Source organism: Neobacillus notoginsengisoli (assembly GCF_003515685.1).
Lineage (GTDB): Bacteria > Bacillota > Bacilli > Bacillales > Cytobacillaceae > Bacillus_D > Bacillus_D notoginsengisoli.
Window position 1 is genome coordinate 115,344 of the sequence record NZ_QWEG01000007.1, and the last position, 57,671, is coordinate 173,014.

58 protein-coding genes, 1 pseudogene and 3 riboswitches (2 of these 62 cut by a window edge) are annotated in these 57,671 nt (G+C 43.8%); of the genes and pseudogenes, 29 read left to right on the forward strand and 30 right to left on the reverse strand.

The annotated features are described in order from the left end of the window. Together D1B31_RS12185 and D1B31_RS12190 are read right to left on the reverse strand one after the other, a co-directional pair. Positions 1–254: the beginning of a YheC/YheD family endospore coat-associated protein gene (locus D1B31_RS12185; RefSeq protein ID WP_158587529.1), read on the reverse strand. It extends 937 nt beyond the left edge of the window; only the first 254 of its 1,191 coding nucleotides appear in the window; its start codon is at positions 252–254; its stop codon lies beyond the left edge, outside the window. 263 nt (positions 255–517) lie between these two features. Beyond that, on the reverse strand, positions 518–1,825 hold the full coding sequence (locus D1B31_RS12190; protein ID WP_158587530.1) for a YheC/YheD family protein: 1,308 nt from the start codon (positions 1,823–1,825) through the stop codon (positions 518–520). A gap of 335 nt (positions 1,826–2,160) precedes the next feature. On the opposite strand from D1B31_RS12190, the gene D1B31_RS12195 reads away from it, so the two are divergent. Both D1B31_RS12195 and D1B31_RS12200 read left to right on the forward strand, forming a co-directional pair. Then, complete coding sequence (locus D1B31_RS12195) at positions 2,161–2,880, forward strand: YebC/PmpR family DNA-binding transcriptional regulator (RefSeq protein WP_118921071.1); 720 nt, start codon at positions 2,161–2,163, stop codon at positions 2,878–2,880. 311 nt (positions 2,881–3,191) lie between these two features. Next, the gene (locus D1B31_RS12200; protein ID WP_118921072.1) at positions 3,192–4,895 is read left to right on the forward strand and encodes a hypothetical protein; all 1,704 of its coding nucleotides are present in this window, start codon (positions 3,192–3,194) and stop codon (positions 4,893–4,895) included. Between the two features lie 113 nt (positions 4,896–5,008). Here D1B31_RS12200 and D1B31_RS12205 read toward each other — a convergent pair whose 3' ends face one another. From D1B31_RS12205 to D1B31_RS12215, 3 genes are all read right to left on the reverse strand, one after another. After that, positions 5,009–5,512: a cupin domain-containing protein gene (locus D1B31_RS12205; RefSeq protein WP_420846100.1), complete on the reverse strand. Its 504-nt coding sequence runs from the start codon at positions 5,510–5,512 to the stop codon at positions 5,009–5,011. Positions 5,513–5,555: 43 nt separating this feature from the next. Further along, a complete protein-coding gene (gene ypfJ, locus D1B31_RS12210; protein ID WP_118921073.1) occupies positions 5,556–6,407 on the reverse strand; it encodes a KPN_02809 family neutral zinc metallopeptidase in 852 nt (283 codons plus the stop codon). Between the two features lie 509 nt (positions 6,408–6,916). After that, the gene (locus D1B31_RS12215; RefSeq protein WP_118921074.1) at positions 6,917–8,035 is read right to left on the reverse strand and encodes an NAD(P)/FAD-dependent oxidoreductase; all 1,119 of its coding nucleotides are present in this window, start codon (positions 8,033–8,035) and stop codon (positions 6,917–6,919) included. 463 nt (positions 8,036–8,498) lie between these two features. Here D1B31_RS12215 and D1B31_RS12225 point away from each other — a divergent pair, with 463 nt between their 5' ends. Continuing rightward, complete coding sequence (locus tag D1B31_RS12225) at positions 8,499–9,833, forward strand: S8 family serine peptidase (RefSeq protein ID WP_118921076.1); 1,335 nt, start codon at positions 8,499–8,501, stop codon at positions 9,831–9,833. 45 nt (positions 9,834–9,878) lie between these two features. Here the strand turns inward: D1B31_RS12225 and D1B31_RS12230 are convergent, their stop codons facing one another. The 4 genes from D1B31_RS12230 to D1B31_RS12245 all read right to left on the reverse strand — a co-directional run bounded on the left by D1B31_RS12230 (position 9,879) and on the right by D1B31_RS12245 (position 14,147). Then, positions 9,879–10,523 (reverse strand): queuosine precursor transporter, encoded by a 645-nt coding sequence (locus tag D1B31_RS12230; protein ID WP_118921077.1) that lies wholly within the window; start codon positions 10,521–10,523, stop codon positions 9,879–9,881. Positions 10,524–10,537: 14 nt separating this feature from the next. Then, positions 10,538–11,038: a preQ(1) synthase gene (gene queF, locus D1B31_RS12235; protein WP_118921078.1), complete on the reverse strand. Its 501-nt coding sequence runs from the start codon at positions 11,036–11,038 to the stop codon at positions 10,538–10,540. A gap of 126 nt (positions 11,039–11,164) precedes the next feature. Further along, a riboswitch (PreQ1 riboswitch) is annotated at positions 11,165–11,211 on the reverse strand. An 83-nt stretch (positions 11,212–11,294) separates the two neighbouring features. Continuing rightward, positions 11,295–13,175, reverse strand: coding sequence for a molecular chaperone HtpG (gene htpG / locus D1B31_RS12240; RefSeq protein ID WP_118921079.1), 1,881 nt, complete (start codon positions 13,173–13,175; stop codon positions 11,295–11,297). Positions 13,176–13,415: 240 nt separating this feature from the next. Beyond that, entirely contained in the window at positions 13,416–14,147 is a 732-nt protein-coding gene (locus tag D1B31_RS12245; protein ID WP_118921080.1) for a sulfite exporter TauE/SafE family protein, read from the reverse strand. A gap of 53 nt (positions 14,148–14,200) precedes the next feature. On the opposite strand from D1B31_RS12245, the gene D1B31_RS12250 reads away from it, so the two are divergent. Next, positions 14,201–14,389 (forward strand): hypothetical protein, encoded by a 189-nt coding sequence (locus D1B31_RS12250; protein ID WP_118921081.1) that lies wholly within the window; start codon positions 14,201–14,203, stop codon positions 14,387–14,389. On the opposite strand, the gene D1B31_RS12255 is transcribed toward D1B31_RS12250, so the two are convergent. After that, positions 14,384–15,670 (reverse strand): NCS2 family permease, encoded by a 1,287-nt coding sequence (locus D1B31_RS12255; protein ID WP_118921082.1) that lies wholly within the window; start codon positions 15,668–15,670, stop codon positions 14,384–14,386. The genes D1B31_RS12250 and D1B31_RS12255 overlap by 6 nt on opposite strands. 285 nt (positions 15,671–15,955) lie before the next feature. Between D1B31_RS12255 and D1B31_RS12260 the strand changes: the two genes are divergently transcribed. The 4 genes from D1B31_RS12260 to D1B31_RS12275 all read left to right on the forward strand — a co-directional run bounded on the left by D1B31_RS12260 (position 15,956) and on the right by D1B31_RS12275 (position 20,456). Beyond that, a complete protein-coding gene (locus D1B31_RS12260) occupies positions 15,956–16,651 on the forward strand; it encodes a response regulator transcription factor (protein WP_118921083.1) in 696 nt (231 codons plus the stop codon). Beyond that, positions 16,648–17,652, forward strand: a complete 1,005-nt coding sequence (locus D1B31_RS12265) for a sensor histidine kinase (RefSeq protein WP_118921084.1) — start codon at positions 16,648–16,650, stop codon at positions 17,650–17,652. The genes D1B31_RS12260 and D1B31_RS12265 overlap by 4 nt, the downstream gene beginning before the upstream one ends. A gap of 106 nt (positions 17,653–17,758) precedes the next feature. After that, entirely contained in the window at positions 17,759–18,520 is a 762-nt protein-coding gene (locus tag D1B31_RS12270) for an ABC transporter ATP-binding protein (protein ID WP_118921085.1), read from the forward strand. Continuing rightward, positions 18,510–20,456 carry an FtsX-like permease family protein gene (locus tag D1B31_RS12275; protein ID WP_118921086.1) on the forward strand — a complete coding sequence of 649 codons (1,947 nt, stop codon included), beginning with the start codon at positions 18,510–18,512 and terminating at the stop codon, positions 20,454–20,456. Before D1B31_RS12270 ends, D1B31_RS12275 begins: the two co-directional genes overlap by 11 nt. A gap of 53 nt (positions 20,457–20,509) precedes the next feature. On the opposite strand, the gene D1B31_RS12280 is transcribed toward D1B31_RS12275, so the two are convergent. After that, positions 20,510–21,784, reverse strand: a complete 1,275-nt coding sequence (locus D1B31_RS12280; protein ID WP_118921087.1) for an NCS2 family permease — start codon at positions 21,782–21,784, stop codon at positions 20,510–20,512. A 477-nt stretch (positions 21,785–22,261) separates the two neighbouring features. Here D1B31_RS12280 and deoD point away from each other — a divergent pair, with 477 nt between their 5' ends. Then, entirely contained in the window at positions 22,262–22,966 is a 705-nt protein-coding gene (deoD, locus tag D1B31_RS12285; protein ID WP_118921088.1) for a purine-nucleoside phosphorylase, read from the forward strand. Positions 22,967–23,696: 730 nt separating this feature from the next. Here deoD and D1B31_RS12290 read toward each other — a convergent pair. Both D1B31_RS12290 and D1B31_RS12295 read right to left on the reverse strand, forming a co-directional pair. Continuing rightward, positions 23,697–24,599 (reverse strand): HD domain-containing phosphohydrolase, encoded by a 903-nt coding sequence (locus D1B31_RS12290; protein ID WP_118921089.1) that lies wholly within the window; start codon positions 24,597–24,599, stop codon positions 23,697–23,699. 95 nt (positions 24,600–24,694) lie between these two features. Next, positions 24,695–25,243 (reverse strand): hypothetical protein, encoded by a 549-nt coding sequence (locus D1B31_RS12295; protein WP_118921090.1) that lies wholly within the window; start codon positions 25,241–25,243, stop codon positions 24,695–24,697. A gap of 65 nt (positions 25,244–25,308) precedes the next feature. Next, positions 25,309–25,397, reverse strand: a riboswitch (cyclic di-GMP riboswitch). 242 nt (positions 25,398–25,639) lie between these two features. Between D1B31_RS12295 and D1B31_RS12300 the strand changes: the two genes are divergently transcribed. Further along, positions 25,640–26,257, forward strand: coding sequence for a hypothetical protein (locus tag D1B31_RS12300; RefSeq protein WP_118921091.1), 618 nt, complete (start codon positions 25,640–25,642; stop codon positions 26,255–26,257). A 420-nt stretch (positions 26,258–26,677) separates the two neighbouring features. Here the strand turns inward: D1B31_RS12300 and D1B31_RS12310 are convergent, their stop codons facing one another. From D1B31_RS12310 to D1B31_RS12365, 12 genes and pseudogenes are all read right to left on the reverse strand, one after another. After that, entirely contained in the window at positions 26,678–27,418 is a 741-nt protein-coding gene (locus D1B31_RS12310) for an amino acid ABC transporter ATP-binding protein (protein ID WP_118921093.1), read from the reverse strand. 24 nt (positions 27,419–27,442) lie between these two features. Beyond that, the gene (locus D1B31_RS12315) at positions 27,443–28,177 is read right to left on the reverse strand and encodes an amino acid ABC transporter permease (protein WP_118921094.1); all 735 of its coding nucleotides are present in this window, start codon (positions 28,175–28,177) and stop codon (positions 27,443–27,445) included. Between the two features lie 67 nt (positions 28,178–28,244). Continuing rightward, positions 28,245–29,078 (reverse strand): transporter substrate-binding domain-containing protein, encoded by an 834-nt coding sequence (locus D1B31_RS12320; RefSeq protein WP_118921095.1) that lies wholly within the window; start codon positions 29,076–29,078, stop codon positions 28,245–28,247. Between the two features lie 107 nt (positions 29,079–29,185). After that, positions 29,186–29,366: riboswitch (Lysine riboswitch) on the reverse strand. A gap of 210 nt (positions 29,367–29,576) precedes the next feature. After that, a pseudogene (locus D1B31_RS12325) lies at positions 29,577–31,019 on the reverse strand (glycoside hydrolase family 32 protein). Between the two features lie 408 nt (positions 31,020–31,427). Next, positions 31,428–32,831, reverse strand: a complete 1,404-nt coding sequence (locus D1B31_RS12330) for a sucrose-specific PTS transporter subunit IIBC (protein ID WP_118921096.1) — start codon at positions 32,829–32,831, stop codon at positions 31,428–31,430. 119 nt (positions 32,832–32,950) lie between these two features. After that, positions 32,951–33,388: a hypothetical protein gene (locus D1B31_RS12335; RefSeq protein ID WP_158587531.1), complete on the reverse strand. Its 438-nt coding sequence runs from the start codon at positions 33,386–33,388 to the stop codon at positions 32,951–32,953. 38 nt (positions 33,389–33,426) lie between these two features. Continuing rightward, a complete protein-coding gene (locus D1B31_RS12340; RefSeq protein ID WP_118921098.1) occupies positions 33,427–33,894 on the reverse strand; it encodes an Hsp20/alpha crystallin family protein in 468 nt (155 codons plus the stop codon). A 46-nt stretch (positions 33,895–33,940) separates the two neighbouring features. Continuing rightward, a complete protein-coding gene (locus D1B31_RS12345) occupies positions 33,941–34,411 on the reverse strand; it encodes a hypothetical protein (RefSeq protein ID WP_118921099.1) in 471 nt (156 codons plus the stop codon). A gap of 22 nt (positions 34,412–34,433) precedes the next feature. Then, positions 34,434–34,676 (reverse strand): spore germination protein, encoded by a 243-nt coding sequence (locus tag D1B31_RS12350; RefSeq protein WP_118921100.1) that lies wholly within the window; start codon positions 34,674–34,676, stop codon positions 34,434–34,436. 25 nt (positions 34,677–34,701) lie between these two features. Further along, the gene (locus tag D1B31_RS12355) at positions 34,702–34,944 is read right to left on the reverse strand and encodes a spore germination protein (RefSeq protein ID WP_118921101.1); all 243 of its coding nucleotides are present in this window, start codon (positions 34,942–34,944) and stop codon (positions 34,702–34,704) included. Between the two features lie 69 nt (positions 34,945–35,013). Continuing rightward, positions 35,014–35,232 (reverse strand): spore germination protein, encoded by a 219-nt coding sequence (locus tag D1B31_RS12360; RefSeq protein ID WP_118921102.1) that lies wholly within the window; start codon positions 35,230–35,232, stop codon positions 35,014–35,016. A 150-nt stretch (positions 35,233–35,382) separates the two neighbouring features. Continuing rightward, positions 35,383–36,402, reverse strand: a complete 1,020-nt coding sequence (locus tag D1B31_RS12365) for a YeiH family protein (protein WP_118921103.1) — start codon at positions 36,400–36,402, stop codon at positions 35,383–35,385. A gap of 183 nt (positions 36,403–36,585) precedes the next feature. On the opposite strand from D1B31_RS12365, the gene rluF reads away from it, so the two are divergent. Then, positions 36,586–37,299 (forward strand): 23S rRNA pseudouridine(2604) synthase RluF, encoded by a 714-nt coding sequence (rluF, locus tag D1B31_RS12370; protein WP_192894778.1) that lies wholly within the window; start codon positions 36,586–36,588, stop codon positions 37,297–37,299. 172 nt (positions 37,300–37,471) lie between these two features. Next, complete coding sequence (locus D1B31_RS12375; protein ID WP_192894773.1) at positions 37,472–37,849, forward strand: VOC family protein; 378 nt, start codon at positions 37,472–37,474, stop codon at positions 37,847–37,849. A gap of 32 nt (positions 37,850–37,881) precedes the next feature. Here the strand turns inward: D1B31_RS12375 and D1B31_RS12380 are convergent, their stop codons facing one another. Further along, positions 37,882–38,220, reverse strand: coding sequence for a zinc ribbon domain-containing protein YjdM (locus D1B31_RS12380; protein WP_118921106.1), 339 nt, complete (start codon positions 38,218–38,220; stop codon positions 37,882–37,884). A 307-nt stretch (positions 38,221–38,527) separates the two neighbouring features. Between D1B31_RS12380 and D1B31_RS12385 the strand changes: the two genes are divergently transcribed. From D1B31_RS12385 to D1B31_RS12395, 5 genes are all read left to right on the forward strand, one after another. After that, positions 38,528–38,968 (forward strand): YtoQ family protein, encoded by a 441-nt coding sequence (locus D1B31_RS12385; RefSeq protein ID WP_118921107.1) that lies wholly within the window; start codon positions 38,528–38,530, stop codon positions 38,966–38,968. Between the two features lie 132 nt (positions 38,969–39,100). Then, on the forward strand, positions 39,101–40,567 hold the full coding sequence (locus tag D1B31_RS12390) for a S8 family serine peptidase (RefSeq protein ID WP_118921108.1): 1,467 nt from the start codon (positions 39,101–39,103) through the stop codon (positions 40,565–40,567). Positions 40,568–40,733: 166 nt separating this feature from the next. Further along, positions 40,734–40,898 (forward strand): hypothetical protein, encoded by a 165-nt coding sequence (locus D1B31_RS24625; protein ID WP_192894774.1) that lies wholly within the window; start codon positions 40,734–40,736, stop codon positions 40,896–40,898. A gap of 42 nt (positions 40,899–40,940) precedes the next feature. Then, positions 40,941–41,066 (forward strand): DUF6254 family protein, encoded by a 126-nt coding sequence (locus D1B31_RS24860; protein WP_240035254.1) that lies wholly within the window; start codon positions 40,941–40,943, stop codon positions 41,064–41,066. Between the two features lie 283 nt (positions 41,067–41,349). Further along, complete coding sequence (locus D1B31_RS12395; protein WP_118921109.1) at positions 41,350–42,786, forward strand: L,D-transpeptidase family protein; 1,437 nt, start codon at positions 41,350–41,352, stop codon at positions 42,784–42,786. Between the two features lie 165 nt (positions 42,787–42,951). On the opposite strand, the gene gltC is transcribed toward D1B31_RS12395, so the two are convergent. Next, on the reverse strand, positions 42,952–43,857 hold the full coding sequence (gene gltC, locus D1B31_RS12400) for a glutamate biosynthesis transcriptional regulator GltC (protein ID WP_118921110.1): 906 nt from the start codon (positions 43,855–43,857) through the stop codon (positions 42,952–42,954). Between the two features lie 167 nt (positions 43,858–44,024). On the opposite strand from gltC, the gene gdhA reads away from it, so the two are divergent. The 3 genes from gdhA to ahpF all read left to right on the forward strand — a co-directional run bounded on the left by gdhA (position 44,025) and on the right by ahpF (position 47,904). Next, positions 44,025–45,407, forward strand: a complete 1,383-nt coding sequence (gene gdhA / locus D1B31_RS12405; protein ID WP_118921111.1) for an NADP-specific glutamate dehydrogenase — start codon at positions 44,025–44,027, stop codon at positions 45,405–45,407. Positions 45,408–45,798: 391 nt separating this feature from the next. Further along, positions 45,799–46,362, forward strand: coding sequence for an alkyl hydroperoxide reductase subunit C (gene ahpC / locus D1B31_RS12410; RefSeq protein WP_118921112.1), 564 nt, complete (start codon positions 45,799–45,801; stop codon positions 46,360–46,362). A 12-nt stretch (positions 46,363–46,374) separates the two neighbouring features. Continuing rightward, positions 46,375–47,904 (forward strand): alkyl hydroperoxide reductase subunit F, encoded by a 1,530-nt coding sequence (gene ahpF / locus D1B31_RS12415; protein ID WP_118921113.1) that lies wholly within the window; start codon positions 46,375–46,377, stop codon positions 47,902–47,904. Positions 47,905–48,000: 96 nt separating this feature from the next. On the opposite strand, the gene D1B31_RS12420 is transcribed toward ahpF, so the two are convergent. Continuing rightward, positions 48,001–49,554: a malate:quinone oxidoreductase gene (locus D1B31_RS12420; RefSeq protein WP_118921207.1), complete on the reverse strand. Its 1,554-nt coding sequence runs from the start codon at positions 49,552–49,554 to the stop codon at positions 48,001–48,003. Between the two features lie 304 nt (positions 49,555–49,858). Further along, on the reverse strand, positions 49,859–50,248 hold the full coding sequence (locus D1B31_RS12425) for a hypothetical protein (protein WP_118921114.1): 390 nt from the start codon (positions 50,246–50,248) through the stop codon (positions 49,859–49,861). 336 nt (positions 50,249–50,584) lie between these two features. Between D1B31_RS12425 and yedE the strand changes: the two genes are divergently transcribed. Both yedE and D1B31_RS12435 read left to right on the forward strand, forming a co-directional pair. After that, complete coding sequence (yedE, locus tag D1B31_RS12430) at positions 50,585–51,814, forward strand: selenium metabolism membrane protein YedE/FdhT (RefSeq protein WP_118921115.1); 1,230 nt, start codon at positions 50,585–50,587, stop codon at positions 51,812–51,814. 69 nt (positions 51,815–51,883) lie between these two features. Beyond that, positions 51,884–52,063, forward strand: coding sequence for a sulfurtransferase TusA family protein (locus D1B31_RS12435; RefSeq protein ID WP_275670718.1), 180 nt, complete (start codon positions 51,884–51,886; stop codon positions 52,061–52,063). Between the two features lie 521 nt (positions 52,064–52,584). On the opposite strand, the gene D1B31_RS12440 is transcribed toward D1B31_RS12435, so the two are convergent. Further along, a complete protein-coding gene (locus D1B31_RS12440) occupies positions 52,585–52,920 on the reverse strand; it encodes a DUF6054 family protein (protein ID WP_118921116.1) in 336 nt (111 codons plus the stop codon). 125 nt (positions 52,921–53,045) lie between these two features. Between D1B31_RS12440 and D1B31_RS24270 the strand changes: the two genes are divergently transcribed. The 7 genes from D1B31_RS24270 to gntK all read left to right on the forward strand — a co-directional run. Then, the gene (locus D1B31_RS24270; RefSeq protein ID WP_158587532.1) at positions 53,046–53,189 is read left to right on the forward strand and encodes a hypothetical protein; all 144 of its coding nucleotides are present in this window, start codon (positions 53,046–53,048) and stop codon (positions 53,187–53,189) included. Positions 53,190–53,381: 192 nt separating this feature from the next. After that, the gene (locus D1B31_RS12445) at positions 53,382–53,762 is read left to right on the forward strand and encodes a hypothetical protein (RefSeq protein WP_118921117.1); all 381 of its coding nucleotides are present in this window, start codon (positions 53,382–53,384) and stop codon (positions 53,760–53,762) included. Then, complete coding sequence (locus D1B31_RS12450) at positions 53,752–54,225, forward strand: aminodeoxychorismate lyase (RefSeq protein ID WP_192894776.1); 474 nt, start codon at positions 53,752–53,754, stop codon at positions 54,223–54,225. The genes D1B31_RS12445 and D1B31_RS12450 overlap by 11 nt, the downstream gene beginning before the upstream one ends. Positions 54,226–54,447: 222 nt before the next feature. Next, a complete protein-coding gene (locus D1B31_RS12460) occupies positions 54,448–55,263 on the forward strand; it encodes a hypothetical protein (RefSeq protein WP_240035255.1) in 816 nt (271 codons plus the stop codon). Continuing rightward, on the forward strand, positions 55,188–55,589 hold the full coding sequence (locus tag D1B31_RS24865; protein ID WP_240035256.1) for a hypothetical protein: 402 nt from the start codon (positions 55,188–55,190) through the stop codon (positions 55,587–55,589). Before D1B31_RS12460 ends, D1B31_RS24865 begins: the two co-directional genes overlap by 76 nt. 610 nt (positions 55,590–56,199) lie before the next feature. Next, positions 56,200–56,931 carry a GntR family transcriptional regulator gene (locus D1B31_RS12465; RefSeq protein WP_118921119.1) on the forward strand — a complete coding sequence of 244 codons (732 nt, stop codon included), beginning with the start codon at positions 56,200–56,202 and terminating at the stop codon, positions 56,929–56,931. Beyond that, positions 56,924–57,671: the 5' end (the start) of a gluconokinase gene (gene gntK, locus D1B31_RS12470; protein ID WP_118921120.1), read on the forward strand. The gene runs 797 nt beyond the window's last position; only the first 748 of its 1,545 coding nucleotides appear in the window; it begins with the start codon at positions 56,924–56,926; its stop codon lies beyond the right edge, outside the window. The genes D1B31_RS12465 and gntK overlap by 8 nt, the downstream gene beginning before the upstream one ends.

Consider the following 57,671-nt stretch of genomic DNA (forward strand, 5'->3'; position numbering starts at 1 on the left):
ACTACGGTTCCGCTGTCCAAGTCGATATCGAAAGGCGAAAAAACAAAGCAGTAGTGATTTGTATAATCTTCAGATTGAAGAATTTCGTGAAAAATTGTTTTATAATTCGGGTGGATTTCCGTCATTAATCCGATTACGGGGCCAATTTTTATTGTGTTATTTCGAAAAGTGGCTTGGACTTGCTTAGGAAATGGAAGCAGTAAGTCATCAGACTGTTCAGGTGGTAAAATCACCCGTTCTTTCTTTCCCTTCACTCGCTTTAGTCTTGTTTTTAAACTGCGCCCCCCGAAAGAAAGTGTATAAAACTCATCTTCCGATAATTTCCACTTTTGCCAGAGGGAAGATGACACACCTACTCTTCTTCTTGCTTTCTTTGAAATCAATATGCGTACATTTGAGACACCCACTATCTGTTCAACTCCAATTGTTGGTATAGAACTACCACACTCTTTTTTACAAAAGCAGACACTGCCCTCCTCCTTACGAACCAATCCTTTCCGGAACTTGGGCTTGACGCTTACTCATCCAGTGCCATTTCCTTTAATCCTTTGACAATTCGATGAATCAAGTTCCCATACATCATATGGTCACCAAGCCAAAGCGCCATTTCCAGTTGCTGCAGCGTATTCCCTTCAAAAATATAGATATTCCCCTTTTCATCAAGGCCGAAGTCAAAGCCGAAATCGACAAAGGTGCCGCACGCCTTCTCCAAGTGTTCAGCGAGCGCAATGGCCAAAGATTCCATCTCGCGTATCTTTTTCTGCACCTCTCTTGGAGAATAATCAAACTGCATTCTCAACAAATCCTCTGGATACCTTGCACTTAATTCATCTGTTTGGGTGGAAATGCCGCCCGATTCCCCGAGCCAGCCGTGGATTGTCCGAACCCTCCATCTTTTTGCTCGCTCCTTTACTGCAATGACCCTGTAATTCACTTGCTTGCCTTGAACAGTTTTAATCTTAATCGGCTGCTGGAGAATATGGTTTTTTTCACACGAAGCAAGCAACGTTTTCATCTGTTTGGATGAGTACCTAAAAATCTTATCCGTAAAGTTTTGCCTAGACAGATACTCCTTTCCATCCTTCCAAATCATGTGCATACCGACCCCGCCGCCCTGATTGCTCATTTTAAGAAATACTCTTCCATATTTACGCAAAAAATGATCCAGGTTTTCTTTTGAAATAATGTTCGTCGTCTCGGGCAAATACATGTCGAAAGAAGGATTTTCCTTTAAAGTGGTATGAAACTTCCACTTATAGTAGCAAGGTGGGTTGATTAGCCGCTTCCCAAATGCTTCTTTCAATATGCGTGTTGCTTTTATTTTCCGATAGATAATGGCTGGATAGGGAAAAATGGACTTTTTCCAGGACATTGTTTCAAAATCATACACATATCCACTAATTTCACAGGACTTATAATCTATCCCATCTTCCGCAAAAAAGAACAGTAATCCCCCAAGCCTTTTGATTGATTGCGCATAAGGGAAAAACATTTCCGGATTTTCACTTAAATCTTGTTTCATATGTTTATCTCTCTCCTTGAAAAGCACTCCAAGGACAGGGCCAATCACAAGGCAATCCCCAATTAGACGGAAGCTGTAGGAGGGCGTCATTTCAATTTTCAGTTCATCCAGAACCTCGCTTGAAATAAAAATCGTATCCTCCTCCGCTCTTTTCTTGGTGATTACCTTCACTTTTGTCTTTCTTAATCCGTATGAAAGATCAATGTACTGACCCTTTGACAGCCCGGATTTTAGGGCCATCTTTCGATTCAATTCAATAGTCGGCCCTGATGAATCGCTGACCGACAATTTTACTAATGCCATCCGTGTTCCTCCATTCGATCTTTGATCCATTTCGTTCTGCTGTTATAAACACTCTATTTTTAGTAAATGAAAAGCCATTATTTTCCCAACTCCGTTTTTGGTATCGGATTATTTTATTCGTAGTGGTAGAAAAAGCAACCACTTCTGCCTATATGAGTGCGGTCCTCTCCACACGTCCAACAATTTTCAATTAAAATCCAGGGAATTTTGATGTATAATAATTCATGGTGGTTTTGTAGCTACATGATCGGTTGCTTTTGCAAAATGCAGGGTATTTATTGAAATGTCATTCATCATCTCACCCGAGATTTTAAAGGAAAGAGAGTGTGTTCAGAATGGGACGCAAATGGAATAATATTAAGGAGAAAAAAGCTTCAAAGGATGCAAACACAAGCCGAATTTACGCCAAGTTCGGACGTGAAATTTATGTGGCGGCAAGGCAAGGTGAGCCTGATCCCGAATCGAACCAAGCATTAAAGGTTGTCCTCGAGCGAGCGAAAACATATAATGTCCCGAAAGCCATTGTTGACCGGGCAATAGAAAAAGCGAAGGGCGGTTCTGACGAAAACTACACCGAACTACGCTATGAAGGCTTCGGGCCAAGCGGATCAATGGTTATCGTTGATGCACTGACCAATAACGTGAACCGGACTGCTTCAGAGGTCCGCGCGGCTTTCGGCAAAAATGGCGGCAATATGGGCGTCAGCGGTTCAGTTGCTTATATGTTCGATGCGACCGCTGTGTTCGGCGTCGAAGGAAAATCAGCTGAAGAGGTACTGGAACTGCTAATGGAAGCTGATGTGGACGTGCGCGATATTATAGAAGAGGAAGATTCAGTTATTGTCTATGCCGAACCGGAGCAATTCCATGCCGTGCAAGAAGCGTTTAAGACAGCAGGCATCACCGAGTTTACCGTTGCGGAACTGACAATGCTTGCGCAAAATGAGGTTGCCCTTCCTGAAGACGCACAGGAGAAATTCGAGAAAATGATTGATGCACTCGAGGATTTGGAAGACGTCCGCCAGGTGTACCACAACGTCGATTTAGGCGAATAATTGAAACGCTAAACACAGGCTATTCCTGTTTCGGAAGGCCTGTGTTTTTCATTAAGGTTTAAATTTGGCTGTTGATTTCCGCTGCGGGCACACGCTTTCCGCGGGGCGTCAGTGGAGCCTCCTCGGCGCCTCAGCGCCTGTGGGGTCTCCACCTTGCCGCTGCATCCCGCAGGAGTCGGTGCCCTCCGCTACAATCAACGCAGTTAAACATTGTCCTTCTTTATTACATAATTAATGAATCTTTTCCGCTCACTTTCCGTATTTCTTTACTGTACAGCAAATATGTCAGCGTGCCCTTGAAAGGAGCCATTATGGGAAACATTTATTTATTTTCATTGATTGCCGGACTGATTATGGCCATGTTGATTGTCCCGTTCTACGGCCTGAACGGTTCCGATAACCAAAAGAAAGGTGCTAAAAAGAAAGGCGCCAGCAAAACAAGCCGCATACCTATGATTGCCTTCGCGGTCCTCATGGTTATTCTCGTTTTTGCTTTCTATTATTTATTTAATATCGACAGGAATTTTACTTCGCTCTGGTTTTTTATCCTTGTCTCATCTGCGGTAGGAGCGTTATTTTCGACCGGTAAGGAACAAATGGTTAAGGGACTGCTGTTTATAGGCAGCCTCTTGTTCGGTGTGTATTTGCTGACAGCATTCCTGTTTAATGCGGGCGAGAAATATGAAACGGCGAAGATGGATCAGCAAATTGAGATTAAAACGTTTGATGAAACAAAGACACCCGCCAGCGTTCCGCCGCAGTTTGCCCGGAACAAGATGAGGAAAGCATTCGGGCAGGTGCCGAACACAAGCTATTACGAGCTTGGCAGCCTTCAGATTCAAAAGGTGAACGGCGAGTATGTGTATATTGCGCCCGTTGAGTTTTCCGGGTTTTTCAAATGGGTGAATGGCGATACGACGCCAGGCTACTTCACAATAAGCGCAACCGACTCAACCGCAAATCCGAAATTCATTAAGTCGGAAATGATTTACACGCCTTCCTCTTATTTTGGCAAAAATATCGAACGCCACATAAGGATGAAGTACCCGACACGTATTTTTTACGGAGACGTCCAATTGGAAATTGATGAGGAGGGCAAACCTTTTTATATCCGGTCATACGGGGATTTTATTTCAGCCCGGAATGGTTTTGACGCAAAAGGGATTGTCGTGGTGGATCCGTTAAGCGGAAAGACTGAGTCGTATCCTCATGGGAAAGTTCCGGAATTTATTGAAGGGGCCGTATCTCCTGAGGTTGTCAGCCTTCAGAACAGTTACTTCGGAAATTATGTGCACGGCTTCTGGAACAGCGTATTTGGGAAAAAGGATGTCAAGCTCCCGTCCGATGAAGGAACAGAGGCGAACGTGACGCCGATTTTTGACGAAAACGGCACGATGTTCTACTTTACCGATTTCACGAGTCCCAAGGAAGGCGTCGATTCGATGCTCGGCTACTCCCTCACAAATTCACGGACCGGTAAAGCAACCTATTATACTGGCAATCTGGAAGAGTCCTACATGGATTCGGAAGGCGCATTGCAGATTATTGAAAAGAAGTTCATTGAAAAGAAATGGAAAGGGAAAATGCCAGTTCTCTACAATTTTTATGGGGAAGCAAGCTGGCTGACGCCGGTCCTTGATTCAAACGGCTTTTTGCAAAACTATTTCATCGTATCAGCTGCCAATCCGGAAATATCCGTTTATGGCACAACACCGAACGATGCCCTCCGCCAATATAAACTTGCCCTCCAGCGCGGCGGCGGAACCTTAGACGGCACGTCGAAAGCGGAAGAAAAACAAGTAAGCGGCACGGTTGTGCGTGTTTACAAAGAAAAGTCCGGCGATTACACAGCCGTGACATTCCTGCTCGACAACCGGAAAAACTACATCATTTCCTCTGAAAAAGAACCTTTGGCGATTTACCTGAAAGAAGGGGATAAGGTAAACCTTACTTATCAAGATACCGGTGAAATCTTCCTGCCGGTCGTGCAGATAAAGGTTGAGGGGTTGAATTAACCGTTAAGCAAGATTGAATGAAAGGCCAGACAGCTAAAACCCTTCTGCTAATTTTTGCAACAATCAACAAAAAACCACGATGAGCCGTAAGAACCGCGCATCGTGGTTTTTTGTTATTTCATCCATTTCCGAAGAAGCGGACCGCTATCGCCATAGACAGGGTCGGTTTCAGGAACCAGGATATTCCGGATTTCCTGGAGCGACTGTGCGCGTCCGGCCGGATCCTTCTCCCTCATATTTGGGCTCGTTCCTTCCGGATAGGCACCGACAACTTCGAAATCTTCACTTCCTTTAATCAGCTTATGGCCTGTACCAGCCGGCAGCAGAATAACATCACCGGCTCTTAGTTCAACCCGTTCACCGGCATCGCCGCCAAGAAGAACAGTTGCATTTCCTGATTTTACCCCAAGCACTTCGTGAGCATTACTGTGGTAGTGGTGGTAATCAAAAACCCCTCCGGACCAGCTGCCTGTCCACTTGTTCCGGTTAAATGTTTCCTCAATTCCATTCGGATTGTCATTAAAAACCCCTTCGTAAATAATGACAGGCAAATCCGGGTTGTTCGGAATCTGGCCATCGTCCTTTAGAAAAAAAGACCGTTCATTCGCAGCCACCATAGAGCTCTCCTTTCTGTAAATTTGTTTAGATTTTTGCAAAATACTAGAGATTCCTTGCTTTAAAGGTATCGCCTTGGTCGAGGTTTCCTGCCTGATAGCCTTTGTAAAACCAGCGTTTCCTCTGTTCGGAAGTTCCGTGCGTGAAGCTTTCCGGCACCACATGGCCCTGATATTTTTTCTGAAGCGTATCATCGCCAACCGCAGAGGCCGCATTCAGCGCTTCATCAATGTCACCCTCATCAAGTAGATTCAGACTTTCTGCGCGGTTCGCCCATACGCCGGCATAATAGTCGGCCTGCAATTCCATCCGAACTTGGTATTTATTGTATTCCGTTTCACTGAGCCGCTGCCGCAATGATGCCATTTTTTCACTCGTTCCTAGTAGGGTCTGGACGTGGTGGCCAACCTCATGGGCGATGACATACGCCATGGCAAAATCGCCCGGAGCCTGGAATTTCGTCTGCAGCTCCTTATAGAAGCTTAGATCAATATAAAGTTTCTGGTCACCCGGACAATAAAACGGTCCGACTGCCGATCCAGCCACCCCGCAAGCCGATTGCACACTGCCTGAGTAAAGGACGAGTGTCGGCTTTTTGTACACCATACCCTCTTCCTCAAAAATTTCCGTCCATACTTGCTCCGTATCAGCGAGAACGACCGACACGAATTCCGCCAGCTCCCTATCCTCTGCCGTTTCCTGGTATGGAGCGGGCGATTGCCCCCCTGTTCCGCCGCCAATATTATTCAGCACATCGCCAAGGTCTCCCCCGCCGAGAAGCGTCATGATCAATACAAGGACAACCCCGCCAATCCCGCCGCCCATGAGCATTCCGCCGCCGCCCATGCCTCTTCTATCTTCAACATTCGAACTTCCCTGTCTGCCTCTCCACTGCATATGTGTTCCTCCTCGGAGTATATATAAGTCGGATCAATAAGATTTACTTTTACTTCTATACCCCGATATGCAGCCTTTAAAATCAAAATAGGACTGGGATTATTTTCAGAAATGGTTTTCTACTTTGCTAAAATAAGCGGGAATGACGCACAAGACTGCGATTCGCGCCAAAGTATCTAGATTTATCTGCGGGAATGACGCAAAAGGCTGCTATTCGCGCCAAAGTTTCTAGATTTATCTACTGGAATGGCGCAAAAGGCTGTGATTCGCGCCAATGTATCTAGATTTATCTGCGGGAATGGCGCAAAAGGCTGCGATTCGCGCCAAAGTATCTGGTTAATTCAGCGGGAATGGCACAAAAGACTCCGATTCGCGTCAAAGTATCTAGATTTATCTGCGGGAATGGCGCACAAGACTGTGATTCGCGCCAATGTATCTAGATTTATCTGCGGGAATGGCGCACAAAAAAGCCGCCAACATTTTAAATAATTGGCGACCTTAACTGAATCCTATTCCTCGATTGCACCTTCCACAGAGTAAAGCCCTAAATCTATCTCCAATTCCTGCCCGAGGGCCAGTTTTGCTAGCTGGGCTCCAAGAAACGGCCCGACCGTAAGGCCCGAAGCACCGAGTCCGTTTGCAAAAAGGAGATTTGAGTATCCCGGCACTGCCCCAACGACCGGAAGAAAACCAGGTGTGTACGGCCGGTACCCGACGCGGGCTTCAGTAAAGGCTGCATCCGCCAGCCCCGGAGCCGAAATCAACGCTTTCCCAAGTACCTCCCGCAGGCCGCCCGCCGTAATGCGCATGTCAAAAGCTTTATCTTCCTCGTGGGTAGTTCCGACGACTATTTTGCCATCGTCAAAAGCGAGGATGTATTGGTCACTTGGCGGCATGACAACCGGCCAATCCACCGTATCGCAATTTTCAAGCTGAAGATGGACAATCTGGCCTTTTTGCGCGGTTACGTTCAATGTAATTCCGAGGGGTTCAAAAAGCTCGGGAGCCCAGGCACCGGCAGTTACAATAACCGTTTCTGCATCATACTGTACTCCGTCCACTTCCGCGCCAATAACGCGACCTTCTTTAAGTAAAAGCTGAGCCGAACCCTTTACGAATCTGGCTCCATGCTTTCCGGCGGCATGCACTAATGCTTTCTTTATCGCACGGCCATCAACGCGGGCCGCACCGCTTACATAGATCGAGGAAAACTCTTCGGAAACCGGCGGGAACAGCCTCGCTGTCTCACCCGGGTCCAATTGCTCAATTTCGCCAATTTCAGGCGCATCTTCCCTTCTCATTAACGCCCGCTCCTCCATTTTGGCAAGCTTGCCAAGGTCAGTATGTAAACTCAAAGCTCCTAACCGGGCATAACCTGTTTCTATTTCCCCATCCTCTTGAAGCTGCCGGATGAGTGATGAATAATAGGCAGCCCCGCCTTTCGCTAGAGCGTACCATGCCTTGTTCCGTCGCTGCGTCAGCCACGGGCAGATGATGCCGGCGGCCGCATCCGTCGCCTGGCCGGGGTCATGCCGGTCAATGACGGTGACATCAGCTCCCGCTTTTGCCAGATGATATGCTGTGGATGCGCCAAGGATTCCGGCGCCAATAACTATCACTTTTTTCATAGATGACACCTTTTTCTTAAAGTACTGATGCATTCATTTTACAGAAATTTGGAGCGTGACACAAAGGTGCCTGATTATAAGGAAGAAAAGAGCTCTAACGGGTCTGTTTTAAAGTGCAATAAGCAGAAAAGCAGGTAAAATGACTTGCGAATAAGCGGAGGATTTCCCTCTATTGCAAAAAGGGAGGCTTAAAAGACAGAAATAAGCGGAGAAATTTCCGTTAACTTCTGTAATGAGGGCCAGATCCAAAGATTTGGATGATTTAAACGGAAAAACTTCCATTATTTTTAGGGAAATATCAGTATTTCCCAACTTAAGCGGAATTCTTCCGTTTATATTTCAAACACAATACCAGAGGCTTTTTCTTTTGCAAAAATTTTCCCAACCTCCGATAGGTTTGCTGGCCGGCTTGCTGGATAAAGAGAATAAGTCGGACTATTATGAAAACATTTAGGAGGTTCTCATGAAAAAGCTCAAAATCCTTGCCCTGCTTGTTCTAATTTTCACCTTGGCCGCGCCATCGTTCGCGCCACAGCCAAAAGCTCTCAGCTTGTCTGTCGAAGTAAGCCCCGCCATTTCGAAACTGTTAAAATCAACTTTATCCGGCAGTGAAGGAGAAGCGGTTATTACTTATAAGAAGCCACCCGCTCTGGCCGATGTCCAGCTCTTAAAAGCGCTTGGTTTTGAAACGAAAACGTTTGAACACCTGCCGATCGTTGTGGTAAAGGGTAAAATTGCCGCGCTCGCCAGTCTTCTCTTTTCGTCGACTAACATTCTCTCAGTCTACGAAAATAAAGACCTTCAATACTTCCTGCGTGACAGCCGCGAGCTGATTGGCGTCGAGTCGGTCTGGAACGACCTTGGGTATACTGGAAAAGGGGTCACAGTTGCCGTGATTGACAGCGGCATTGACGCCACCCATCAGGATTTGAAATACGGCGAAAAAGTTGTTCAAAATGTAAAGTTTGCAGTCGGGGATCTTTTCGGAAACAAGCCGATTTATCTTGAAAACCTTCCTAATACAGATACATCCTCCGGCCACGGCACCCATGTCGCCGGAACGATTGCCGGCAGCGGCAAAGCGAGTGGTGGCCTTTATAAAGGCGTTGCGCCTGATGCAAAGCTCGTCGGCCTTGGGGTCGGTGAAGGAATTAATATTTTGTGGTCGCTCGAAGCTTTCGATTATGCGATTAAAAACAAGGACAAATACGGGATTGATGTGATCAGCAATAGCTGGGGGACAACCGGGGATTACTCTCCGAACGACCCGATCAACGTTGCTTCAAAGGCCGCGCACGATGCAGGGATGACGGTCGTTTTTGCAGCCGGGAATGAAGGGCCTGGAGACAACACGCTCAATCCGTATTCCGCCGCTCCTTGGGTCATCAGCGTTGCGGCCGGTACAAAGGATAAGCAGCTGGCTGAATTTTCATCACGCGGTGTCGCGGGCGATGCCTTCCTGCACCCTGACATCACCGCGCCAGGCGTTGACATCGTCGCAACAAGGTCTTCCACCGGCCTTGTCATGAATGTACTCGGCACTACAACCGATATTTCGTATATCGACCCTGAGCACCTGTTATTCTATACGACTTCAAGTGGCACAAGCATGGCGACGCCGCATATTTCAGGGGTTGTGGCCTTAATGAAGGAAGCAAAGCCTAACCTGACGCCGGCCCAGGCACTCGATTATATGGTCCAGACCGCGGACCCGATGGCAGGCTACAAGTACCATGAAGTTGGCGCCGGATATGTGAATGCTTATAAGGCTGTGCAAAAAGCAGCCTCCTCGCAATAATGAAAAGAACTCCGCCACTTTTCAAATGGCGGAGTTCTTTTAACGCTATTTAATTACTAATGCTCCATTTTCGGCAGCGCCTTCCACTTCTCTTTTCCTAATTAAATGGACCATCAAGTAGACAAGAGGCGTCGTGGCAATCGCTGCAAAAAACTTAAACGTATATTGGGTAACAATCATGATTCCCAATACGGGAGTCGGCACGATGCCGTAAAAGGCAATCCCGATGAAAATCGCCGTATCAACAAGCTGGCTAAGCATTGTGGAAGCATTGTTACGGAGCCAAAGCTTTTTTTGCCCGTGCCGGCGCTTTAAGTTATTGAAAACAAGGACATCAAGGTTCACGCTGACAAAATAGGAAATCAGGCTCGCGATAATGACCCTGAAGCTTCCACCCAAAATCGTTTCAAACGATTGCTGGCCGGAAAATACAGGTGCGGAAGGCAAGGCGATGGCGGCTGAAATGAAAACCAAGGCAAAGACTTGGGTAATCAATCCAGCACGGACCGTCCTTTGGGCATGTTTCTTCCCATATACCTCGACAATTACATCAATAATCGGGTAGGTAAAAATATAAATAATAACCGCGGCGGGCAAAATGACAAATGAGCCAATACTAAACAGCTTAACGGCTACGATATTTGCCAAGATCAACAGCCCGACGAAGGCTCCATTCAAATATAAAATCATCGTCCTTCTCCCTCTTAGCGGTTATCTACTTTTTCAGGGTACATATCATGGTTCATCAGGCGGAAGTTGGCCATTTCCTCATACTTCGTGCCAAGCTTCCCATAGTTGCACCATGGATCGATGGAAATACCGCCCCTCGGCGTAAATTTGCCCCAAACTTCAATGTATCTTGGATCAAGCAGTTTAATCAGATCATTCATAATGATATTGACGCAGTCTTCATGGAAATCGCCGTGGTTCCGAAAGCTGAAAAGATACAGCTTTAACGATTTGCTTTCAACGATTTTCTTATTTGGAATATACGAAATATACATCGTGGCAAAATCCGGCTGATTCGTTATCGGGCAAAGACTCGTAAACTCTGGGCAGTTGAATTTAACGAAATAGTCCCTGTCAGAATGCAAGTTATCGACAGACTCCAAAACCTCCGGTGCATATTTAAACGCATATTGGACCTTCTGATTCCCCAATAGCGTCAAATCCTTTAAACCTTCTTCTTGGCTTCGTCCAGACATAAAAAAACCCCCTTGTAAAAGTTCCCGTACACGTTACAAGAGGGTTTTAGCCAATAACACTATTAAAAACAGAGGAATGACCAATAAAAAAAGCCACGTCCGATAATGGACATGGCAGATTGTCATTAATCCATAGTTTTTTAAAGAGGGTATCAGCTATGAACCTCTCCCGTTTGTACGGGTATTCAATTCCTTTTCATATATTACAGAAGCGGAATGAAAACGTCAAATGAACTTTTTTGCAAAACCAACTCAATTAGACCATTATTTTGCAAATATCATTCGTGAATTCGACTGGGTCCTGGATTGGCAGCCCTTCTATTAACAACGCCTGGTTGTAGAGCAGGTTTGTGTAGAGGGACAGCTTGTCCTTATCCTTTTCAAAAGCGTCCTTCAGCGACTGGAAAACTTCATGGTTCGGGTTGATTTCAAGGATTTTCTCAGCCTTGACGTCCTGGCTGTTTGGCATCTGGCGGAGGACTTTTTCCATTTCAATCGTCAGGTCGCCCTCGCTTGCAAGGCAGACTGGATGGGATTTCAGGCGTTTCGAAACCCTGATATCCTTCACCTTGCCGGAAAGGACTTCCTTCATTGCATCAAACAATTCTTTATTTTCCTTCGCTTCTGTTTCGGCTTCCTTTTTTTCCTCTTCCGATTCAATGCCAAGGTCGCCGCTCGCGATTGACTTGAATTCCTTCTCTTTATAATTCATGAGCATCCGGATGGCGAACTCATCGATATCCTCGGTAAAGTAAAGGATTTCATACCCCTTATCGGAAACGAGTTCTGCCTGCGGAAGCTTTTCAAGGCGCTCAACCGATTCGCCCGCGGCATAGTATATATACTTCTGGTCTTCCGGCATCCTTGAAACATATTCATCGAGCGTGACAAGTTTTTTCTCTTTTGAAGAATAGAACATCATTAGGTCCTGAAGCTCTTCTTTATTCGCGCCGAAATCGCTGTAAACGCCATATTTCAGTTGGCGGCCGAATGATTGATAGAACTTTTCATAGTTCTCGCGGTCATTCTTTAAGAGAAATTGCAGCTCGCTCTTGATTTTTTTGCTAATGTTCTTGGCAATCAGCTTCAGCTGGCGGTCATGCTGCAGCATTTCCCTTGAGATGTTCAGTGAAAGGTCCTCGGAATCAACCATCCCTTTTACAAAACTAAAGTGGTCCGGCAGCAGGTCCGCGCATTTGTTCATAATCAAGACGCCATTCGAATAAAGCTCAAGGCCCTTCTCAAATTCCTTCGAATAGTAATCGAACGGAATGTTTTCCGGAATGAACAAAATCGCATTGTACCTGACCGCGCCATCGACACTCGTATGGATATGCTTCAACGGCTTGTCGAATCCGTAATGCTTCTCATGATAAAAGTTCGTATAATCCTCGTCTGTCAGCTCGTTCTTATTTTTGCGCCAAATCGGAACCATGCTGTTGACCGTCTGTTCTTCAACAACTGTTTCCCATTCGTCCTCGCTGCCCTCTTTCTTCCGGCTCGTGCTGACATCCATCTTAATCGGGTAGCGAATGAAGTCGGAGTATTTTTTGACAATCGACTTCAAGCTATATTCCTCGAGGAACTCGTCGTAGTTCTCTTCCTCTGTGTTTTCTTTGATTTTCAAAATAATTTCCGTACCGACCGAATCCTTTTCAACAGGCTCAATCGTATAGCCTTCCGCACCGGTGGACTCCCACTTGTACGCTTCGTCGCTGCCAAGCGCGCGGCTAATGACGGTTACGACATCAGCAACCATGAACGCGGCATAGAAGCCAACGCCGAACTGGCCGATAATGTCATGGCCATCTTTCAACTCAGTTTCCTTTTTGAAAGCAAGCGAACCACTCTTCGCAATCGTACCGAGATTCGATTCCAGCTCGTCCCTCGTCATTCCGATTCCAGTATCGATGACTTTTAGGGTCCGATTTTCTTTATCGGAAACAATCTTTATGTAGTAACTATCCTTGTCAAAAACAAGCGAATCATCGGTCAGCGCTTTGTAATAAATTTTATCAATCGCGTCGCTGGAGTTGGAGATCAGCTCCCGCAAAAACACTTCCCGTTTTGTGTAAATCGAGTTGATCATCATCTCCAACAGCCGCTTCGACTCGGCCTGGAATTGCTTCTTTTCCATGGATCTATCTCCTCTCTTTCACGTGTACAAGTTCATTTTAGCACTCTTGTTTCGAGAGTGCTAATCCCACTATTTATTTACCATATTCATTTTGGTGATGTCAATATTTCTCTTTTTACGGCATGGCTGCAGGTTGATTTTGGAAAAGGTATTGGCGAGTTTAAAACCGATTTTTCCTTCCTAAACTCACCAAGAACTTCCATTGGCGAACTTATAACCGATCCCCGGTTGTCCTAGAGCCTAACTCATCTTACCAACTACTTGAATAATGAGGACAATCGTTGCAGCGCCCAAAATAGGCTTCACATAAAGGGGATTTAGTTTCTCAGCAATCCGGACCCCAAGCTGCGCACCGGTTACGGAACCAGCCATCAGCGCAAATGTCATTGGCCAAATGATTTTTCCGGTGGAAATATACATCGCGGCAGCGCCAATGCAGCTTGAGAAAGTAGCAAACCGCACCAAGCCGACAGCCTTGACATACGAGATGTTTAAATAGCCGAGCAGGTAAAACATAAGCGTTCCCTGCCCCGGCCCAAAGAGCCCATCGTATATCCCTATGCCATAAAGCCCCGGAACACTCACTTTATTCATCTTTAATGGTTCATTACCGGAATAACCCCGTTTGCTTAGAAAAGATGCCAGAAAGGCAAAAATGAGAAAAATTAGGGCAACGATATTCATATTTTCCGAAGATATTTTAGAGGCAATGAATCCGCCGCTCATTCCGCCTGCAAGACTGACGGGAATGATCCAGTAAGATTCTTTGATTGATATTTGTTTATTTCGATAAAGATAATAGAAGCTTGAGAGTGAACTGACAGTATTTGAAACTTTGTTGGCACCAATCGCCGAATGGACCGGCATGCCAAGGAGGAGCATTGCCGGAAGATTTACTATCCCCCCGCCTCCAATGAGTGTGCCGATAGCGGTTGCACATATCCCTATAAAAAAAAGAGCAATATACTCCAAAATAGCCACCTCCCTCTTACAGTATAAGCGGGTTAATGGCTATATGTAATTTTATGTTATTTATAAAAATTGATAAGAAAATCTTATACCTTAACAAAGGTGGGGCAATATCCTCAAACCCGTTCCATTATCCAGGCGATATTGAAATGGATTTGCACCTTCTTCCAAAACTCAATCCATTAACCCCAAACAAAAAAGCCCGCCCCGGCATGCCAGAAAGCGCACCGGGAACAGGCTTATGAAAAGAAATATAATTGAACAACAAACAGCAATCCAAACGCGTAAATCAACGGATGCACATTTTTCCCTTTACCGCTTACGAGCTTGATAATCGGGTACGTAATGAAACCGAGTGCGATGCCGGTTGCGATGCTTGACGTCAGCGGCATGGAAAGAATAATGATGAAGGCAGGGAACGCGTCATCGAGTTCACGCCAATTAATTTTTGCCAGTCCCTCCATCATGTAACAGCCGACAATGATCAAAGCCGGAGCCGTGATCGCAGGCAGCGAGGCTATCGCTAATACGAGCGGCGAGAAGAACAATGCAGCCAGCATGAGGCCCGCAGTCGTCAACGTTGTCAGCCCGGTACGGCCCCCCTCGGCCACGCCGGTCGTCGACTCAATATAGGCAGTTGCCGGGCTCGTTCCAAGCGCCGCACCGACCGTAGTGGCGACCGCATCGGCGGTAAAAGCCGCATTTGCCCGCGGCAGCTTCCCGTCCTTCATTAATCCTGCCTGCTCGGTTACTCCGATGAGCGTTCCGGTCGTATCAAAAATCGTCACGAGCAGGAAAGCGAAAACAACTGTAAATAATCCATGGGAAAATACCCCGGCAATATCCATATCAAAGAAAACAAGCGCCGGCGGAGCCGAAACAACTCCATTCAGCTTCAGCAGTCCCGTGAAATAGCCAATAACCGCGGTTACCATCATCCCAAAGAACAAGGCACCCTTCACTTTGCGCACAAGAAGGATCAACGTGATGAACAATCCGGCAATCGCCAGTAAGGTTCCCGGCTGATGCAAGTTGCCGATTGAAACCATTGTTTCCTTATTAGGAGCGACAATTCCCGCCATTTTTAATCCAATGAATGCAATAAACAGGCCAATGCCCGAAGTAATCGCATGCTTTAGCGATTCCGGAATCGATTCAATTACCATTTCGCGCAACTTTGTCAGTGAAAGCAGCACGAACAAGACCCCTGCGAGAAAAACGGTTCCGAAAACAATTTGGTAGCTGACTCCCTGTGTTGCGACAACGCTGGCAAAATAGGCATTCAGCCCCATGCCCGGTGCGATGGCGACAGGGTAATTGGCGAACAAGGCCATGATTACCGTCCCGGTGACAGCGGCAATAATTGTTGCCGTAAAGACCTGGTTAAACGGTACTCCCGCAGATGAGAGAATGGCCGGGTTCACCACAATGATATAAGCCATCGCCATGAACGTCGTCAGACCTGCGAGGACTTCTGTTTTTACATTTGTATTTAGTTCACTTAACTTGAAAAGGCGCTCTACCATGATGCCCTCCTATAAAATAAAATTCCCATCGTAAAAATGGGCATAATAAGTACTTTATTCGAACCAAATGTAATAATAACCGAATATTAAACCATAGTCAATATCAATTGTTCGTGTTTATGTTTTCGTTTCCTCTTTCGCTCTAGCAAAACTATTGTTAATCCTACTATTGGCGAATAGATATAAACCTTCTATAGATCTCCTCCGAAACCCAGCCCAATCTGGCAACAGGAAATTTTTTGCTATAGAATAATAGTTAACGAAGCTAAGGTGTGGTGATATGCTATGTTTTCTCTCCTTCTCGTAGAAGACGATGAAACATTGTTCAGCGAAATCAAAGACCGGTTAACGCAATGGTCCTACGATGTATATGGGATTCAAGATTTCGGCAATGTCCTCCACGAATTTATGGAGGTTAATCCAGACCTTGTCATCATTGATATCCAATTGCCTAAATTTGATGGATTTCATTGGTGCCGGCTGATCCGTTCCCACTCGAATGTTCCGATTTTATTCCTATCGTCCCGGGACCATCCTGCCGACATCGTCATGTCCATGCAGCTTGGGGCAGATGATTATATCCAGAAACCATTCCATTTTGATGTACTGATTGCAAAAATCCAGGCCATTCTCCGCCGCATCCATAACTATACGGGCGACCAGCCGCCCGCCTTGAAAGGTTGGCGCGGGTCTATCGTGAATATTGAAAAAGGCACTGTAAGCAATGAATCGGGTTCTGTGGAATTGACCCGAAATGAGATTTTCATATTAAAGCTCCTTATTGAGCAAAAAAACAAAATTGTCAGCCGTGAAGAACTGATTAAAAGCCTTTGGGATGATGAACGTTTTGTCAGTGATAACACGCTGACTGTAAATATTAACCGCCTTAGAAAGAAGCTTGATGAAATAGGGCTTGGACAATACATTGAAACAAAGATTGGCCAGGGATACATAGCGCTGGAAGAGGGAATTCCGTTATGATGAAGGCCTTTTTCATTGAAAGGCGCAGCTGGATTGCCTTGTTCATCTTGCTTCAGGCGCTCTCTATTTTCATCGCCTATCTAGACCCAGTGATTCCTGTCAGACCGGTTCTTTATATTGTCTTTTTATCTTCAGGATTATTGATTCTGTTCCTGCTCTATCGCTATCAGCAGGAAACCCGTTTTTACAAAAGCCTTCGTGTTTGGGATTCAACCCTTGATAGAAATAGCCTTGCCGAGGCTGTAAGCCCTTTTGAAAAAATAATTGAAGAAAGCATTATTGCGCAGACGGAGAAGCTAAAGCAAGAAACTTCATTCAGTTTAAAGAAAGTTGATGAAGAGAAAGATGAACTTCTCTCGTGGATTCATGAAGTAAAGACTCCTTTGACCGCTATGCAACTGATCATTGAGCGTCTTGAAGACCGGAACGCAAAGGCTAGCCTGCATTACGAATGGCTACGAATTCATTTGCTTCTGGACCAGCAGCTTCACCAAAAACGGCTGCCGTTCATGGAAAATGATCTTTTCATTGAAAACACCGATTTAAAAGCTGTTCTATTTTCGGAAATGAAAACTCTACAGTCTTGGTGCATGCAAAAAGGAATTGGTTTCGATGTAGACCTGAAGGTTACGACAGTTCTATCGGATACGAAATGGCTCGCTTTCATCATCAGGCAGCTTTTAACGAACGGCGTCAAATACAGTAATTCAACTGATATTGAAATCCGTTCCTTCGAACGAAGCGGCCACGCCATCCTTGAAATCACAGATCATGGATGCGGCATCAGCGCGAGAGATTTGCCGCGTATTTTTGAAAAAGGCTTCACCTCCACCATGAAACATTATGATAATAAAGCAACCGGCATGGGCCTTTACCTGGCAAAAAAAGCCGCCGGGCCATTGAATATTACGATCGATGCCCGCTCAATGCCCGGGAAAGGGAGCACCTTTAGTTTAGTTTTTCCAACGAGGAATGACTTCACAAAGCTTGCAGGCATGTGACAAAAATGTCACATGCTTTTCTCGTTTTGTTAGATGAATCGAAGGAAAGATTTACGCTTTTGCCAGTATGATAGAGCTATCGAAACAATAGGAGCGTGTAAAAAAGATGAACATACTTGAAGCTTCAAAGCTTGGAAAGTCATATGGCAACAGGTTCAACAGGCAGGAAGTGCTAAAAGGGCTGGATCTGACAATTGAAAGAGGGGAATTTGTAGGCATAATGGGAGCATCAGGCTCGGGCAAAACAACCCTCCTGAACGTCCTCTCCTCTATAGACCGGGCGAGTGCCGGTTCCATACGGATTGAAGGCAGGGAAATGACCGGCATGAAGGAGAAGAAGCTAGCGGAGTTCCGAAAAAACCACCTCGGTTTCATTTTTCAGGAATATAATTTGCTTGATACGTTGACTGTGAAAGAAAATATCCTACTGCCGCTTTCGATAAAGGGCGCCACAAAACAGGAAGCAAATGAAAAGTTTAAAGAAGTTGCCGACGAACTTGGCATTTATGACGTCAAAGATAAATACCCAAATGAAATTTCCGGCGGCCAAAAGCAGCGGACCTCAGCTGCGAGGGCTTTCATCCATGAACCAAGCATTATTTTTGCCGATGAGCCAACAGGCGCGCTCGATTCCAAATCAGCCTCCGACCTGCTCAATAAGCTCAGCCAGCTAAATGGCAAGCGACAGGCAACGATTGTGATGGTTACGCATGACCCGGCTGCGGCCAGCTATTGCAGCAGAGTCATTTTCATTAAAGACGGGCAAATTTTTAGTCAATTGTTGAAAGGTGACGAATCCCGCCAATCCTTCTTTAAGGATATTATCAAAACTCAAGGTGTTCTGGGCGGTGTCCATTATGAGCATTAATTCTCTCATTTTCCGGAGCCTGAAGAAGAATTTGAAGAATTACTATCTCTATGTGTTCGCCCTTATATTCAGCGTCGCACTTTATTTCGCCTTTGTCACACTGCAATTCGATCCGGCCATGGGGGAAGCGAAAGGGTCTGTAAAAGGCGCGGCAGCCATCCGGACAGCTTCCATCCTCCTCGTTGCCATCGTTACAGTCTTCCTCCTGTTCGCCAACAATCTCTTTATTAAAAGGCGCAGCAAGGAAATCGGCTTATTCCAGCTGGTCGGCATGACAAAAGCGCGGATTGCTTGGATTCTCGGGGCCGAAAATTTTATTCTTTATTTTGCCTCAACAGCAATCGGTATTTTTATAGGCTTTTCTTTTTCAAAATTAGTTAAAATGATTCTCTTCAAAATGTTGAATTTGAAAGAATTGGCAACCTTGTCGTTTTCGACGCAAGCATTTTATCAGAGCATCATTGTATTCGGCATAATCTACCTGGTCATTATCTTAATGAATATGTTTTTTATTAAAAGGCAAAGCATCCTGTCGTTGTTTCAGGTAACCTCCTCCACCGAAGCACAGGCCAAAAAAATGTCGTTCTGGGAAGCGGCGATGGGAATAATGGGAATGCTCCTCATCGTTTCGGGTTATTTTATCTCTTCAAAACTTTTCAGCGGCAAGTTTATGACAATGACTGAACTGTTCGGGGCGATGATTTTTATTCTAGGATCGGTGATTATAGGGACGTATTTCTTTTATAAAGGTTCGGTCAGCTTTCTCTTCCAAAGGATAAGGAAAAAGAAAAATGGTTATTTGAACATTACTGAAGTGCTTTCGCTTTCAACGATTATGTTTAGAATGAAGTCGAATGCAATGCTGCTGACAATTATTACAACCGTTTCGGCACTGGCGATCGGCCTGCTTTCTCTCACCTATATTTCCTACTACTCCGCGGAGAAGGCCGCTGAAAAAAATGTCGCAGCCGACTTTTCTTTTGCAACTACCGAAGATGCTGAAACGTTTACTTCAGCTTTAAAAGAGAGAAAAATTTCTTATGATGAGAAACGGATCCCTGTCCTACAGGTATATGCGGATTTGAGTGACGTGATGGAAAACAAGATGAAAGGAGTGGATAACGATCCCGAATCCATGCCTATATCCGTCATTAGCGAAAAGTCAGTGCGAGGCGAGGATGTTTCTCCCGGGGAAGTGTACTTTACGGGCTATAATGACCTCTTGCAAAAATTTCTGCCTATAAAGGATTCAGGCCGCATCGAATTAAAGGGAGAAAAGAGCGCTATTCCGCTCTCCTATACCGGGATGAAGAAGGAGTACCATATCTCCTGGTACTTTACGAACGGGGGCGTGCCCGTCGCCATTGTTGACCATGGGGTTTTTGAAAGGCTTGAGAAGGATCAAGTTCCGGAACTCCAGAAGGAATCTTCTCTCTATATTGGCATTACCATTAAGGATGAAAATAAGCAGAAGGATGCCAATACTATCTTTACAAAGATTGGTTTTCCTAACAGTGGTTTCGCTGATTCGCGGTTTGAAATAGCCAATGGGCAGAAAGAGATTTTCGGCCTTTCCATGTTCATCGTCGGCTTCCTTGGATTAACCTTCCTGATTACATCTGGCTGTATCCTCTATTTCAAACAGATGGATGAAAGTGAGGACGAAAAACCGCATTATACAATTTTAAGAAAGCTTGGGTTTACCCGTGGTGACCTACTCAAAGGAATCAAAGCAAAGCAGCTATTCAATTTCGGAATCCCGCTTGCCGTCGGGCTCCTCCACAGTTACTTTGCCGTCCAGTCCGGCTGGTTCATATTCGGGACGGAGCTTTGGACCCCTATGTTGGTTGTAATGGCACTGTATACAGCCCTCTACTCTGTTTTCGGACTCCTATCTGTTCAGTATTATAAAAAGACGATCAAAGAAGCTTTATGATTTTTTCAAAAAAAGACAGCGATGCCTTTTGGCAAAACGCTGTCTTTTTTTTGCTAAAGAGCTCCCAATATGAAGTAGAGCAAAAAGAAAAAGGCAATGACGTACATCGTAATAGATACGTCTTTCCGTTTACCTGTAACGAGCTTCACAATTGGGTAAGCAATAAACCCAAACGCAATCCCATTAGCAATACTAAATGTTAGCGGCATGATTGCCAGCATTAAATAAACCGGGAACGCTTCGGTAAAGTCGTCAAACGGCACCTGTTTCAGGCTTTGCACCATCAGGCAGCCGACAATAATCAGCACCGGGGCAATTGCCTCGTTCGGGATAATTTTGAAAAAGGGAATGAGAAATAATGCCGGGATAAACAATAGGCCTGCTGTCAAAGAAGTTAATCCTGTTCTTCCGCCAGCAGCAATGCCTGTCGCAGACTCAGCAGCAGTTGTCGCCGGGCTGCATCCCAACATAGAGGCCGCTGCAACCGAAACGGCATTCGCCTGGAATGACCTCTGGAATTTGGCTTTATCAGGAAGCATGCCGAGTTGCGCGCCCATATTTTGAAAAATAATCACCATTGAAAGCGAAAAGACCGCTGTCCAAAAATTTACCGTATTGATCTTGCTGAAATCATAGGCAAAAAAGATTTCATTATAGTGACCGAAGGATATGCTGAAATCACGAAGCGGAGAAAAATCGACAATCCCAAGCATAGCGCCAATGATCGTCCCTCCAATAATCCCAATCAAAAAGCTGCCTTTCACGTTCTTTAAGAAGAGCGGCAGGACAATTAGAAGCGTAAGCACTGTCGTCAGGGCGTGGGGTTCCCCGAAGTTACCCAATTTAACGAATGTCCCTTGACTCGCAACAACCAGCCAGCCGTTTTTCAAACCGAGAAAAGCGATAAAGAGCCCAATTCCGGCTGTCATCCCATGGACCATTGACGATGGGATCGACCTTGATAAATAAACAGCCCCCTTCGTAAAAGCCGCAATGATAAACACGAGGCCCGCAATCAGGACCGCGGCGAGGGCCTGCTGCCATGTTAGGCCAAAGGAGAGGACAAGTGTGAAGACAAAAAAGGCATTGTCCCCCATCCCAGGAACGATGATGAGGGGTGAATTCGCCCAGAGCGCCATCAGCATACAGCCGACAAAACTGACGATGAGCGTTGCAAGCGTAACCGCTTCGTATGGCATGCCCGCGGTATTCAGAATCGCCCCGTTGACAACAATGATGTAGGCCACTGTCATAAAAGAGGTGAGCCCGGCGAGGATTTCTGATCGGATTGTCGTCTGTTCTGACTGGATAGTAAAAAATTTGTTCATCTGTAAAGTTCACCTCAATCTAAAGAAAAGCGTAACACCTTGTTATGGTTATACCAGCCGTATCGGAAGCATTTGGGTGCTCGTGAACCGCCGGATCCCCGCAGATGCCTAAAATATTATATAGCAAATGAAGAAAACAAGCACGAGTGCTAGGAACATCATTGGACATGCGTTAAAGAGCACATTTTTTTAAGAACAGTATTCCACTCAGTTACGGAATAGTTACATTTTGGAAAACCTATGTAAGTATAGGCGTTCCGATAGTTTCGGGAAATGGTGAAATCCCAACTAGTATCATAAAGCCTTCCAGTCCAATAGTATTACCCTTGAATGGCCGGAAATAACCGCACCCTCATAGGCCCTCCGGGAGTGGAATAATCTCTAGTCTGCGTTGAACATACTAACACAATGAAAGTGCTCTTCAAAGGTTAGTATGTTGAAACTGTTATCTACTTATGAATAATGGAGGGAATAACTATGACTGTTCATCTTGAAGCAAAAGCCGGCGATGTTGCCGAGTCCGTTTTACTGCCAGGAGATCCACTCCGCGCCAAATATATAGCGGAAACCTTCCTTGAGAACGCCGTCTCCTACAATAATGTCAGGGGAATGCTCGGTTTTACAGGTACCTATAAAGGAAACCGCGTTTCTGTTCAGGGGACCGGGATGGGAATGCCATCTGCAATGATTTATATTCAGGAGCTGATCGAAGGCTATGGGGCGAAAAACCTGATACGAGTCGGGACTTGCGGGGCCATCCAGGAAGATGTCAAAATCCGTGACGTCATTGCAGCCCAAGCAGCTGCAACCAATTCAAATATCATCCGCAGCAGGTTTCCGGGATACGATTTCCCGCCAATCGCGAACTTTGAACTATTAAAGAAATCGTATGAAATTGGCAGTGAAAAAGGGTTGAATATCCTTGTAGGAAATGTCGTTTCTTCCGATCTTTTCTACATGGACAGCCAGGATGAAGTCATAGCCCTCGGTAAACACGGGGTACTCGCAGTCGAGATGGAAGCAGCTGGATTATATTATCTCGCTGCCAAATTCGGCGTAAAGGCACTGACCCTGCTGACTGTCAGTGACCACATCCTGACTGGGGAGCAAACTTCATCTATGGAGCGCCAGACGACCTTCAACGACATGATTGAAGTCGCACTGGAAGCGGTTAGTGGTTAAAGATGAAGCGATAGTACCTTCGTGGTGCCTGGTTTTTGTTTTACCTTTTGAAGCAGGGGCGTTTCAAAAATATGTCCGCAGCTTCCTTGTCTCCCGACTTTGGACAAGGTTGGGACTGAGCACAAGGATCTAAGCTTCTTCTTGTCCCAAGATGCTACTTGTTGGGACAGGGATTCACCAAAAAAGCCGGTAACTGTCCCAAGATGAACAAGGTTAGGACCGACTTGACAGATTTAAGCTTCCTCTTGTCCCAAGATGCTTGTTGTTAGGACAGTGATTCACTAAAAAAGCCCGCAGCTGTCCCAAGCTGGTCAAGGTTGGGACTGACTACAAGGATTTATGCTTCCCCTTGTCCAAAGATGCTTTTTGTTGGGACAGGGATTCACCAAAAAGGCCGGCTGCTGTCCCAAGATGAACGAGGTTGGGACTGACTACGAGAATTTAAGCTTCCTCTTGTCCCAAGATGCTTGATGTTGGGACAGGGATTCACCAAAAAGCCGGCTGCTGTCCCAAGATGAACAAGGTTGGGACTGACTACGAGAATTTATGCTTCCTCTTGTCACAAGATGCTTTTTGTTGGGACAGTGATTCGCCAAGGCCTTACAATAGGCGACTATTTCAATAGTTCTTGACGACAGCCAATCCTATTCAGTGCAAATCAGCTTGAAATAGAAAAAAAGGAATCAATCCGCTCCCAGGATTGATTCCTTTCCTTTTTGCAAAAGCCGCCTTATACCCGGCCCTCTTCTTTCAAGACCTCAACAAACGCCTCCACAACTACCCCATCATAATGACTAGCCACCATCCGGTTCAGTTCATCAACCGCATCCTGGACAGTGTGCGCTTTCCGATAGGCACGGTCTTCTGTCATTGCATCGAATGTATCACTTACGGCGATGATCCTGGCCTCAAGAAGAATCTCTTCCCCTTTTAAGCCATTTGGATAGCCGGTTCCATTCAGCCTTTCATGGTGCTGGGCGATGATGTTGGCGATATCCTTATAATAAAGGTCCTTCACCATTTCCGCTCCATCCCTAGGATGTTTCTTTACGACTGCAAGCTCTTCATCGGTCAGTTTGCCGTGCTTATTCAGTATTTCTGAAGGGGTATTAATTTTACCGATATCATGCAAAATGGAAGCTATGTATAAATTCTCAAGCTTATCCTTCGGTAGCATTAGCTTTTTAGCGATTTTCACAGCATACTCGGAAACTCGCTCACTGTGTTTGTATGTATACCAGTCCTTCCTTTCTACCTCATCAACAATTTCCATTAAATGAGTGATGTTTTCACTTAACTGGTAAAAGGTCGGCTCTGTAATCACCCAAAGATAAGTAACTTCCGTTAAGGTAGAAAAATGAACGGGCTCCTCCAAGTTAACTGTCGAGTAATAATCACCTTGTCCTAATTTAATTTTTTCGCCATTAAATTCACAAATCATTTCGCCTTGAAGAATATAAAAAAACTCCATCACATTAGGGGTATCACTTGGATAGACATAAAAAAGATTGTCTTTTGAAATGGTGTGTATCATGCATTCAACCCCATCTCCCCGGGCAAGTAATCCAATATCAAATGTATCTAAAGAAACCTTTTCAATGACAGTTCCTTTTTTTCCTATTGAAAGCGCCATGATTACACCCCTTTTTTTACAGTAAGCAAAAAACGAGTCTATTTAAGACTCGTCAGATTAATATTATCATATAGTATTCAAATTATTTCATCAATTCAATTCTTTAATTTTACAACCCTCACCGGATCAATCCATACCCACTTATCGGCAAAACGAACAAGCTTCCACTCGCATTCCGCGATGACTCCGTATTGTTCAGCTTTTTTTATTGTTTCGGCAGACATTTCAAGGGTCTCATTATAGACATTAGAAATTACCTTTTCCAGTTCCTTCGTATATTTCTGTGTTTTTTCTTCATAAATTTTGGATTGCTCGTAGAGCTTTTCATTCAACTTCTTGATTTTGTCTTCCAGCTTTTTGGCATCTTTTTCTTCGGCAGCCATTAACTCCAAAGTTGCTTCCTCAATATCCTTTTGAAATTCGTCATTTCTTTCTTTAATTTTTTTTTGTTCATAGAGGTATTCTGCTTGGAGGTTATCAGCCTTTGCTACTGCTTTCTCAATCTTTTTATCAATTTCCTTGTTGGTTTGTTCAATTAGCTGGAGCCCTTTGGCAACGTCGGCATTTTCCGACGCCAATGCGGGAGAACCCAGCCCCATCACCAGTATAGCTGTGAACAAAATTGCTAATACCTTTTTCAACATCCCTACCCCTTTCAAATGTCAAAAAGTATAACAAAAAAGACCCAATCTTTTTATCAGGGCCCTTGTCATGCAGCTGGCTGGCATAGCAGATTCCTGCTTTAGCCCCTTGTAGCTTTGCGTTCGTATCTTTTCAGATACGTTGCCCTGGGTCAATTTTACTATCTGACATTATTATACAGGGACTTTCAAGCTATTGCGAGTATTATATGAATTTTTTGTCAATATTTTTGTTAATAATAGGCATATTTTACTGATTTTTACGTTCGACAAAAGCAGTTGAATTACGATAAAGGAAAAGACAGATAATTCAGAGAATTGTTACGGTGTTTTAAAAATCTGGGAAAGGAGGATAAGTTTTTTAAAAATTGACCAAAAAAACTATTAGGAGGAATTATTTTGAAAAGTTCAAAGAAGTTGTTTTCAACTGTCTTGGCGTTCGTGGTAGGATTAGGAATAGTTAGTCCTGTATTCGCAGAACAAAACTTTGAAGCTCTTGATAGTGACATTGACGAAATAACCAATGAATTCCAAGAACCTAATTTTATTTACCATTACAACGGCATAGAGTTTAGCGGGAATGAGGCGTTAACTGATCGTGAACTAAGTGAACTATACAACAACCTTATGAGGGATTCTACTGAAATAAGGGAAGAGGATGAAATTAGCCTATTGGGGAATGATCCAGGCTCGAGCTTTGTGCGGGTCATATCTCCGATGTATAAAACATACTCTAATAGAGACGTAAAATATGCAGCTGAAATTATTACCATCTATCTTGTCTCAAAAGCTCCAAGCCCAATTCGCACCACTGCTCTTGGCACTTGGATACTGACGAAGATGTCAGGATGGGTGAATCTCATTACACCTTCCTACGTTGGTGCTTGGACTTCAAGTTCTTATGACAATTACACTGGCCAACGGCGGTACTACGAAACCTTGGTTCACTACAAGTATAGCAATTACACAACTCCGCTAAGCGTTCAATATTATGATGTAACATCTTGGTGGAAATAGGAGGATAAACTGATTGTGACACAAAGCCAATTACAATCTGCAGAGCGTCTAGATAAGCGTTATGAACAATTTTTATATTTTGTTTTGCTTACACTTTTAATCCAAGCTTATCCTTTATTTGAAAGGGTCATTTCGAACAAATTCATCCTGCTATTATCAATACTTTCAATTTTTTTACTGGTAAGCAAGTACATCGGAAAGGGAACTCTTCCAAAGCTTCTCAGAAAAATGTGTGAGCAATTGAAAATAAACTTGGTACTTCTTTATCTAGTATACACTGCGGGATTATTCGTATTGGTTGTATATATTTTTTAACAATATTGAAGCGCGGCTTACCCTCTGGTTAGTAGCCGCGCTTTTCTTATTGTATCCTTTATGCATATAACCGCTTGGTAAACGTCCTATAATTAATCTTCCGACTTAAAACTCCCTCAGTGTCCTCTTCAAAAACTCCCTTGTCCGCTCCTGGGTTGGGTTACTGAAGATTTGTTCCGGGCTGCCTTCTTCGGCAATGACACCTTTATCCATGAACACGACTCGGTCGGATACTTCACGGGCGAATTCCATTTCGTGCGTGACGATCAGCATCGTGAGGCCTGATTCCGCCAGGTCCTTCATAACCTTAAGGACTTCCCCGACCATTTCCGGATCAAGCGCGGAAGTCGGCTCATCAAACAGCATGACATCTGGTTCCATGGACAGCGCTCTGGCAATCGCCACCCTTTGCTTCTGGCCGCCAGACAATTGGTGCGGTTTGGCGTTAATATATTTGTCCATTCCGACAACCTTCAGATACTTCATCGCAACTTCTTCAGCTTCCTCACTGGAACGCTTCAGCACTTTCACTTGACCAACGACACAATTGTTCAGCACATTATGATTGTTGAACAAGTTGAACTGCTGGAACACCATGCCCAGCTTCCGGCGGTAAAGAAACAAGTCATGCTTGTCATCAAGGATGTTTTCACCGTTATAAATGATCTGCCCGCCGCTCGGCATCTCCAGTAGGTTGATGCAACGGAGAAGCGTTGACTTCCCTGAACCTGAAGAACCGATGATGCTGACCACTTCGCCTTTTTTGACAGAAAAGTCGATGTCTTTTAAAACTTCATGGCTGCCGAAGCTTTTATTTAAATGCTGAATGTCAATCACTTTTTCCATTTGTCCTCCTCCTTTCGACAAGTCTTACCTTGCTGGTGATATATCTTCGCCGACAACCTTGTAGCTGTCCGGGCCTTCTATTTTCTTTTCAAAATGACGCAGGATTTTCGTCACGGCAAATGTCATCACAAAATAAAGGATACACGCCACAAAGAATGATTCAAAATACCTGAAATTGTTCCCTGCGACTGATTTTGTCATGAAATATAGCTCTGAGACCGAAATGACGTTCAGAACGGATGTATCCTTGATATTTATAACAAACTGGTTGCCGGTCGCCGGAAGGATATTCCGGATGACCTGCGGCAAAACCACATTCAGCATTGTCTGGATGTGATTCATCCCAATTGCTTGAGCCGCTTCGAATTGTCCCTTGTCAACGGAGATAATCCCTCCGCGGACGATTTCCGCCATATAGGCCCCTGTATTAATGGAAACAACGATTAATGCTGCGACCAATACATTCATATCGATTCCAAATGCCATTGCCGATCCGTAATAAATGACCATTGCCTGAACAATCATCGGTGTTCCGCGGAAAAACTCAATATAAGCAGATAAAATAGCATTTATAATAGCTAAAACAATTTTTTTCGTCCCGCGTTCCGGAACGGGAATCGTCCGGATAATTCCAGCGATGAGACCAATGATGGCCCCCGCTATCGTTCCAATAAGCGAGATCAGGAGTGTCATGCCAGCCCCGCGGAGGAACATCGGCCAGTTTTCCGAGATGATTCTTATAATCCATTCGATGTCCATATTTCTCCTCCTCCATTTCACTATGAAACCGGCTGTGCAAAAGCAACAGCCGGTTTACTGTAATTGTTTATTCTGCAGCTGGCTGATTCTTGATTGCCTCATCCATAATAGTTGTTTGCTCTTCTTCAGAAATGCCTTTTAATACTTCATTGATTTTATCGGTCAGCTTGCTGCCCTTTTTCAGACCGACAGCAATCGCTGTATCATCCTCGGATGTTTTAAAGCCATCTTCAAATTCAACCATTGCAAAATGTTCATTCGCCGAAGATGCGCTCACAGCTTCAGGACGCTCAGAAACGTATCCGTCAATAATGCCAGATTCAAGAGCGACGCGCATCGCCGGGAAGTTATCCATGGCGGTTGCCTTCTTCACTCCTTTAATCTGGTCGATGACAGAGTAATGGAATGTATTCAATTGGGCCGTCACTTTTGCACCCTTGAAGTCCTGGATTGATTTGGCTCCTTCGAACTGGCTTCCTTTCTTCACGACCATGACAAGGTTGGACTTATAGTAGTTGTCGGAAAAATCAATTGTTTTTTTACGTTCCGCTGTCGGGGACATCCCCGCGATAATGGCGTCAATTTTGCCGGAAGTCAATGCTGGTACAAGGCCATCCCATTCAATTTTGACAATGACGAGTTCCTTGCCGAGGGCATCGGCGATTTTCTTGGCGATTTCCACATCATAACCGCCCGCATATTCAGATGCTCCTTGAATTTTTACAGCGCCATTCGAGTCGTCCTTCTGTGTCCAGTTAAACGGCGGATAACCGGCCTCCAGTCCTACCTTAAATGTACCGCCTTCTTTTGAGCCGGAATTTTCACCACCGCCACCGCAGCCCGCCAATACAAGCATCACCGAAATCAAGGCTGTTAGAAACAAAGCTCCCCTTTTCTTCATCTGTCCTTCCCCTTCCATTTTTTATTTTTAACTACACGAAAAAGCGGCCTGAGATTCACTCAGGCCGCAACATGTATAGATTGCCCCTAAAATCCTCTCTTCATCCCAAATGAGATAGCACAACTCAACAAACTGGGGGTTTATTGAGACAGTCCTACAGTTCTTCACTGCAGGCCCAGCAGGCAATACTGAGTATACTGCCCACTTCGGCGATATTTCCTTCTCCTTAGCTTCAATGCTTCTCAAACTCCACTAAGGACTGTTAAATACCGCGCCTCTACCTCACTGTTGAAAGTGAGGTGGTTGTATTCAATTATATGCAATTCAGACTATACTATTCTGACAAGTCTGTCAACCTTTCATGCTATCTTTTGCAGGTGCCAATATTTGCTGATTTTATCATCTTTCGACAGAAGACTCCCCCTTCAATTTTGAACAGTGCGTAGGCCAAAAATAGATGGGACAGAAGCTCCTCTCTAATCCGCCTCCTAAACATTTTCAACCTATTTGCATTTTCTCAAGGTCCCATTTAGCTAAATGAAATTCTGCTTGGCCTTGGAAGGAAATTGTGTCATTACTGGGGTCTGGAAAATAGCGTGCAGTAAACACTTCTTGCCCATCGTTCACGAATATTTCCAGAGATGAATGGTCCCTGAAAATGAGCAGCTTGGATAACTCTGTCAGCTTGCATGTTCTCGTTTCAGGCTCCCCTGTTTTCAGGTTCTGCCTTTGCAGCCAGATTTCCTGTTTATTTGGATCAAAGCACAATTCGGCTTCGTTCCTAAAACAGATAGAGAACCCGCTCCCCTCAGCAAGAATGGAATCGAGCACCAATTCGGCCGACTTTCCTTTCATCCCTTCGAGCTGAGCGGTCCCGTCCAATTTCACATTTTGAAAAGAAACTTTATTTTTCCTGAGCATTTTCAATTCCTCTACCGGCGTCTGGTAAACTTTATCGCCTCTTAGACTCAGTACCCTTGGAATCGTCAGCGCATGGACCCAGCCTTTTGCGACAGTCGGCTGAAAGGCCTCCGTCTCGTCGGTAATCCCCATCCATGCATACAGGATGGTTCTTCCGCCATCGGCTAAAAACGTTTGCGGCACATAGAAATCAAAGCCCCGGTCCAGCTCCATAAAGGCTCCATGCCTGAATTCAGCTGTTTCGTAATCCAGCCGGCCAATAAAGTAACCGGACTGGAAAATATTGTTGTAGAGGTGACCGCTCGGCTCAAGGCTCTGCGGTGAAACGAGCAGTACATCTTTCCCGTCTAGCCGAGTCATGTCCGGGCATTCCCACATATAACCGAAATCACCAAGCCCGCTCATGCCAGCCCCGACATTCTTCCCAGCCTCCGTCCAATGATACAAATCATCTGAAACGAATAGAGCAGCCGCCCCTTTTTCATCCAGAGTTTGAGCACCCAGAATCATATAAAAACGGCCGTCCTCCCTCCATACCTTTGGATCGCGGAAATGGGCCGTATAGCCTTCAGGCAAGTTCAAAATAGGCCCCTTTTTTTCAAAATGGATTCCATCGGAAGAGACGGCCAGGCATTGATACGTTCCCATCCTCCCGTTTGACATTCCCGGTATAAAAAAGATAAAGCTTGCCTTCCCATTCAATGGCGCTCCCGGAATAGCAGCCATTCTTCTCATACCATTCACTAGGAGCCAGTGCGACCGGCTCCGCGCGCCAATTGACCATATTCTTCAAGAATAATGTCCCCAGAACTTCGCTCCATGGGCGGTTTCAAACGGGTTCCATTGGTAAAACACATGGTAAACTCCGCCGAACTGAACAAGACCATTCGGATCATTTAATAGTCCCACCGGCGGCATGAGATGATAATCGAGACGATAAGGGTCGTTTTCAACCTGGTTTTTATGTTTTTTTATCTCTTCATACGCCTTTTTGATTAGGAGTTCCTGTTTTTCGCTCATTGGAATTCCTCCTTCTACCGCATCAAGTTGTTTTATTAGTAACTAGCGCTTTTTTTTTGCAAAAATTGAATTTATCCAGTTAGAATTGGTCGATTTTTTATTAAACAATCAATTTATTCAATCAAAATCCACCAATCATGGCTTTTTGTCCTTAATTACCGGAAAACATCCCCCTGCTTGGTGTCCATTCCTCCAAATTCAGCTTCCATTCGGCTGGATTCGCGCTTCATTCGTCCCGAAAACTCACCTTATTCGTCCAAATCACGGGGCCATTCGTCCAGATTCCGCCATCATTCGTCCGTCCGAATTACGCCTTCGACAACTGTCTATGCTCATTCGCCTATCAGCCAACTGATTCATACCAATTGCAAAAAAAGAAGGCAGTTCACCTGCCCCCTTTACAGATTATTACTGTTCAATTTCTTTTCTCATTTTATCAGAGTAACCAAACATCCAAGTCAAGGCAAATGCCACCCCAATGGCGACAAGGTTAACCAAAATGTACGGTAAAATCTGGCCGTTCAAGTAGAGCAATGTTCCGGGAATGACTGTGACTGCCATACCGGTTGCTTTCAAGCCGAGAATGGAAGCTAAAAATCCACCTACCGCTCCTCCAATCAGTGCCATTAGGAATGGCTTTCCGTAGCGGAGGTTGACCCCGAAAATAGCTGGCTCGGTAATCCCTAGCAGAGCGGAAAAGGAAGATGGGTAGGCGAGCGCCTTTAACTTCGTCGATTTTGTCTTCAATCCGACAGCAAGCGCCGCACCGCCCTGCGCGGCAACCGCACACGTAACGATTGCATTGTAAGGGTTGTAGTGATATTTTGCCAAAAGCTGAATCTCAAGCATATTGAAAATATGGTGAACCCCAGTAATGACAATGATCTGGTTAAATCCGCCAATAAGCAGGCCGCTAATCCCGAGTGGCCAGGACAAAACCTTTGTCGCGACAGAAAGAATGCCTTGTTCGACAACGTGGAAAATCGGGCCGACGACTAGCAGCGACAGGGCAATCATAATCAATAGTGTCAAGAAAGGAGTCAAAATCAAATCCAGTGCTTCAGGGACTCGTCTTCTAATAATCCTTTCCAGCTTCGCACCGATAATTCCGGCAATAAAGGCCGGTAAAACCGATCCCTGGTAGCCAACGACCGGAATGAAGCCAAAAAAGAGAAGCGGCTCTACATCCCCGCCGGCTACCCCCCATGCATTCGGCAGGGCAGGGCCGACAAGCATCAGACCAAGAACTAAACCGATAATCGGTGTGCCGCCGAATACCCTGAAAGTTGACCAGGCAACGAGGGCGGGCAGGAAAATAAATGCTGTATCCGTCAGTATTTCAGTAAACAGCAGGAAGTTTTCCGGCACATGATCAGGTGTGTATCCGAAAAGGCTGAGAATCTCTTCCTGCATGACTAACCCACGCAACCCCATGAACAATCCGGTTGCAACGAGAACTGGAATAATTGGAACAAAGACATCACCGAACGTCCGGATGGCCCGCTGGAATTTGGAACCGGTTTTAATTACTTCCTTCTTTTGCTCGGATGCAGACGTTGTTTCAAGGCCAAGCTGGGAAACTTCTTCATATATCCGATTGACCGTTCCCGTGCCAAAAATGACTTGGTATTGGCCGGAATTATAGAAGGCTCCCTTCACTTTATTGATTTGTTCGACTCGTTCCTGGTCAATTTTGTCCTTATCATTGACCATTAGGCGCAGACGTGTGGCACAATGGGCAACAGAATGGATATTTTCCCTGCCGCCGACAGCTTCAATTAACTCCTCAGCAATTTTTCGATTTTCCGACAATTCTTTCACCCCTGTTTCATTACTTATGTATCCATTTCACTAATGACGGGAGACGAAACAATTTCCAACAAAAAAAGTGAAAATAAAATGCCGAAGTCGCCTTCCCTCAACATTTAATTTCACTCTTTCTGGTCACTATCTTCGGTTATCTTCGTTTTCTGTTTGAATTTTTCAAAGATATCCTTGATTTTTTTATGATCTTCTTCCATTTCCTTTGCGGATTCCGCCGGGATGGCTTCTCCCTCAAACGTTGTGCCTATATTCAACTGGCCGCCCAACTCTCTAATTCCAACATTCCCAAGATTTGTGATTTGGTCAAATTTATCAATAAATAACCGCTCAACCTTAATTTCCTGATAAATTACCGCCGGCTGGCTGGCCCCCGGATTTTCTCCGCCAGACCCATCATGCCCGTTTAGCGAACTATGTGTTCCGCCACTGTAATGGCCATATATTTGTTCTAACTCCTCAATTCGTCCTTCCATTCTGCTCACTTGGCTTTCGAGTTCCCTTATCTTTAAAAGCAGCTCTTCCACTGGATCTAATGGTTTATTCAAGGGCATTATTGGATCACACCTTCATCGTTATGGATAGTTCAGCGAATGAGGATGGTTTCTTCCCGCACATATCTTCTTGGATACGTAATAATGAGAAGACCATTCTCAAATCTGGCATGCATTCCCTTGCTCTCAGCCGGCTCAGGCAAATCGATTGTCCGCTGAAACTCACCATACTTCCTTTCATTCACCACAGTTGCCCCGTTAATCATCGGTGGGTGAAGGATTCCCCTGACGGTAAGTTTAGTTCCCGATACGGACAGGGCCATATCTTCCCTCATGGCACCAGGGATTTCCATCAACAGGATAATATCTGTGTCAGTAAGGAAGATGTCCGTTTTTGGATAATTGCCACTGTCCTTTTTTTCTGGTTGCCTGCCGCTCTGGACGCCATTCTCCTCCACGATTTCGCCAGGCGGGTTTTCGTCAAAAACCATTTCCCAGAACCTTCCATTTTGGTACTTCTGGGTCATTTCGATCCATTGCTTTATTTTGTCCGCATCCACTTCTTTGGCCCCTCCTTTTGCAAAAAATTACTGAAGATCTATTCCTTCATTCAACCGGAGGCACAGCTACTTCAGTAAACTGCGGATCAGTTCTTTTTTTCATTTTTATTTGCAGGTAACTGTCCCGATACTCCGAGACAGACTCCTTCATTTTAACAATCGACGGGAGCGTGATGACATGGCGGGCCTCCGGATTTGGCATTCCCTCAATCAGAAGCTGATTCGAATTGTGGTAGATTTTCAGGTTGGATAGTACGGCGGGGTCCTTAATATAGATTTTCACATATACATGATCGTGGCTTTCAAAAGTTTTCACGTCCATAGATTCATTTACCTTTAACTCTGGTTCCTCCTCGATATCCACCGCTGCAGTTTTCTCCACCAAGTCCGCATGTTTCATGGAAGAGGAAATCGATCGTTCCACCAGGTCCTGGACAAATTTTTGAATGTCATTGTTAAAATAAGACTGGTCAAGCCATTTTGGCAAACCACCTTTAGAAAACGGAAATGGCAGCATCTGAGTTCACCCCTATATCCATTTAAAATTGATTACTTATTGGAAGTGACGGGTTGGCAATTTGGTCTTGGTCACTTACATCGGGATCCACACTGTTATTGCCTATTATGGAAGAGCTTGGAGATAGATCGCCGAGCGAGAAATTAGCACCAATATATTTTGAATTCGCTGTATGGCTGTTATGGATGGTCGCTCCGATATCGAGGTTCCCATTTTGCGTAATCCCGTTCGTTTTCACATTAAATATATTGATAAAATAAGGCATGGTTTGCTCCTTTCAAAGGAAAATGTCAGTATTGGTTCGAATTTACATTTGCTGGGTTTGCAATATCTCCCTGATCATTCACATCCGGGTCAATGAAGACATTTTCCATTCCTGATGTCGTTGGGGAAATATCTCCATAAGAGGCATTGGTCCCTTGCGATTTCGTGTGGGCTGAAGGGGAATTATGAAGCGCATCACCTATATTGAGTGATCCGTTGTTTGATATATTATTAATTTTAATGCTGTATATATTTATATTCGTGGCCATATTCTCCCCTCCCAACTTATCATTGGTTATATATATGCCCAGGTTATTGAAATGGTTAAAAAGAGCTTTTTACTGAGGGGGTTCACTTTGTTCATTTTTATTGACATCGGCTACATTTACCTTGTTTTGGTACTCAATCACGTTCGAAGAGTCACCGAATGCAAAACAAGCTCCGGCAACTTTCACATTGGCCGTGTGGCTGTTCTGAACCGTGGACCCGATGTTGATGTTTCCGTTTTGCGTGATGATGTTTGTTTTCATGCGATAGACAATTGCAACATTCCTCATAATCTCACCTCTTAACAGGGAACGGCGTATAAATAAGCCTTTTTCTGTTCGCTTCCAATACTATATGCCCTTTCCTCGGACGGCTCCATAGGCTACCGCCCAATCATGCAAAAAAACCAGCGGCACAAAGCTACTGGTTTTCAAGAATACTTATTGAATATGCATGACCTTCACCAAGAAATACCCGAAAATCGATAAGAGAATTGATCCGGCCAGCCCTGCGGCAAAAGCTTTCATTCCCAATTTCCTGAAGGTTTTTATTTCGACATTCAGGCCAAGCGCGGCCATCGCCATCGCAATGAGAAGATAAGCAACTGTTACGATATGTCCTGCCACAGCTTCCGAAACGACTCCTAGCGTATTGAATCCGCTCATGGCAATAAAGCCGAGGATGAACCACGGCACCACGGAGTTGGAAAGCTTAGCTCCTCCATTGTCTCGGGCGTTTTTTTGCATAAAGAACCCGATGGCCAACGCAACCGGAACGAGTAAGGCGACACGGGTAAGCTTAACGATGACTGCAAGATCGACCGCAGTGTCTCCGCCCGCAGCCGCAGCGGCGACAACATGGGCGACCTCATGCAGTGTTCCGCCAGCAAAGACGCCGTATACGGTTGGCGTCATGTTGAGTAACGCATAAAGCACTGTGTAGGCTAATGTAAAAATGGTTCCCAAAATGGCAATGACAGCAGCCGAAACAGCTGTTTCCTCTTCCTTCGCCTTAATCTGAGGCGCAATGGCGACCACCGCCGCAGCCCCGCAAATAGCCGTTCCGCATGCAGTCAGAATCCCGAGCCTCTTTTCGGCTCCGAACAGCCTCGAAAAGCCGTAAACGACGAAGAGGGCAAAGATAATATTCAAGGCAGCTATCAGAAAGACTTTTCCACCCGCCTCGTAAATATCCGAGAGATTTAGCCTCATCCCAAGCAAAATAATGCCAAGTCGTAATAACTTCTTGTTAGCAAAAGTAATGCCCGGTTTAAGGTTATCATTAAAACCGAATAGAGCCCTCCAACTCATTCCAAGTAAAATCGCTATCACCAACTGCCCCATAATAGATAGGAAGGGAAAACCCGATAAACCTTTTGCAAATAAGGCAATGAGTAAGGTAATACCCAACCCTTTTAGAAAGGCGGCCGTTTGCCCCCGCTTGTCGAAACCATTTTCCATTTGTGTCACTTCCTGAAAGTTTTTGTATGCCTTATTTTAAAGAAGGTTACTTTATTAGTAAACTAAATATATATCAGGACTATATAAGTGAACTCCTTTTTTCGAAATAAACTATAGGTTTTGCAAACCAGGCTGTTTCTGCTGTATTGTTAGAGAAACAATAATATTACAAAGAAGGTTGGTATTCCATTGCGGCTCAATAAATTCATTAGCGACTCTGGTAAAACCTCGAGGCGCGGCGCTGACAAACTTATTGAAGATGGAAAAGTGACGGTAAACGGCAAAGTTGCAAAGCTAGGCACCCAAGTCCATCCAGGTGATGTTGTACGGGTAAGCGGAGAAGAAATTCGCATAGCCAGGAATAATGTCTACCTCGCTTTAAATAAACCAGTTGGCATTACAAGCACGACTGAAAAGAACGTAAAAGGAAATATCGTCGATCTCGTCAATCATCCATTGCGGGTATTTAACATTGGCCGTCTTGATAAAGATTCGGAAGGCCTGATTCTCCTAACGAATGACGGCGATATCGTCAATGAAATTCTTCGTGCCGAAAATAGGCATGAAAAGGAGTATATAGTATCGGTGGACAAGCCGATTACACCGGAATTTTTGAAGCATATGTCCGAAGGCGTTAAAATTCTCGGTACCAAAACCCTTCCATGCACAGTGGAAAAGCTGTCCAAGTATGATTTCAGAATTATTTTGACCCAAGGGCTGAACCGGCAAATCCGCCGGATGTGCGAGGCGCTCGGCTATGAGGTCTATCGCCTGCAGCGAATCCGCATTATGAACATTGAACTGGGCAATCTACCTGTTGGCCAGTGGAGGGATTTAACGAAAAAGGAGAAAGCGCGTCTATTTGCTGATTTGGATTATGAACCGAATGAATGGTGATTGACAGAAACCGGGCTGTGCTCTGCACATGCCCATTTTTTTTGCAAAATTTACATGCAATGCAAACTTATTAGAGAGATTTGCAGTGGGATTATGTATAATTTGTTTATCTGAAAATTCAAACTTATATAGAAGTAGGTTAAGACAATCCAAAACGAAGGGAGAAATAGCTGTGGACAAGGGGTTTATTGAAAAAGTGGGGCAGATCGGGGTGCCGGTTAAGGATTTTGACAGGGCGGTGCAATTTTATAAGGAAAAGCTGGGCCTTCCCCTTTTATTCAGTACAGGGAATCTCGCGTTCTATGACTGCAATGGCTTGCGCCTGCTGTTAAGCCTGCCGGAAAAGGAAGAATTCAATCATCCAAGCTCAGTCATTTACTTTCAGGTCCCTAATATAAAGGAAGCGTACGAGACGCTTATAGACAAAGGAGTTCAGTTTATCGACGAACCTCACCTGATTGCAAAAATGGACCAGACAGAAACATGGATGGCATTCTTTAAGGATACAGAAAACAATGTCCATGCATTGATGAGTGAATTTGAGGCATAAAAAAGCAGGCCGCTAAGTTAGCGGCCTCCTGTTTAAAGTTTTTTGAGAAACTCGGATTTTAATTTCATTGGTCCGAAGCCATCAATCTTACAATCGATATCATGATCTCCTTCGACAATCCGGATATTTTTCACTTTCGTTCCCTGTTTCAGGACGGAAGAACTTCCCTTTACTTTAAGGTCCTTAATGACGGTGACTGAATCGCCATCGTTGAGAACGTTTCCGTTTGCATCCTTTGTAACCTTTTCATTATCGCTGGCTTCCATGCTTTCCGGCGTCCACTCATACGCACACTCCGGACAAACAAACAGTGGTCCATCCTCGTATGTATACTCTGATTGACACTTTGGGCAATTTGGCAAATTACTCATATCTTCTCATTTCCTCCACTTAACTATATTGTCATTGATCTCTATTTTTCCCTCATCTATTATAGCACAAGGGAAAAACGTCTCTTCTAGCTACTATTGGTCTAGGATATCGCCGGCGGTGAAGCAGTGGAACCGTCCCCTGCCTCACTGCTTTTGGTATGAGGCATTAGGTTCATCCGCTCCTTAACCTGTTAGTCATATAGTACCATTTTTGTCTTTTTAAGGGTCTCAGGGTGGTTGTTTTTTGAAAGTAGTTAGGAATTTTATTAGTATGAAAATGTAGGAAACTAATACTAGGAGGGATAAGGTGGAGCTAACTGTTTATTTAGCAGGACAGATTCACGATGATTGGCGAGAGGAGGTAGAGAAAAAAGCAAAGGAAAGAGAGTTGCCGCTTGTCTTTGTTGGTCCGCAGACGAACCATGACCGTTCGGATGATATCGGGGAAGCAATTCTCGGGAAACAGCCGGGCAATTTTTATAAGGACGATGCCGCCTCTGATATTAACAATTTCAGGACGCAGGTTTTATTGCAAAAAGCCGACATTGTCATTGCCTTGTTTGGTGAAAAGTATAAACAATGGAATACGGCTATGGATGCAAGCACAGCGATTGCATTGAACAAACCAACCATCATCATCAGGCCGGAATCGCTCATTCATCCTTTAAAGGAACTATCCAATAAAGCAAATGTCACTGTCGAGACAATTGATCAAGCGATTGATGTTTTAAGTTATGTTTTCGAATAAACTCTCAGTCAATGTCGCAAATAGTCAGATTATTTTTAACTATCAATTTTAAGAATCGACAGCTTAATTTAAGACCTTGTAATAAGATAAGTCCATAATTTGTTCATTATCATTTACATAGGGGGAAGTTGAATGAAGAAGAAGCTGGCTTTACTATCTATTTTTACTATGCTGTGTTTTTCATTATTAGTAGGAGCACAAACGGGGAAAACAAGTGCCGCGCCTGAGAAAGAGTATTATCTACTCGCCTATAAGGGAAAGCTGCCTGGCAATTATGCTGAAGCAATTTCAAAAGCCGGTGGAACTGTCGAAAGGGTAATTCCTGAGGTCGGGATTGTTCAGGCTTCGTCCACAGATTCAACGTTCCTTTCAAAGGTGAAAAAGGATACGAATATTCAATCAGCTGGCCGGGAGCTGGAAGCCTATCTGGAAACTGACCCGGATGATAAGGTAAAGTTTACCCCTGGAACTCCTAATGGCGAGAAAGTGACCCTGGATGCCAATGCAGACAGCTATTGGGATAAGCAATGGGATATGCACCGCCTAACCAACGACGGCAAATCGTATCAATTAAACAAAGGCAACAAGGATACGGTTGTCGCAGTCATTGATACCGGGATCGACTTCAGCCATCCAGATTTAAAGGATAATGCCGACCTGGCCGGTTCTAAAACTTTTGTTCCTGGCACAACAGATGCATGGGACAAAAATGGTCATGGAACTCACGTTGCTGGTTCGATTGCCGCGAATGGAAAGGTTAAAGGTGTAGGCCCTGAACTGACTGTCCGTGCCTACCGTGTGTTTGGGGCAACAGGCGGAGCTCAGCAATCGTGGATTACTGATGCTATCGTAGCAGCCGCAAATGACGGCGTGGAAGTCATTAACATGTCGATTGGCGGATGGCGCTGGATGGCCAATAACTTCGATGAAAAAGGGGATTCGGCATCGATGGTCGCCTACCACCGGGCAGTCCAGTATGCTATTCAAAAAGGTGTAACTGTTGTTGCGTCATCTGGTAATGATTCAAGGGATTTAAACAACCCGCATGATATGAAAGCTTACTGGAAAGATACGTATGGAATCGATATTAAAGGGCCATCCCGTGTTGTACCAGCCCAAATCCCGGGCGTCATTACGGTTTCCTCATCAAATCAGTGGTCCGAGAATGGGATCGCTTTCTATTCAAACTATGGAAACGCCATTGATGTCGCCGGCCCTGGCGGGGATAACGGCCCATTGTATGATCAATTGTACCGCCAAGATCCAAAGGGCGATTATTTAAACAAACGCGACTTTACTTACCGTACATTATCTACCTATCCGAGCTATCCTGTAGGCGGAGGCAATAATGCAACGACTCAATTCAGTGATGGTAAATGGCATGGATACTCCTATTTGCACGGAACATCCATGGCTGCTCCGAAAGTGGCAGGCGTAGCGGGCGTCATTAAAGCCGCCCACCCTGAGTACTCACCAGCCCAGGTTGCGGCGGCAATCAGACAGAGCGCCATTGATTTCGGAAAAGTCGGCGCAGACCCGCTCTTCGGGAAAGGCGAAGCCAATATCTACAACTTCCTTGCGAATGATAAGAAGAAATAGGGATATTTTTGACAGGCCACCGGGCAGCAGTCCGGGGGCCTGTTTGCGTACATGACCGATAATTCTCCAAAATGACACGAACCATGCCTTCCTTTTGCCAAGAGGAATAGGAAAATGAATAGTTCATTCCTCTTCTCCTATACTAAAGGCAAAAGGAGGGAAAACCATGGCAAAACGAACAAAGAAAAACGATCCGCAGCAGAAAAACAAGCAAGGCTTCGATTCCAGCAAAACCGATTCTGAATTCTCTAAGGAGTTTGGAAGCGCGAATGCCAATCGGGCAAAAAAACAAAAAGAAAAAGAACAAAGAGCTTTTGAAAATAGAAGTTAGCTAAAAGAACGTTCTAAAATCTATCGCAAGGAGCTTTTCAAAATGACACAATCCAAACGACAGAAAGAAAGACAATGGGAAGCCAGAAAGGAATCTCAAAACCCGCATGGAAAAGTGAAAACCTTTGAGCAGCTGGCAAATGAAGCAAAGAAAGGTGAACATAAATAACCAATCACTAATGGACTTGCATGTACAATTGCAGGTCCATTATTTTTTTGACCATTTCTAAATAAAAGGGCTATTTTTCATGATTATCTCGTAACTTTATTGCGTTTGGCACGTACTATTCTATACATGAAAAAAATTTATAAATTAGATACAAATAGTGACAAAGTTCTGCTTTGCTATCGAGTAGAATAGTAGTTGATTTTGATTTTGGTAATTCATTGGAAGTTATAATTCGGTGGCAGATGGCTATAAATAGAGATTTATGCAAAACGGGGGAATAAGAATGGAGACTTCACTTCAAAGACCAGTTCAGGAAGTTAGCCGGCAAAAGGCCAAATCATCAGGGAAATGGAAGCTGATCACGGCCAGTATCCTTATTTTTATTGGCATTCTAGCGGCGGCAGTGGCTTATTATCAGACCACCCGCTTTAATGCCAATGTTTCAATCAATGGCGTAATGGTCAATGGACTGACCGCGGAGCAGGCTCTGGATGAATTAAAAACAGCCACTTTAAAGAATGTGGTCTATATTGGGCAGCAGCAAATAATTGATGGAAAAGATACAAAGATAGGGTTCGCAGATGAAGATCTTTCGGGGGTCAAAGAAATTTTCAACAACCAGCAGACGTACATCCCTTCTTTTAAAAAGAAAGATTATTCATTAAATCCGGGCAATCCAGACGCGTTTCGAAGCCACGAGCTGAAAAAACAGCTTGAAGATAAACTTTTAACAATGAATAAAAGTTTACAAGCTCCAAAGGATGCCGATGTTGTCCTTAAAGAAGGCAAGATTACTGTCTTAAACAGTGCCGCCGGGAAGCAATATGATGTGGCAGGCCTTTTAAAAGAGTATGACCAGCAGGCTTACAGCAGTGAAGTTCGGTTGAATCCTGTCTATTTCCAACCTATCAAAGAAGACAGTGCCATCATTAAAAACAAAGAGCAAAGGCTGCAAGCGCTCCTCCAGCAAACCATTGACTATAAGGTACAGGATCAAACCTATGCCTTAAAAGCCAGTGATTTGATTAAAAGTGCCACCGTTTCCAATGACATGAAAATCACCTTTGATCAAGAAGACCTTAAAAATAAACTCACTGAAATTAACAACACGCAATCTACTTTGAATAAGGATTTCAAGTTTAAAACCCATTCCGGATCAGTTATCACCATTAAAGGAAAAGGCTATGGGTGGGCGCTCGATGTGGAAAAAGAAGCGGCACGGATGATGGAAGCTTTTGAAAAGGGAGAAAAATCGGTTTCTGCTTCCAATATACACGGAAATGGATGGAACAATGAAGGCTATGGCTATGAAACGACAGCGAACAACGGCATTGGCAATACGTATGCGGAAGTTTCAATCAAGGAACAGCGGATTTGGGTTTATAAAAACGGTAAATTAGTCGTCACCACGAATGTTGTCACAGGAAACCACAATACCCGTGAAGATACATCGCCCGGGGTGTGGTATATCCTTTTCAAAAAATCGCCATCCATACTCAAAGGCAGCCGGGTTGGCAGCGGTGAATATGCCGTACCAGTAAACTATTGGGTTCCGTTTACAAACAGCGGCCAAGGCATCCACGATGCGAGCTGGCGGTCGAACTGGTCCTCGAATGCCTATATCGGAGCTGGCTCTGGGGGCTGTGTCAATGTCCCGCCAAGTGTCATGAAAGCCATTTATACTAATCTTACAACGTATGATCCGGTTGTTGTCTATTAAACTATTTATGTGGATTTGTGACAGCAAGACAGTATTTTGCCCGAAGCTGTCACGCAAACGGCTCTTGAGTAACACCGAACACGGTTCTGTGATGATCACCAAGTCAGGAAATCAAAAACGGTTTCCTGACTTTTTACGTGTTTCAAGTTTTGCAAAAAGAAATCGTCAAGTCTGATATCGATTCAACATACTAAAAAATTCACGGACGAACTCATAGAAAAGCTTTTCAGCGGGAAGCAGCTGACGGTCACTGGGAATGATGATGCCGACTGTCCGGGTAACTTGGGGTTCATTGATCGGCAGCTTAACAGTTGAGCGCGGCAGGCTGTCAACCAGTGTCACTTCGGGGATAAGTGTCACCCCAAGCCCTGCGGAGACCAATCCTTTAATTGCATCAATATCCTTCCCTTCGAATGACACGTCGGGCTGAAAGCCAACCTGCCTACAGGCGTTGTCGACAATCTCACGCAAAACAAACCCTTTGGGAAAGAGAATAAATGAATCCTCTTTTAATTGGCTTAAGTTCACTGAAGGTTGTTTCGACAGCGGGTGGCTAACCGGGAGCAACGCAACAATTTTTTCTGTAAATAAAATATCCCCCTTGACCTTCTTCTCGGGTTTCGGAAGCGGGCCCAAGAGCGCCATGTCAATTTCTCCATTTACCACGCCTTGAATCAAATCATGGTAGGAGCTCTGTTTCAGTTCAAATTTCACATGAGGATAACGTTCACGAAAAGAAGATATAATAGTGGGTAGCGTATAGGAAGCGAGGCTGCTCGGAAACCCTATGCGGATCATCCCTTTTTCCGGATCGAGATATTCCTGGACCTCCTGCCTCGCATTCTCGATTACCTTCATGGCTTCTTCCATATATTCAAGAAACATTTTTCCAATCGGGGTTAATTTTACATTTCGCCCTTCCCGAATAAAAAGGTCAACGCCGAGTTCCGATTCCAAATTAAATATTTGCCTGCTGACTGCCGATTGAGCGACATGCAAAGCCATAGCGGCCTCTGTGACATGCTCCCGTTTTGCCACTTCAATAAAATATTGGATCTGTCTTAACTCCATTTATGTCACCCCTATCCTAATTATCTCATATCGGCATGATTATTATCTAATTTTCATATTGTTTAGATTGTTTGACAATTATAAAATAAGGAAACTAAATAATTTAATTGGGTAAAGTTTTCGTGTTCATTTATAAGCATTTTTTTGCCAAAGGGGGGTAAACCAATATGATGACTGTACAAGAAATGGAAGTAGCTAAAATAAAAACAGCGAAAGATTATGTGAATGAAGTGTTTGAGACTGTCATTGCGCGTAATCCGTATGAGTGCGAATTTCATCAGGCTGTGAAAGAAATTTTCGATTCTCTCGTTCCTGTATTTGTAAAATACCCACAATACATGGACCATAGTATCCTCGAAAGAATTGTGGAACCCGAAAGAGTCATAACCTTCAGGGTGCCTTGGGTCGACGACCGAGGCAAAGTGCAAGTAAACCGCGGATTCCGGGTGCAATTCAACAGTGCAATCGGGCCTTATAAAGGCGGCTTGCGTTTCCATCCTTCAGTTAACTCAAGCATCGTTAAATTCCTTGGCTTTGAGCAGATTTTTAAAAACTCCCTCACTTGCCAGCCAATTGGAGGCGGCAAGGGCGGTGCCGACTTCGACCCTAAAGGGAAATCCGACGGGGAAATCATGCGATTCACTCAAAGCTTTATGACGGAGCTTTACAGGCATATCGGACCCGATATTGATGTTCCGGCTGGGGATATTGGCGTTGGCGCACGAGAAATCGGGTACATGTTCGGTCAGTATAAGAGAATCCGCGGCAGTTATGAAGCGGGCGTCCTGACAGGAAAAGGACTTGGATATGGCGGAAGCTTAACGAGAAAAGAAGCGACTGGCTATGGAACGGTTTATTTTGTCGAGGAAATGCTTAAAGACAAAGGACTTAGCTTTAAGGGCAGCAACGTGATTGTATCAGGATCCGGCAATGTTTCCATCTATGCCATGGAAAAAGCAATGCAGCTCGGCGCGAAAGTTGTGGCCTGCAGCGACTCGAACGGGTATGTGTACGATCAAAACGGAATCAACCTCGATACTGTCAAGCGACTGAAAGAAGTTGAAAGAAAAAGAATCCGTGAATATGTAAAGGAGCATCCGCAGGCGTTATACGTGGAAGGATGTTCAGGTATTTGGTCCCTCCCTTGTGACATTGCTTTGCCATGCGCAACGCAAAATGAAATTGACGAATCATCCGCAGAAATATTGGTTGCCAATGGAGTGAAGGCTGTTGGGGAAGGCGCCAATATGCCATCAACACTAGAAGCCATTGATGTATTCTTGAACAGTGATGTTCTCTTTGCTCCAGGAAAAGCCGCCAATGCTGGCGGCGTAGCAGTTTCCTCTTTGGAAATGTCCCAGAACAGTATGCGATTGTCGTGGACGTTTGAAGAAGTAGATGCAAAATTACATCAAATCATGGAAAATATTTATCGGAACACCATCAACGCCGCGGAAGAATATGGCCACCCAGGCAATTTGGTGGTAGGCGCCAATATCGCCGGCTTTATTAGAGTAGCCGATGCTATGATTGCACATGGAGTTATATAGTTCAAAATAAATGACATGATGAAAGGGTGATTGCTATAATTTAAACAGCAATCACCCTTTTTTGCGATGATTAGTTGAGAAATCACCATCTAATTGAAAATTAACATTCCTTCTCTCCCTCGTTTCTGCATGATTATCTTCTTTTTAAAACCACATTTCGACTCCCTTTTGCAAAAACAGACCTTTTTCTTGACAAATAATTAAAACTATATGATAATGGTTTGTGTATTAGAATTATTATAAATAACTAATTATTTTTAGTTGTTTATTTATATAGGTTCATTTGGATGAACAGGCGGCGCGTCGCAATTCGGGGAGCTTCCCCTTGTATATTATCCAAGTTTAACCTATATACTAACAATTGATTCTATTAATAGGAGGAATTTATACTATGTCACTTATCGGAACAGAAGTACTACCATTCAAATTGCAAGCTTACAAAAACGGAGAGTTTATCGAAGTAACCGAGCAGGACTTTAAAGGCCAATGGACTGTTCTTTGCTTCTATCCAGCGGACTTTACATTCGTTTGCCCAACTGAACTAGAAGACCTTCAGAATCACTATCCTGCTCTCCAAGAACTTGGAGTAGAAGTATTCTCAGCATCAAGGGACTCCCACTTTACACATAAAGCATGGCACGATACATCCGAAACAATCGGTAAAATTACTTATGCAATGATTGGTGACCCGGCTCACGTCCTATCCCGTAACTTCGATGTACTTATTGAAGAACTTGGACAAGCTGACCGTGGTACTTTCATCATTGATCCAGATGGCGTTATCCAAGCTGTTGAGATCAACGCAGGCGGAATTGGCCGTGACGCAAGCACACTCATTAACAAAATCAAAGCAGCACAATATGTACGCAACAATCCAGGCGAAGTTTGCCCAGCTAAATGGGAAGAAGGATCTGAAACACTGAAGCCAAGCTTGGATCTTGTTGGTAAAATTTAAGGAGTGCAATGAATGATATTAGATGCAGATATAAAGGCACAATTACAGCAATATCTTCAATTGATGGAAAACGAAATCCTGCTCAAAGTCAGCGCAGGATCGGATGACCTATCCAAAGACATGCTTGCTCTTGTCGATGAGCTGGCATCCATGTCGGATAAAGTCAAAGTTGAAAAAGCCACTTTGGAGAGAACACCAAGCTTTAGTGTCAATCGCATCGGAGAAGATACCGGCATTACTTTTGCCGGTATTCCTCTTGGACACGAATTCACTTCCTTAGTACTTGCACTATTGCAAGTAAGTGGTCGTCCTCCAAAGGTTGATCAAAGTGTCATCGACCAGGTGAAAAGCCTGCAAGGTGAATACCGCTTTGAAACGTATGTATCCTTGAGCTGTCATAATTGCCCGGATGTGGTACAGGCCTTGAACTTGATGAGCGTTCTAAATCCTGGCATCACCCATACAATGATTGACGGTGCAGCTTTCAAGGAAGAAGTGGAAAGCAAGAACGTCATGGCAGTGCCAACTGTTTTCCTTAACGGCGAAGAGTTCGGCGGCGGCCGCATGACCATTGAAGAAATTCTTGCAAAATTGGGTAGCACACTGGATCCTGCTGAGCTTTCTGCTAAAGATCCATTTGACGTCCTTGTCGTTGGAGGCGGGCCAGCTGGGGCCAGCGCAGCAATCTATGCCGCGCGTAAAGGCATTCGCACCGGTATTGTGGCTGAGCGCTTTGGCGGCCAGGTCATGGATACGGTTGGAATTGAAAACTTCATTGGTACGAAATATACAGAAGGTCCTAAACTTGCTGCAACTCTCGAAGAGCATGTGAAGGAGTATGACATTGATGTCATGAATTTGCAGCGGGCAAAACGCCTGGAAAAGAAAGATCTCATTGAACTCGAATTGGAAAACGGCGCTGTTCTAAAGAGCAAAACCGTCATCCTTTCTACTGGCGCTCGTTGGCGTAAAATCAATGTCCCAGGTGAAACCGAGTTCACAGGCAAAGGCGTCGCCTATTGCGCTCACTGTGATGGCCCGTTATTCGAAGGAAAAGACGTGGCAGTCGTTGGTGGAGGGAACTCCGGTATTGAAGCAGCCATTGACCTTGCTGGAATTGTGAAGCATGTAACAGTTCTTGAGTTCATGCCAGAACTAAAAGCTGATTCAGTCCTGCAAGATAAACTATTCAGCCTTCCAAATGTGACCGTCATCAAGAACGCTCAAACAAAAGAAATTACCGGTACCGATAAAGTAAACGGTATTAGCTATATCGATCGTGACTCAGGCGAAGAACATCACATCGAACTCGCTGGTGTGTTCGTTCAAATCGGCCTTGTCCCGAATACGGATTGGCTGGGTGATTCGATTGAGCGCAACCGCATGGGTGAAATCGTTGTCGATAACCGCGGTGCTACAAGTACGCCAGGCGTATTTGCCGCCGGAGACTGTACAAACACTCCGTACAAGCAAATTATTATTTCGATGGGAACAGGAGCAGCCGCTTCACTGGGCGCATTCGATTATCTAATCCGGAATTAATCTGATTCTATCAAATTACGAAGCCGCTACTGCCTTAGCCGCAGTCTAGCGGCTTTTTTTTGCTCAAAATAAAAAGCACCAAAAAGGCGCTCAATATTAGGATACAGATTCTTTTTCTTCATAGGGTTGCTCGATCTTCGTCTTCTCAGGGCTAACGATCGTGCGACCTCCACCAAGCCCAAGCATCCATGCTGTATGAGAGTGAATTTCATGAAATAGCTCCGGATGATCGGATAGAGATAGACCATAAGACGGAATCATCTCGATTATTTTCGGCTCCCACGCTTTTAATTGTTGAGGGAAGCATTTTTTGATTACTTCTAGCATGACATGTACAGCGGTTGAAGCGCCCGGCGAAGCACCTAGCAAAGCGGCAACTGACCCATCAGCAGCACTTACGACTTCCGTGCCAAATTGAAGCACTCCCCGCTCGCCCGCTTCAGTATCTTTAATTACTTGCACACGCTGGCCCGCTACGACAATATCCCAGTCTTCACTCTTGGCGTTCGGTACGAATTGCCGTAATTCCTCCATCCGTTTTTCTTTTGATAACATCACTTGCTGGATGAGGTATTTTGTTAATGGAATATTTTTTGCCCCAGCCGCAAGCATCGTGATGAAATTATTTGGTTTTACTGATCGCAGTAAATCAAGGTTTGAACCGGTTTTTAAAAACTTTGGCGAAAAGCCGGCAAATGGTCCAAAGAGCAGCGATTTTTTGTTGTCGATATATCGTGTATCGAGATGCGGAACCGACATTGGCGGAGCTCCTACCGCAGCCTTGCCATATACTTTTGCATGATGTTGCTCGATGATTTCCGGATTCTTGCACTCCAGGAATAATCCGCTTACCGGGAACCCTCCAATGCGCTTGCTTTCAGGGATACCTGTCTTTTGCAGTAATGGCAGGCTTCCCCCGCCGCCGCCAATAAAAACGAATTTGGCAGTATGGCGTTCGATTGCGCCGGTATTCATGTTCCATACTTTCACTTCCCATAGCCCATTGCTTGTCCGTTTAATGTCCTCAACCTGATGTTTATAGTTGATTTCAACATTTTGCTTCTTTAAATGGTCAAACAAGTGTCGTGTTAACGCGCCAAAGTTAACATCAGTCCCCGAATCTATTTTCGTAGCCGCAATTGGTTCATTTGAATGGCGGCCTTCCATGATCAGCGGGATCCATTCTTTCAATTTTTCTGGAGCATTAGAAAACTCCATTCCAGCAAAGAGTGGATTCTTTGAAAGCGCTTTAAACCGTTTTCTTAAAAAATCCACATTTCTTTCGCCTTGGACAAAACTGATATGAGGCAAAGGCATAATAAAGTCGCGTGGATCATGAATTAGATTTCTATTTACAAGATAAGACCAAAATTGCTTAGAAAGCTGAAACTGTTCGTTGACGTTGATTGCTTTACTAATATCGAGGGAACCATCCGGCTTTTCAACGGTATAGTTCAGCTCGCACAGTGCGGAGTGACCCGTTCCCGCATTATTCCATTCGTTCGAGCTTTCCTCTCCGGCGTTTTCAAGTTTTTCAAAAACGGTTATGTTCCTGTCAGGCGCCAACTCCTTCAGCAGGGTCCCCAAAGTCGCACTCATGATTCCAGCACCAATTAAAATCACATCTGTTCCAATTTGACTGTTCATCATTTCTCCCATCCTTATCCCCTATGCAGTGCAGAAAGAATGTTGGGCGCTCTTCTCAGACGTCACACAAGCCAGGACGTGCAAAAGGCACACACCTTTTCTGCATTCATGATAATCCGATAGCAAAACATTACTTTTCCATTATATCACCGTTGTTAATAGAATTAAATTTTGACTATTTAAAAGATAGAAATAGTATAAGTAATGATAAAAGCCCATGAACCGCAAACGATTCATGGGCTTCACCACTGTTATCCTGTTATATAAATCGATTTCATAGCGATTCAACAGTTGAACCCAACCTATTTCAATCCGAATTATTTTGAAAAAATGTTCTATATGGCAAGAGCAGCGCCGCTAGGGATAGGAGTAAAAAAATAATATCAGGCATAAATGTCCCAAAACCAATTATATGAAGGATAAAAAATAACGGATAAACCCAGCATGCATACCAGGACCATCTAAGTCCTTTACGATATGCATTTGTCAGAATAGCTATGCCAAATATGGTCATGCCTATTACTAATGATCCACGCAGCTTTAATTCAATGGCCGCGTCGGTTTGATCATTGGTTAAATATGCGTGTAAGACTGATCCTTCACCTACTGGTCCGTTTTCTCCTGAAATACTTATAATCAGCATCAGCACTTGAATGAGAAGCAATAGAATCCATGATTTTTTTTGCAAAAAACTCATCTCAACTACTCCTTTCAAGTTGTTTATTACTCGTTTTCTTTTAACTGTCTTATCCCCCCTTTCGCAAAATTTCTCATTATTTTTCCTATTAAGATACTATTTAAGGTATTAAAGGTTATGCCAATCATAAAAATTATATTTTTACAATCAAGACGAGCTCTATCTTTCCTAATCGACTCCCCTTCTATCTATTCATTTTACCGATAATATATTCCTCAACTTATCGATAAATCAAATTGCTCTGCAAGAAAATAACAATTACTATTAATAGGATTATAGGATGTCTAGGAAGCCCTTGAAACGGAGCCTACTTTAACAAAGAGGAGTTAAAGGTTTATGAGTCTTTATCAAAAGGTCTTTAAAGAATATTGGAATCCGTACGTTGCGATTAGCATTGCCGGGCTGGTTAGTGCTTTGTACTTTGGAATTACTGGTACGGTTTGGGCGGTTACTGGCGAATTCACAAGGATAGGCGGACATATCCTCAGGTGGTTCGGGGTCGATGTGTCCGACTGGGCATATTTTAATCTTGTTGGCATGAAAGGATCCCCAATCAGCCGGACCGATGGTTGGATTGTCATTGGCATGCTAGTTGGCGGGCTGATTACGATCTTATTAAGCAACAGTTTTAAAATTCGTATTCCGAAACAAAAGCGGCGATTAACACAAGGTTTTGCCGGAGGTATCATTGCCGGATTTGGCGCACGCCTTGCGCTTGGCTGCAATTTAGCCGCATTTTTTACAGGTGTTCCTCAGTTTTCGTTTCACTCTTGGATCTTTATGGTGGCTACGGCCATCGGAACCTTTTTTGGTGTGAAGGTCGTCAACACGAAATGGTGGCGGGGGAAACCGGCCTTAATAAAAGGAACGCTGAACCCGGTTGTCACTGAACATGTGCAAAAAAAGAATATCCAGCCGGTTTTAGGCTTGCTTTTTGCCTGCCTCTATACGGGGCTGGTCATTTACTTTTTCGTCATAGGCAAATCGATGTTGGCAGTTGCCTGTATTGCCGGGGCCTTGTTTGGCATTTTAATTGAGCGTGGGCAAATTTGTTTCACCTCGGCCTTTCGCGATTTATGGATTAGCGGACGTGCTGTCATGTCGAAAGCGATTGCGGTTGGTATGATGATCAGTGTCGTCGTTACGTTCTTTTACATTCAAAGCGGCTCGATTGCCATTATCAAAGTGGCTGCTCCAAGCACATTAATTGGCGGACTGCTGTTCGGATTCGGAATTGTACTGGCCGGCGGCTGTGAGACCGGCATGATGTACCGGGCAATGGAAGGCCAAGTGTTATACTGGGTAGTAGGCGCAGGAAATATCGTTGGGGCAACCCTCTTGGCATACGGCTGGGATCATCTCGGTATTTATGGCGCGTTAGTAGAAAATTGGCAGCCAGTGAACTTAATGGAACTCTGGGGCCCTCTTGGAGCACTAGTAGGAACAATCGCCATGCTGATCGTTTGGTTTTTACTCTCGAATTGGTGGGAAAAGCGATTCCGTTACGGTACTGGAATCAAGGATAAAAAAAGAGGACAGATTTCAACTGTTACAAAGGAGGCTTAATCCATGTCACAAGTCATTGACGTCAATTACACGCTGGATATTCGTGGCGAGCCTTGACCGTACCCTGTCATTTATGCGCTGGATGCGCTAAAAACCATGAAAATCAGGGAAGTGTTACAAGTGATTGCCGATTGTCCGCAATCTTTTCGAAGTGTTCCCGAAGAAGCTGTTAAACACGGTTACAAGCTATTGGCTGAACCGAAAAAAGTCGGGCAGGATATCTATTTTTATATTAAAGTCGTTCAATAGCTGACCGTATCATATGCCGAACTAGACCAATATCATTAAAAAGCACACTACTCCTGACGATTTGTTTAAAAACTGCAAAACAGTGAGTTGCAATGCCAATAGGGTGAGAAATCACAGTGATTTTCTCACTTTATTACTGTATCAATTTTCGCTCTATTAGAACTGAATGTTGATTTCCCTGTGCTTGAAAAATAGACGGACGAATTCCCCTTAAGTTGGGAAATACCGATATTTCCCTTAAAATAAAGGGAGTTTTTCCGTTTATATCATATAAACTATTAAATTTCGCCTTATTTAGACGTATTAACGGGAATTTCTCCCCTTATATCTGCCTTTTAAGCCTCTCTTTTTGAAATAGAGGGAAATTCTCCCCTTAAAAAAAGCATGGTGAATTCCTTTATGAATTACCATGTCTTTTGCAAGTCATTTAACCTGCATTTTCCTGCACTTCAAAAAGAACCCGGGACCTTACTTTTTAAAGTCCAAAACGACAACCCGTGATTTGAAATTAATTTATGTTATTATTCCATTTGTTCTATACTATTTCGAACGATTGTCACCATATTATCTTCTGCACCGAGACTAAAGTTTACAAAAACACCTTGCCCGCCTCCAGCACCAATTGCTGATATAAAAATATTTCTTCTATAGCCTACTACAGTAAGGCTTAAGCTTGCTCTGTTTCCATTTCTCATAAAAAATTTATCAAAAACTCGAACAGCAATTTTAGTATCCCCACTATTGTAGTTGCTTTCATCAACCAATTTCATACTCATTCCACTATTACCAATATCACGTTCCAAACGATTAACCACTTTCTCGAAGTCACCGATGATTGTCTTTTCATACTTTGCCATGATTACCCAACCTCCCCCATAATAATTATTTAGAAATAGAAGTCCTTTTTCCTCTAGTATTTATCATTACTTTATCATTTAATTGGGAAATAATGTTGTTTTATTTATGCACTATTTTTGGCATAGTGAATCGTGCATTAGATGGGTTCATTCTCGCACTGCAAATTGCAGTGATCTATACTCTAGTCCGTCTTCTGTCTTGGCAAAAAGATAAAAAAGAAGCCCGAAAAATCAACGAAAAACTAAAAGCTTTAAAGAAAGATGTTTAGTTGTATAAAAATCTTCATTAAAGTCTAACCAAACCATTATTTTGAGAAATAGATTTCATACCGCCTCCTTGTTATATCCTTTCTCATTTTTTAACAACATGTTTTTTAGGGTTATTAATCGAAAAACACCCTATTTACTTGTATAATAAAAACTTGTGAGTACATATTCAACTTGAGAAGGAGGTATGATTGATGGAATGGACATTTGCCGGATTACTTGCCGTATCCGCCCTATTACTCATTGTTTCTATTCTAAGATCAACTCGTGCAGCAAAGGCAGAACATAATCAAATCGATCAGATTCATATTTCTATAATGGAAGAAATCAATGATTTAAAAAAATCAATTCGAAACATTGAGCTTGATCAAGAGGTGTTAATGAAGGAAGCAGGAATCCCACTGTCTTCCGAGGAAAAGCTTTTCATGCGTGAAGTGCTAGACTTATATGATCGTAAATATTCAATTGATAGTATTGCAGAAATGAAAAAGGTCACTCCGAGTACAATTCAACAAATGCTTGCTCCTTATCATGAAGTGAAGGATGAAGGGAGAAAAGTTGCGAATGAGAATTAACTTATTGAGTAGCTTTGCTGCCGGAATGTTACTAACAACAGCCATTTGTTCAGCTGTTTACTTTACTGCTGACACACCGAAGGCTTCCAGTAAAACTGTAAAAGTTGAACCATCTGGTGCCGAGATGAAAAGCAAGCTTGAAAAGAAAGGCTTTGTCGTCCAAACGAAAGAGGAATACGACAAGACCGTAGCGGATGCAGTTGCAACATCTTCAGAACAAACTGAGCCGGCAGAAAAGGAGTCCACTTCCAAACCAGTAACCAAAGTGATTATTAATGTTTCCGAAGGCATGACAAGTATTACCGTAGGAAGAATGCTGGTTCAGGCGGGGATCGTCGAAGATGCCTTTGCGTTTTCAAAAGATATCGAGAAAAAAGGATTAATGAACAAGCTGCGCCCCGGAGTATTTACGGTAGACAGTTCTATGAGTTACGATCAGGTCGTTTCCACGATATTTCGGTGAAATTGAATAGGTAAGTTTAGAAAATGCTGCACCAACTAAGGTGCAGTATTTTTTTATTTATCCAAAAGGTCTCCACTTTCTTCGCAAAAACAGACCCTTTACTTTATAACTTATTGTTTTTTTTTGCATCTTATTTGGCTGTGGATACAACTTACCTTTTTTCTATATACTTCCTTTCAACATTTTTTTATGACGAGTTCATAAAAAATTATTCGGAGGGAAATGAGAACGACTATGGGAACTTTATTATTAATGATCGCTTTGATTTTTGAGATTGGTTTTGCAATCTACTGTGTGGCAACGAAGGAAAATCATGCAAATCTAAAGAGTTGGATTCGGATTGCTGTATTTACTGCTTTTGCCATTCTCACAGTTTCATCGGTGATTGTTTGGAGTTTCCGCTGGGTCATGCTTGGAATCCTTTTGTTGCTGTTGGCGATAAAAGGAACCGTTTCTCTTAACCGCAAAAAACCGTATAACAAAAAATATAAAACCTCTGCTATTGTGTGGAAATCGATTGTAATGATTTTAGCGTTCGTTTTTGCACTTGCGCCTGCAGTTGTTTTTCCGCAGCATAAATCACCAAAATTGAGCGGTCACTATAAAGTCGAAACCGCTGCTTACACATATATTGATGAAAACCGAATAGAGGAATTCACCGACAAGGGGGATAACAGATTTTTGAATGTGGAATTTTGGTATCCGAAAAATGCAGATTATAACCTTGAAGTCAGCGATATGAATAAAAAAGACATTTACACAAAAGAAGAATTGTACGGAGCGATTCAAATGTGGATGAAGCTCCGGACGGATGATATGAATTTCGTCATTGATACGATCCTTCAAAAAGCTAAAAGTGACAACGACATCATTTATCAACATATCAATACTGAGAAAATTGGAGTGTCGGGCACTCAATGGGCGGGGCGGCTAGCGTTTGGCTGGGCAGAGAACGTAATGATATTAGTGCAATTGTCAATATTGATGCCCCTTTCTTTAGTGACCTTGTGTATAAGAAAGAAGTCGATGATTTTGTAGCAAGAAACGAAGCCTTTTCGGCCCCTCTCCTTAATATTTATTCTGACGATGTATGGAAACAGCTTGATAGCAACTCCAACTATGTTGCCAACAAGCCAAATAATGAAAACTTCAAAGAAGCATATTCGGTTCATTTTAAAGGCGCAAAAGATTTAAGCTTGACCGATTTACCGCTTTTCTCCCCCATCCTTTCAACCATTCTGCAAAGAGGAAAAGCAAACATTGATCCATATTATTGTATCGAAACTGAAAATAAACTCATTCTTCAATTTTTTGATACCAAGTTAAAGGGGATTGGCGATTTCAGGCCTAAAGAGACATACTGATTGTTAGCCAATCGAGGTTATAATTTATTGGAATTTATTCCAAAGTAATCTCTGGAGGGAAACTATACTTTGCATGCAAACTGGTTTCAAATTAGACTATGGCGCGAATCACAGCCTTGCACGCCATACAAACCGATTTTAGATAAGACTTTGACGCGAATCCAGGACTTGTGCGTCATGCAAACCGATTTTTAAACAAACTTTGGCGCGAATAACAGCCTTGCGCGCCATACAAACCGATTTTGGGTAAGACTTTGACGCGAATCCAGGACTTGTGCGTCATGCAAACCGATTTTTAAACAAACTTTGGCGCGAATCATAGCCTAACGAGTCATACAAACCAATTTTGGATAAGACTTTGACGCAAATCCAGGACTTGTGCGTCATGCAAACCGATTTTTAAACAAACTTTGGCGCGAATCACAGCCTTGCACGCCATACAAACCGATTTTAGATAAGACTTTGACGCAAACAACGACGATCCCTAAAATCAGGGGCTCTTTTTTTATTTTATTTTCGTGAAATACTAAATAAAAGCGCTTGCATAAATGAAAAGTTCAGTTATAATACTTGTATACAAGTATACTTACACTTTAAAGAAGGTGAATATATGGCTGAATCAACGGAATTTTTATATCCCGAAAAGTGGCTATCGAGAGCCTCAGCAGGAGACCGCGTAGCCTGTGAGCTCAGAATGAGGATTATTTCCGGCATTCTTGAAAGCGGTACCGTTCTTTCGGAAAATAAATTAGCCGCGGATTTTAATGTGAGCCGTTCCCCCATTCGTGAAGCATTAAAAATTTTGGCCTCTGAAAATATTATTCGTTTGGAAAGAATGGGTGCCGTTGTTGTTGGTTTAGGGGAAAAAGAATATTCAGAAATTTATGATGTACGGATCCTTATCGAATCGTTTGTATTTGAACGGCTTGTAAGAATGGATACGGAAGAATTGGTCATGGAACTTAGTAAAATCGTGGAAATGATGAAAGTCGCTATAAAATACCGGGATGCGGATGAGTTTTCCTATCAAGATGTTTTATTCCACGAAACAATTATTCGCTCCATCAATCATTCCTACATCCGGATGATTTGGGATAATTTAAAACCGGTAATGGAAAGTTTGATTCTTCTATCTATGCGCAATCGTTTTAAAGAAAACGCTGAAGACTTTACACGGGTCATCAACAATCATCAACTTTATATTGATGCGATCAAATTAAAAGACCGAGACCTTATGATTCAGTCATTCCATCAAAACTTTGATGATGTGCAAGAGAAAGTGGAAGACTTATATATGGCGCAACAGATGCTTTCCAAAGGAGTCGAACAACAAAATGACTAACTATATGTTAGGAGTAGACATCGGTACTACTAGTACAAAAGCTGTTTTGTTCACAGAAACAGGAGATGTCATTCAGCAAGAAAATATAGGATATCCCCTTTATACACCGGATATCTCAACAGCAGAACAAAACCCGGAAGAAATTTTCCAAGCTGTTTTGGAAGCCATTTTAAAAATAACGAAACGGCATTCTGATAAGAAACTATCATTTATTTCATTTAGCAGTGCAATGCATAGTGTAATTGCGATGGATGAACACCACCAGCCGCTGACCCCTTGTATCACTTGGGCGGACAATCGAAGTGAAGCATGGACCAAAAAAATTAAAGATGAATTAAATGGACATGAAGTATACAAACGAACCGGAACGCCTATCCACCCAATGTCACCACTTTCCAAAATCACTTGGATTGTGAATGAACACCCGGAGATTGCAGCCAGAACTAAAAAGTACATTGGGATTAAGGAATATATTTTTAAAAAGTTTTTTCATCAATATGTGGTCGACCATTCCCTCGCTTCAAGCATGGGGATGATGAACCTAAAAAAATTGGATTGGGATGAAGAAGCTCTATCCATCGCTGGCATCACGCCTGGCCAACTATCTGAACTCGTCCCTACTACCAAAGTTTTTACCAACTGTGACCCTGATTTGGCAAAACAGATTGGCATTGATCCGCAAACCCCTTTTGTCATTGGGGCAAGTGATGGCGTCCTGTCGAATCTTGGTGTAAACGCTA

Coding starts and splice junctions, on each gene's coding strand:
- D1B31_RS12190 (WP_158587530.1), bottom strand. CDS start 1,825: ATGGCATTAGTAAAATTGTCGGTCAGCGATTCATCAGGGCCGACTATT.
- D1B31_RS12195 (WP_118921071.1), top strand. CDS start 2,161: ATGGGACGCAAATGGAATAATATTAAGGAGAAAAAAGCTTCAAAGGAT.
- D1B31_RS12200 (WP_118921072.1), top strand. CDS start 3,192: ATGGGAAACATTTATTTATTTTCATTGATTGCCGGACTGATTATGGCC.
- D1B31_RS12205 (WP_420846100.1), bottom strand. CDS start 5,512: ATGGTGGCTGCGAATGAACGGTCTTTTTTTCTAAAGGACGATGGCCAG.
- ypfJ (WP_118921073.1), bottom strand. CDS start 6,407: ATGCAGTGGAGAGGCAGACAGGGAAGTTCGAATGTTGAAGATAGAAGA.
- D1B31_RS12215 (WP_118921074.1), bottom strand. CDS start 8,035: ATGAAAAAAGTGATAGTTATTGGCGCCGGAATCCTTGGCGCATCCACA.
- D1B31_RS12225 (WP_118921076.1), top strand. CDS start 8,499: ATGAAAAAGCTCAAAATCCTTGCCCTGCTTGTTCTAATTTTCACCTTG.
- D1B31_RS12230 (WP_118921077.1), bottom strand. CDS start 10,523: ATGATTTTATATTTGAATGGAGCCTTCGTCGGGCTGTTGATCTTGGCA.
- queF (WP_118921078.1), bottom strand. CDS start 11,038: ATGTCTGGACGAAGCCAAGAAGAAGGTTTAAAGGATTTGACGCTATTG.
- htpG (WP_118921079.1), bottom strand. CDS start 13,175: ATGGAAAAGAAGCAATTCCAGGCCGAGTCGAAGCGGCTGTTGGAGATG.
- D1B31_RS12250 (WP_118921081.1), top strand. CDS start 14,201: ATGTTATTTATAAAAATTGATAAGAAAATCTTATACCTTAACAAAGGT.
- D1B31_RS12255 (WP_118921082.1), bottom strand. CDS start 15,670: ATGGTAGAGCGCCTTTTCAAGTTAAGTGAACTAAATACAAATGTAAAA.
- D1B31_RS12260 (WP_118921083.1), top strand. CDS start 15,956: ATGTTTTCTCTCCTTCTCGTAGAAGACGATGAAACATTGTTCAGCGAA.
- D1B31_RS12265 (WP_118921084.1), top strand. CDS start 16,648: ATGATGAAGGCCTTTTTCATTGAAAGGCGCAGCTGGATTGCCTTGTTC.
- D1B31_RS12270 (WP_118921085.1), top strand. CDS start 17,759: ATGAACATACTTGAAGCTTCAAAGCTTGGAAAGTCATATGGCAACAGG.
- D1B31_RS12275 (WP_118921086.1), top strand. CDS start 18,510: ATGAGCATTAATTCTCTCATTTTCCGGAGCCTGAAGAAGAATTTGAAG.
- D1B31_RS12280 (WP_118921087.1), bottom strand. CDS start 21,784: ATGAACAAATTTTTTACTATCCAGTCAGAACAGACGACAATCCGATCA.
- deoD (WP_118921088.1), top strand. CDS start 22,262: ATGACTGTTCATCTTGAAGCAAAAGCCGGCGATGTTGCCGAGTCCGTT.
- D1B31_RS12290 (WP_118921089.1), bottom strand. CDS start 24,599: ATGGCGCTTTCAATAGGAAAAAAAGGAACTGTCATTGAAAAGGTTTCT.
- D1B31_RS12295 (WP_118921090.1), bottom strand. CDS start 25,243: ATGTTGAAAAAGGTATTAGCAATTTTGTTCACAGCTATACTGGTGATG.
- D1B31_RS12310 (WP_118921093.1), bottom strand. CDS start 27,418: ATGGAAAAAGTGATTGACATTCAGCATTTAAATAAAAGCTTCGGCAGC.
- D1B31_RS12315 (WP_118921094.1), bottom strand. CDS start 28,177: ATGGACATCGAATGGATTATAAGAATCATCTCGGAAAACTGGCCGATG.
- D1B31_RS12320 (WP_118921095.1), bottom strand. CDS start 29,078: ATGAAGAAAAGGGGAGCTTTGTTTCTAACAGCCTTGATTTCGGTGATG.
- D1B31_RS12345 (WP_118921099.1), bottom strand. CDS start 34,411: ATGCTGCCATTTCCGTTTTCTAAAGGTGGTTTGCCAAAATGGCTTGAC.
- D1B31_RS12350 (WP_118921100.1), bottom strand. CDS start 34,676: ATGCCTTATTTTATCAATATATTTAATGTGAAAACGAACGGGATTACG.
- D1B31_RS12355 (WP_118921101.1), bottom strand. CDS start 34,944: ATGGCCACGAATATAAATATATACAGCATTAAAATTAATAATATATCA.
- D1B31_RS12360 (WP_118921102.1), bottom strand. CDS start 35,232: ATGAGGAATGTTGCAATTGTCTATCGCATGAAAACAAACATCATCACG.
- D1B31_RS12365 (WP_118921103.1), bottom strand. CDS start 36,402: ATGGAAAATGGTTTCGACAAGCGGGGGCAAACGGCCGCCTTTCTAAAA.
- D1B31_RS12380 (WP_118921106.1), bottom strand. CDS start 38,220: ATGAGTAATTTGCCAAATTGCCCAAAGTGTCAATCAGAGTATACATAC.
- D1B31_RS12390 (WP_118921108.1), top strand. CDS start 39,101: ATGAAGAAGAAGCTGGCTTTACTATCTATTTTTACTATGCTGTGTTTT.
- D1B31_RS24625 (WP_192894774.1), top strand. CDS start 40,734: ATGGCAAAACGAACAAAGAAAAACGATCCGCAGCAGAAAAACAAGCAA.
- D1B31_RS24860 (WP_240035254.1), top strand. CDS start 40,941: ATGACACAATCCAAACGACAGAAAGAAAGACAATGGGAAGCCAGAAAG.
- D1B31_RS12395 (WP_118921109.1), top strand. CDS start 41,350: ATGGAGACTTCACTTCAAAGACCAGTTCAGGAAGTTAGCCGGCAAAAG.
- gltC (WP_118921110.1), bottom strand. CDS start 43,857: ATGGAGTTAAGACAGATCCAATATTTTATTGAAGTGGCAAAACGGGAG.
- gdhA (WP_118921111.1), top strand. CDS start 44,025: ATGATGACTGTACAAGAAATGGAAGTAGCTAAAATAAAAACAGCGAAA.
- ahpC (WP_118921112.1), top strand. CDS start 45,799: ATGTCACTTATCGGAACAGAAGTACTACCATTCAAATTGCAAGCTTAC.
- ahpF (WP_118921113.1), top strand. CDS start 46,375: ATGATATTAGATGCAGATATAAAGGCACAATTACAGCAATATCTTCAA.
- D1B31_RS12420 (WP_118921207.1), bottom strand. CDS start 49,554: ATGATGAACAGTCAAATTGGAACAGATGTGATTTTAATTGGTGCTGGA.
- D1B31_RS12425 (WP_118921114.1), bottom strand. CDS start 50,248: ATGAGTTTTTTGCAAAAAAAATCATGGATTCTATTGCTTCTCATTCAA.
- yedE (WP_118921115.1), top strand. CDS start 50,585: ATGAGTCTTTATCAAAAGGTCTTTAAAGAATATTGGAATCCGTACGTT.
- D1B31_RS12440 (WP_118921116.1), bottom strand. CDS start 52,920: ATGGCAAAGTATGAAAAGACAATCATCGGTGACTTCGAGAAAGTGGTT.
- D1B31_RS12445 (WP_118921117.1), top strand. CDS start 53,382: ATGGAATGGACATTTGCCGGATTACTTGCCGTATCCGCCCTATTACTC.
- D1B31_RS12450 (WP_192894776.1), top strand. CDS start 53,752: ATGAGAATTAACTTATTGAGTAGCTTTGCTGCCGGAATGTTACTAACA.
- D1B31_RS12460 (WP_240035255.1), top strand. CDS start 54,448: ATGAGAACGACTATGGGAACTTTATTATTAATGATCGCTTTGATTTTT.
- D1B31_RS12465 (WP_118921119.1), top strand. CDS start 56,200: ATGGCTGAATCAACGGAATTTTTATATCCCGAAAAGTGGCTATCGAGA.